This window comes from Ruegeria sp. HKCCD3925 (assembly GCF_057221175.1).
The window spans coordinates 114108-171778 of sequence record NZ_JBWVBI010000002.1; the positions used below are offsets into that span (position 1 = coordinate 114108).

47 protein-coding genes and 1 tRNA gene (2 of these 48 cut by a window edge) are annotated in these 57671 nt (G+C 55.1%); 28 read left to right on the plus strand and 20 right to left on the minus strand.

Features of this window, described 5'->3' with window-relative positions:
- The 6 genes from AC2TEM_RS05535 to AC2TEM_RS05560 form a co-directional block, all read left to right on the plus strand.
- Positions 1–555, plus strand: the end of a protein-coding gene (locus AC2TEM_RS05535; protein WP_170422647.1) for a type I secretion system permease/ATPase. The gene continues 1221 nt to the left of window position 1, outside the view; 555 of the gene's 1776 nt are visible here — the last part of the coding sequence; its start codon lies beyond the left edge, outside the window; it ends in the stop codon at positions 553–555.
- Between the two features lie 39 nt (positions 556–594).
- Positions 595–1926: an HlyD family type I secretion periplasmic adaptor subunit gene (locus AC2TEM_RS05540; RefSeq protein WP_170422649.1), complete on the plus strand. Its 1332-nt coding sequence runs from the start codon at positions 595–597 to the stop codon at positions 1924–1926.
- Between the two features lie 324 nt (positions 1927–2250).
- Positions 2251–2913 carry a hypothetical protein gene (locus tag AC2TEM_RS05545; RefSeq protein ID WP_170422651.1) on the plus strand — a complete coding sequence of 221 codons (663 nt, stop codon included), beginning with the start codon at positions 2251–2253 and terminating at the stop codon, positions 2911–2913.
- Positions 2914–3221: 308 nt separating this feature from the next.
- Positions 3222–6116: a hypothetical protein gene (locus AC2TEM_RS05550; protein WP_170422652.1), complete on the plus strand. Its 2895-nt coding sequence runs from the start codon at positions 3222–3224 to the stop codon at positions 6114–6116.
- Between the two features lie 355 nt (positions 6117–6471).
- Positions 6472–9066: a hypothetical protein gene (locus AC2TEM_RS05555; protein WP_480856028.1), complete on the plus strand. Its 2595-nt coding sequence runs from the start codon at positions 6472–6474 to the stop codon at positions 9064–9066.
- A 417-nt stretch (positions 9067–9483) separates the two neighbouring features.
- Complete coding sequence (locus tag AC2TEM_RS05560) at positions 9484–11412, plus strand: heparinase II/III domain-containing protein (protein WP_480856029.1); 1929 nt, start codon at positions 9484–9486, stop codon at positions 11410–11412.
- A gap of 204 nt (positions 11413–11616) precedes the next feature.
- Here the strand turns inward: AC2TEM_RS05560 and AC2TEM_RS05565 are convergent, their stop codons facing one another.
- From AC2TEM_RS05565 to AC2TEM_RS05590, 6 genes are all read right to left on the minus strand, one after another.
- Positions 11617–12534: a lysylphosphatidylglycerol synthase domain-containing protein gene (locus AC2TEM_RS05565; RefSeq protein WP_170422655.1), complete on the minus strand. Its 918-nt coding sequence runs from the start codon at positions 12532–12534 to the stop codon at positions 11617–11619.
- Between the two features lie 4 nt (positions 12535–12538).
- The gene (locus AC2TEM_RS05570; protein WP_170422656.1) at positions 12539–13372 is read right to left on the minus strand and encodes a class I SAM-dependent methyltransferase; all 834 of its coding nucleotides are present in this window, start codon (positions 13370–13372) and stop codon (positions 12539–12541) included.
- A gap of 13 nt (positions 13373–13385) precedes the next feature.
- Positions 13386–14570, minus strand: coding sequence for a glycosyltransferase (locus tag AC2TEM_RS05575; protein WP_170422657.1), 1185 nt, complete (start codon positions 14568–14570; stop codon positions 13386–13388).
- Positions 14567–16243 (minus strand): glycosyltransferase family protein, encoded by a 1677-nt coding sequence (locus AC2TEM_RS05580; protein WP_170422658.1) that lies wholly within the window; start codon positions 16241–16243, stop codon positions 14567–14569. The genes AC2TEM_RS05575 and AC2TEM_RS05580 overlap by 4 nt, the downstream gene beginning before the upstream one ends.
- A complete protein-coding gene (locus tag AC2TEM_RS05585; protein WP_480444193.1) occupies positions 16236–17222 on the minus strand; it encodes a glycosyltransferase family 2 protein in 987 nt (328 codons plus the stop codon). Before AC2TEM_RS05585 ends, AC2TEM_RS05580 begins: the two co-directional genes overlap by 8 nt.
- 281 nt (positions 17223–17503) lie before the next feature.
- Complete coding sequence (locus AC2TEM_RS05590) at positions 17504–18466, minus strand: LysR family transcriptional regulator (protein WP_170422660.1); 963 nt, start codon at positions 18464–18466, stop codon at positions 17504–17506.
- A gap of 127 nt (positions 18467–18593) precedes the next feature.
- Between AC2TEM_RS05590 and AC2TEM_RS05595 the strand changes: the two genes are divergently transcribed.
- From AC2TEM_RS05595 to AC2TEM_RS05625, 7 genes are all read left to right on the plus strand, one after another.
- Positions 18594–19601 (plus strand): TAXI family TRAP transporter solute-binding subunit, encoded by a 1008-nt coding sequence (locus tag AC2TEM_RS05595; protein ID WP_170422662.1) that lies wholly within the window; start codon positions 18594–18596, stop codon positions 19599–19601.
- Between the two features lie 80 nt (positions 19602–19681).
- Complete coding sequence (locus tag AC2TEM_RS05600; RefSeq protein WP_170422663.1) at positions 19682–21895, plus strand: TRAP transporter fused permease subunit; 2214 nt, start codon at positions 19682–19684, stop codon at positions 21893–21895.
- Positions 21896–21899: 4 nt separating this feature from the next.
- A complete protein-coding gene (locus AC2TEM_RS05605; protein WP_170394041.1) occupies positions 21900–23138 on the plus strand; it encodes an FAD-dependent oxidoreductase in 1239 nt (412 codons plus the stop codon).
- A gap of 30 nt (positions 23139–23168) precedes the next feature.
- Positions 23169–23912, plus strand: a complete 744-nt coding sequence (locus AC2TEM_RS05610) for an aspartate/glutamate racemase family protein (protein ID WP_170395044.1) — start codon at positions 23169–23171, stop codon at positions 23910–23912.
- 76 nt (positions 23913–23988) lie between these two features.
- Complete coding sequence (locus AC2TEM_RS05615) at positions 23989–24741, plus strand: TSUP family transporter (RefSeq protein WP_170465604.1); 753 nt, start codon at positions 23989–23991, stop codon at positions 24739–24741.
- 16 nt (positions 24742–24757) lie between these two features.
- Entirely contained in the window at positions 24758–25774 is a 1017-nt protein-coding gene (locus tag AC2TEM_RS05620; RefSeq protein ID WP_480856030.1) for a D-cysteine desulfhydrase family protein, read from the plus strand.
- A gap of 116 nt (positions 25775–25890) precedes the next feature.
- Complete coding sequence (locus AC2TEM_RS05625; RefSeq protein WP_170394035.1) at positions 25891–26235, plus strand: RidA family protein; 345 nt, start codon at positions 25891–25893, stop codon at positions 26233–26235.
- Between the two features lie 446 nt (positions 26236–26681).
- Here the strand turns inward: AC2TEM_RS05625 and AC2TEM_RS05630 are convergent, their stop codons facing one another.
- The 11 genes from AC2TEM_RS05630 to AC2TEM_RS05680 all read right to left on the minus strand — a co-directional run bounded on the left by AC2TEM_RS05630 (position 26682) and on the right by AC2TEM_RS05680 (position 41251).
- Positions 26682–27770: a ferritin-like domain-containing protein gene (locus tag AC2TEM_RS05630; RefSeq protein ID WP_170422666.1), complete on the minus strand. Its 1089-nt coding sequence runs from the start codon at positions 27768–27770 to the stop codon at positions 26682–26684.
- Positions 27767–29671: a GMC family oxidoreductase gene (locus AC2TEM_RS05635; RefSeq protein ID WP_170422667.1), complete on the minus strand. Its 1905-nt coding sequence runs from the start codon at positions 29669–29671 to the stop codon at positions 27767–27769. The genes AC2TEM_RS05630 and AC2TEM_RS05635 overlap by 4 nt, the downstream gene beginning before the upstream one ends.
- Complete coding sequence (locus AC2TEM_RS05640) at positions 29668–30144, minus strand: hypothetical protein (RefSeq protein WP_170422668.1); 477 nt, start codon at positions 30142–30144, stop codon at positions 29668–29670. Before AC2TEM_RS05640 ends, AC2TEM_RS05635 begins: the two co-directional genes overlap by 4 nt.
- Positions 30131–31072 carry a hypothetical protein gene (locus AC2TEM_RS05645; protein WP_170422669.1) on the minus strand — a complete coding sequence of 314 codons (942 nt, stop codon included), beginning with the start codon at positions 31070–31072 and terminating at the stop codon, positions 30131–30133. Before AC2TEM_RS05645 ends, AC2TEM_RS05640 begins: the two co-directional genes overlap by 14 nt.
- 43 nt (positions 31073–31115) lie before the next feature.
- Positions 31116–34475, minus strand: a complete 3360-nt coding sequence (locus tag AC2TEM_RS05650) for an adenylate/guanylate cyclase domain-containing protein (protein ID WP_170422670.1) — start codon at positions 34473–34475, stop codon at positions 31116–31118.
- 208 nt (positions 34476–34683) lie between these two features.
- Entirely contained in the window at positions 34684–35052 is a 369-nt protein-coding gene (locus tag AC2TEM_RS05655; RefSeq protein WP_170407142.1) for an antibiotic biosynthesis monooxygenase, read from the minus strand.
- Positions 35053–35383: 331 nt separating this feature from the next.
- Positions 35384–36616 (minus strand): Tm-1-like ATP-binding domain-containing protein, encoded by a 1233-nt coding sequence (locus AC2TEM_RS05660; protein WP_170422671.1) that lies wholly within the window; start codon positions 36614–36616, stop codon positions 35384–35386.
- Between the two features lie 73 nt (positions 36617–36689).
- Positions 36690–38174: an aldehyde dehydrogenase family protein gene (locus AC2TEM_RS05665; RefSeq protein WP_170422673.1), complete on the minus strand. Its 1485-nt coding sequence runs from the start codon at positions 38172–38174 to the stop codon at positions 36690–36692.
- Positions 38175–38179: 5 nt separating this feature from the next.
- Entirely contained in the window at positions 38180–39712 is a 1533-nt protein-coding gene (locus AC2TEM_RS05670; RefSeq protein WP_170407148.1) for a tripartite tricarboxylate transporter permease, read from the minus strand.
- 10 nt (positions 39713–39722) lie between these two features.
- Entirely contained in the window at positions 39723–40259 is a 537-nt protein-coding gene (locus AC2TEM_RS05675; RefSeq protein WP_170394014.1) for a tripartite tricarboxylate transporter TctB family protein, read from the minus strand.
- Between the two features lie 62 nt (positions 40260–40321).
- The gene (locus AC2TEM_RS05680; RefSeq protein ID WP_170422675.1) at positions 40322–41251 is read right to left on the minus strand and encodes a tripartite tricarboxylate transporter substrate binding protein; all 930 of its coding nucleotides are present in this window, start codon (positions 41249–41251) and stop codon (positions 40322–40324) included.
- A 109-nt stretch (positions 41252–41360) separates the two neighbouring features.
- Here AC2TEM_RS05680 and AC2TEM_RS05685 point away from each other — a divergent pair, with 109 nt between their 5' ends.
- Together AC2TEM_RS05685 and AC2TEM_RS05690 are read left to right on the plus strand one after the other, a co-directional pair.
- Entirely contained in the window at positions 41361–42140 is a 780-nt protein-coding gene (locus AC2TEM_RS05685) for an IclR family transcriptional regulator (protein ID WP_170422676.1), read from the plus strand.
- Positions 42141–42171: 31 nt separating this feature from the next.
- A complete protein-coding gene (locus tag AC2TEM_RS05690; RefSeq protein ID WP_170422678.1) occupies positions 42172–43524 on the plus strand; it encodes an aminotransferase class III-fold pyridoxal phosphate-dependent enzyme in 1353 nt (450 codons plus the stop codon).
- A 34-nt stretch (positions 43525–43558) separates the two neighbouring features.
- Here the strand turns inward: AC2TEM_RS05690 and hpaR are convergent, their stop codons facing one another.
- Entirely contained in the window at positions 43559–43999 is a 441-nt protein-coding gene (gene hpaR / locus AC2TEM_RS05695; RefSeq protein ID WP_170394006.1) for a homoprotocatechuate degradation operon regulator HpaR, read from the minus strand.
- Positions 44000–44104: 105 nt separating this feature from the next.
- Between hpaR and AC2TEM_RS05700 the strand changes: the two genes are divergently transcribed.
- The 7 genes from AC2TEM_RS05700 to AC2TEM_RS05730 all read left to right on the plus strand — a co-directional run bounded on the left by AC2TEM_RS05700 (position 44105) and on the right by AC2TEM_RS05730 (position 50687).
- Entirely contained in the window at positions 44105–44488 is a 384-nt protein-coding gene (locus tag AC2TEM_RS05700; RefSeq protein ID WP_170422680.1) for a 5-carboxymethyl-2-hydroxymuconate Delta-isomerase, read from the plus strand.
- A 2-nt stretch (positions 44489–44490) separates the two neighbouring features.
- Positions 44491–46002, plus strand: a complete 1512-nt coding sequence (gene hpaE, locus AC2TEM_RS05705; RefSeq protein ID WP_170422682.1) for a 5-carboxymethyl-2-hydroxymuconate semialdehyde dehydrogenase — start codon at positions 44491–44493, stop codon at positions 46000–46002.
- A gap of 51 nt (positions 46003–46053) precedes the next feature.
- A complete protein-coding gene (gene hpaD, locus AC2TEM_RS05710) occupies positions 46054–46905 on the plus strand; it encodes a 3,4-dihydroxyphenylacetate 2,3-dioxygenase (protein ID WP_170561957.1) in 852 nt (283 codons plus the stop codon).
- Between the two features lie 12 nt (positions 46906–46917).
- Entirely contained in the window at positions 46918–47901 is a 984-nt protein-coding gene (gene hpaD / locus AC2TEM_RS05715; protein ID WP_170422686.1) for a 3,4-dihydroxyphenylacetate 2,3-dioxygenase, read from the plus strand.
- Between the two features lie 63 nt (positions 47902–47964).
- Positions 47965–48819 carry a fumarylacetoacetate hydrolase family protein gene (locus tag AC2TEM_RS05720; protein ID WP_170422688.1) on the plus strand — a complete coding sequence of 285 codons (855 nt, stop codon included), beginning with the start codon at positions 47965–47967 and terminating at the stop codon, positions 48817–48819.
- The gene (gene hpaH, locus AC2TEM_RS05725; protein ID WP_170422690.1) at positions 48816–49616 is read left to right on the plus strand and encodes a 2-oxo-hept-4-ene-1,7-dioate hydratase; all 801 of its coding nucleotides are present in this window, start codon (positions 48816–48818) and stop codon (positions 49614–49616) included. Before AC2TEM_RS05720 ends, hpaH begins: the two co-directional genes overlap by 4 nt.
- 12 nt (positions 49617–49628) lie before the next feature.
- Positions 49629–50687 carry an aldolase/citrate lyase family protein gene (locus AC2TEM_RS05730; RefSeq protein WP_170422692.1) on the plus strand — a complete coding sequence of 353 codons (1059 nt, stop codon included), beginning with the start codon at positions 49629–49631 and terminating at the stop codon, positions 50685–50687.
- Between the two features lie 60 nt (positions 50688–50747).
- Here AC2TEM_RS05730 and AC2TEM_RS05735 read toward each other — a convergent pair.
- Together AC2TEM_RS05735 and AC2TEM_RS05740 are read right to left on the minus strand one after the other, a co-directional pair.
- Positions 50748–50824, minus strand: a tRNA-Pro gene (locus AC2TEM_RS05735).
- A gap of 126 nt (positions 50825–50950) precedes the next feature.
- On the minus strand, positions 50951–52066 hold the full coding sequence (locus AC2TEM_RS05740) for a THUMP domain-containing protein (RefSeq protein WP_170422694.1): 1116 nt from the start codon (positions 52064–52066) through the stop codon (positions 50951–50953).
- 299 nt (positions 52067–52365) lie between these two features.
- Here AC2TEM_RS05740 and AC2TEM_RS05745 point away from each other — a divergent pair, with 299 nt between their 5' ends.
- The 6 genes in view from AC2TEM_RS05745 to nqrF are tightly spaced (at most 10 nt apart) and all read left to right on the plus strand, a layout consistent with a single transcriptional unit that may run on beyond the window.
- A complete protein-coding gene (locus tag AC2TEM_RS05745; RefSeq protein ID WP_170422696.1) occupies positions 52366–53709 on the plus strand; it encodes a Na(+)-translocating NADH-quinone reductase subunit A in 1344 nt (447 codons plus the stop codon).
- A 5-nt stretch (positions 53710–53714) separates the two neighbouring features.
- The gene (locus AC2TEM_RS05750) at positions 53715–54923 is read left to right on the plus strand and encodes an NADH:ubiquinone reductase (Na(+)-transporting) subunit B (RefSeq protein WP_170422698.1); all 1209 of its coding nucleotides are present in this window, start codon (positions 53715–53717) and stop codon (positions 54921–54923) included.
- Positions 54916–55731 carry a Na(+)-translocating NADH-quinone reductase subunit C gene (locus AC2TEM_RS05755; RefSeq protein WP_170393983.1) on the plus strand — a complete coding sequence of 272 codons (816 nt, stop codon included), beginning with the start codon at positions 54916–54918 and terminating at the stop codon, positions 55729–55731. Before AC2TEM_RS05750 ends, AC2TEM_RS05755 begins: the two co-directional genes overlap by 8 nt.
- Positions 55731–56384 (plus strand): NADH:ubiquinone reductase (Na(+)-transporting) subunit D, encoded by a 654-nt coding sequence (locus AC2TEM_RS05760; protein WP_152460184.1) that lies wholly within the window; start codon positions 55731–55733, stop codon positions 56382–56384. The genes AC2TEM_RS05755 and AC2TEM_RS05760 overlap by 1 nt, the downstream gene beginning before the upstream one ends.
- Positions 56384–56992 carry an NADH:ubiquinone reductase (Na(+)-transporting) subunit E gene (gene nqrE / locus AC2TEM_RS05765; protein WP_050603817.1) on the plus strand — a complete coding sequence of 203 codons (609 nt, stop codon included), beginning with the start codon at positions 56384–56386 and terminating at the stop codon, positions 56990–56992. Before AC2TEM_RS05760 ends, nqrE begins: the two co-directional genes overlap by 1 nt.
- Before the next feature lie 10 nt (positions 56993–57002).
- A protein-coding gene (gene nqrF / locus AC2TEM_RS05770) for an NADH:ubiquinone reductase (Na(+)-transporting) subunit F (protein ID WP_170393981.1) crosses the window boundary here: on the plus strand, positions 57003–57671 show its 5' portion. Its footprint extends 555 nt past the window's final position; 669 of the gene's 1224 nt are visible here — the first part of the coding sequence; it begins with the start codon at positions 57003–57005; its stop codon lies beyond the right edge, outside the window.

Consider the following 57671-nt stretch of genomic DNA (forward strand, 5'->3'; position numbering starts at 1 on the left):
ATCGGTTTTTTGCCGCAGGATGTTGAGCTCTTTGACGGAACGATCGCCCAGAACATCGCGCGTTTTGATCCCGAGGCGACGGACGAGATGGTGATTGCCGCCGCCAAGGCAGCGGGTGTTCACGAACTGATCGCTAGCTTCAAAGACGGCTATGCCACCTCGGTTGGCGAGCGTGGCGCGGCCTTGTCCGGTGGTCAGCGACAGCGTGTTGCCCTTGCACGAGCGCTTTATGGTGATCCATTTCTGGTGGTTCTGGACGAGCCCAACTCGAATCTGGATGCCGTGGGTGAGGCCGCACTGAACCATGCCATTCTCGCCGCCAAGGCACGCGGGGCGATTGTGATCGTCATCGCGCACCGGGCGAGCGTGCTGGGTTCAGTCGACAAGATTCTGATTATGGAAGACGGTCGCGCCGGAGATTTTGGTCCTCGTACAGAAGTGATGGAACGGTTGCGTCAACGCAATCAGGCCGCCGCCGGAGCTGCACAGCCTGCTGCTGAACAGAAGACCGTCGAACAACCCCAACAAACAGAAATCGTTGCCGCCACGGGCTGACCCAGTCCCGCGCTGTAAACAGAATGAATGGAGGAAGTCATGAATACCAACAAGAATTCCAGCACGAACAACAAAGGGTTTAGGGATTGTTCTGCCCAATCCATCGGCTTTGGTCTGGTCGCAATTGCTGTGCTCGCCATAGGATTCGGTGGTTGGGCGATGAAAGCCCCGATGTCCGGGGCGGTCGTGACGGCTGGTAGTGTGGTGGTCTCGTCCGACCTCAGAGCTGTGCAACATCCCGACGGAGGTATTGTCGGCACCATTCACGTCAAAAACGGAGATAGGGTTGAGGCTGGCGATGTTGTTCTGACACTTGATGATCAGCTGTTGTCAGGCAGCCAAGCCTTGGTCGATGACAGGCTCGTGGCGCTTGAAGCGCAGTTAGTTCGTTTGACGGCCGAGCGCGATGGTCTGGACGATCTCGTACTGTCCGAGGAGCTTGCGTCTCGGAAAGACGAAGACAAAATTGACCGCGCACTCGCAACGCAGCGCGCGGTGATGGAAGCACGTCGTCTGTCGCAGGATGGTCAGGTCGCGGCCTTGGAAGAGAAAATCGAACAGGCAGAGCAGGAAATTGTGGGCCTGGAGGCGCAGCGCGAAGCTTCCGAAGAAGAGATCAAACTGATCGACAGCGAATTGGAGGGTCTGACGCAGCTCTTTGAAAAGGGTTTAGTGCCTGGTACCCGGGTGACGACTCTGCAGCGTCAAAGAAGCAGTCTTGTCGGTAATAGTGGCGGCCTGACCTCTCGGATTGCAGTCGCCCGTGGTCGTATCAGTGAGACGCGTATCCATATCCTGCAACTGGAAAAGACTTTCCGCGAGCAGGTGATGAACGAGATCTCCTCGCTGGAGGTCGAACTGGATGGCTTGAAAGAACGTCGGAGCGCGGCCGCGTTGCAGCTGGCGCGGGTTGACCTTCGGGCTCCGGCGGATGGCATCGTGCATGAATTGGGTGTACATACAATCGGCGGCGTGGTGTCTCCGGGCGAAACGCTGATGCAGATCGTGCCCGAGGATGACGGGTTGGTGGTGACCGCTAGTGTCATGCCACAGGACATCAACAATGTCGCCTTGGGCCAGGCTGCGAGCGTGATAATCGGGGCGTTCGATCAACATGTTGCCCCTCGGTTGGATGGGCACGTTGAGTTTGTCTCGGCTGATTTGAAAACAGATCAGATGACTGGCTTACCCTACTACGAGGCGCGGATTGCTCTTAGCGAGGAGGCTGTCGGACTTTTGTCTGACCGCCAGTTGAGCCTGCTGCCGGGTATGCCGGCTGACGTCTTCATCGAAACCGGCGAACGTACCCTGTTCCAGTACCTTCTTGATCCTCTCAGTAAACAAATCCGGTCCACGTTCCGGGAGGTCTGATCGACCGCATGATGTGAGCTGCCCAATAGGAAGAAACAGCTAAAACCAGCGCCAGAAATGGCGCTGGTTTTTTCGATCCTGAAGGCGAGGAGGGGCGAAGGTGGTACCTGAGCGGGTGCTGGTCCACATCTTGGAAGCGCGTCCTGTCTGAAAAGAGATGATCCCCGGCTTAAGAGCCTATTTTTGTCATACTTTGTAACAATTTAGCCCCCTTTTTCGCGTTGTAATGAAGGGGCCGGATAACCACCTTTTTGTTATACCCGAGGAGGAAGTTTCTAAGATTTTTTTGGGTGCAAAACAAAGTGTGTAACAAGGAGAAATACAATGAAACATGTAACCACTACGAGCTTCGAGAAAGCCAACGACGATGTCATCGCCGTGCCCCCGATTCAGCCTTTTCCAAAGTGCGGAACCGAGGTGCCAAATGATGGTGAAGACCTGGTGGCTGTAAATCCGTTGCCGATTGATCCGCTGGTTGCCGATCCCATCGAAGATCTGGTTGCCGTGAACCCGCTGCCTTTTGGTGCGGTTCCTGCCGGTGAAGGTGACGACGTCACCGCAGTTTCCCCGATCATGCCTGACCCCCGGTGTGGTACCGAGGTTCCGCAGGATGGTGAAGACCTGATCGCAGTAGCCCCGCTGCCTTATGGTGCGGTTCCTGCTGGTGAAGGTGACGATTTGACCGCAGTTTCGCCGATCATGCCTGATCCCCGTTGCGGCACCGAAGTGCCTCAGGACGGTGAAGATCTGGTTGCAGTGAACCCGCTGCCCTTTGATCCGATCGTTCTGGATCAGGGTGATGACGTCATCGCTGTACCCCCGATCCTGCCGCTGCCCAAATGCGGCACCGAAGTACCGGAGGATGAGTATGACCTGACGGAAATGGCGCCTCCGCCGCTGTGCGAAATCGTACCGACTGCAGGCGGCGAAGACATCTGCGGAACCCCCGTTCCGACCGACAGCTTCTTTGTCGATATGGTCGCCTAAGTGGGGCGAAAACTCAGCGATCATCTATCGCTGCACAACCAAAATCCGGGCGTCTTAGTTCCTGTTGAAACGGACGCCCGGGCAAACAAAGGGAAAACCAAACTCACCGGCTGGGGCCTGCAACAGGCGCCAGCCGGATCGCTGGTTTTCTCAGGCCGTGGATTCCATTTTTGTCATACTTTGTAACAACTTAACTGGCTTTCGCCTGTTGAGATCAACAGGCTGAAAAACCACATCTTTCCTATGATCTGTGATGCGTATGGGCCCGAACCTCGGGTGTCGACCATCCAGGAAACAGGAGGAAAGACATGAAACATGTTAGCAAATCAAAATTCCAGCCCAACTCGGCGAGCACGCTCAACATATCGGTTGGTCTTGGTGAAACGGATGACGATCCTATCGTGATCCCGCCGGTTAGTCTGCTGTCGGAAGAAATCAGCGAATTGCAGGACTACGTCTGGGAAGATTCAGCCTCGGACGACGAGACTGTGGCCAGCAACAAACCTGATATTCCCGTCTGGATCGGTGGTAAATCACCTGGCGATGGCCACAGCGGTTGGTGGGATAAATATGGGACCCATCTGCATGACACCAGCGGCACCTATGTCGGCCGCGATGTCAAAGCCCGTGGTGAATACAATATGGCCGATGGTGAGGTGAGCTTTGAAAACCTGATGCACCGTCTCTCAAGTGGGCAAAGCAAGGGGACATATCTTTACACCCGTATCGAAGGGAATGACGGGGATAACGTCATCCACGGTTGGAACCCCGAAAACTGGGATAACTATGATGGCGGCACCTCGATCAAGAATTACTATTCCAACTATCATCATCGGGACAATATCTCGGGCGGTGACGGAGATGACATCATCATCGCCTACCGTGGGAACGACCAGTTGTTCGGTGATGGCGGTAATGATGTCATCTATGGTGGCGGTGGCCACGATTACATCGATGGAGGTGAAGGTGATGATCAGCTGTTCGGCGAATCCGGCAACGACAAGATCATTGGCGGCGGAGGCAAGAACATCCTTGTTGGCGGCGAGGGCGATGACATCCTGATTGCCGGGAATGAAGGCGACAAACTGTACGGTGGTACTGGTAACGACCTTCTTGTCGGCGGTGACGGTGATGATGTCCTGTTTACCGGGCATATCGACGAAACCTCTGCCGACACGCTTTACGGTGGAAAAGGGGCCGACACGTTCGTTATTGGCTCTGTGCCTGAACCAACAACTCATGATCCCAACCATAACCAATCGAATGGTCTGGGCGAAGAGTGGCTGGAAGAGGCAGGTAATCTGGCACTCGCCAAGATGCTGCCGGGCGCGAAGCTGTTCATCAACCTTGCCAGAGGCCTGATCGACGGGATCAAGAACATGTTCAAGACAGAGGAGCAGGTTGTCGAAACCGTCAACCCGCCAAAGGTGTCTCTGGTCGAGATCCTCGACTTCAACCCGCTTGAAGACAAGATCATTGTACCAGTCAACGTGGAGGGGCCAGTAACGCTGGACCTGCAGGCATCGATCGTTGATGGCGCGGCATTCGATCTGGTCGCGCTTGATCCGGCCGACAACAAGTTCAAGGTGATTACAACCTTCTATTGGGATGAGGCGTCGAACATCTTTCCGGGCGCAACAAGTATCTCGCAGCAGAACACAGATGCCTTCATTCAACGGTTGAAAGAAACCGCTCTGATCACGGGGCCGGATGGTGCGCATTATGGCTTGGGCCAAAAGATCGACCTTGGCCTGAGCAGTGAAGACCTTGCAGGTCTTGGAACCAGCAAGTTCGTCACATTCGGGGCGTTCGGCGGTGTTTCGATGGTCGGCTTTCATGACGAGGATCGTCAGTTGGGAACAAACCACAACGACGTTCTGCAAGCCTATACGTCCGAGCGCGATACCCACGGCGGAAACGAGGCCGAAATCCGCAATGACGGCAATGATGTTCTCTACGGCTTTGGCGGTGACGATATCATGGCTGGCGGTGGCGGCTTTAATAAGCTGTATGGTGGAGAAGGCAATGACACGGCCTGGTATGGTGACAGCCTGAGCGGCATCTATGTCGACATGAACAACAAGGCGGAAGATGCCAGCGGTGAGTATTACTGGGCCTGGCATGGCAACAGCGCCAATCCGTTCGATCTCAATGACGAGATTCGCGACAAGGAAGGCTATGATCTGCTCTGGAGCGTCGAGAACATCTATGGCAGCGACCATGATGATGTGATCATCGGCGACGACGGCGATAACGTCTTCACCTCAGGTGATGGTAAAGACGTGCTGACCGGTAACGGAGGAGCTGACACCTTCATTCTGAACGGCGGCGAGAACACGATCACCGATTTCGATGCCAATGAAGGCGACCGTATCGAGATTGACCTCGACGCCTACGGGATGACCGGCTGGTTCGATCTGGATCACCGCATTGAAAACGGCCAGATCGTGCTGTTCAACAAGCTGACAGACGAGATCATCGTGCGCTATGACGATGACGGGAACGGATTTGACCCGTCATACATCGACCTGCGCAGCTTGGTTGGCAACGATGAAGAAGGCTATCAGGTTGTCTACGAACCGCCCTTTGGTGCAAACACGCTGGAGTGGTTCGAGAAGTATGGCAACCGGATTGACGCCGAGGTCGGCGAAGAGCTCGTTACCGTAGATGGCACCGATAGTTGGGACTACATGATCGGCGACACCGGCAGTGGTGGATTGACCCTGAATGGTGGTGCTGGTGATGACTACATTGTTGGCGGTGCGCTCAATCAGTTCGCTACTCTGAACGGCGGCGACGGCAATGACACCATCGTGATCCGCAAAGGCGCGATGATCACCAATGCAAATGGTGGAGACGGCGACGACGTCATCATCCTTGATGCAGACCAGTCTTCAGAAGCCGGGTTTGCCAATATGTTCGGTGGCGAAGGCAGCGATACTTTTGTCATCACCGGCCCGGGCAGCCAGTATGGTGGTCAGGTGATCCGGGATTTTGAGGCTGACGACTCGATTGTTATCGATCTGGAAGGGTTCGGGATCTCGTCTCTGGATCAACTTCAGATCGAATGGCGTTCCAGCACTCACTGGGTCACGGCAAATGGCCAAAAGGTGATCAGCGTACAGGGTGTTGATGAGCATTTCGATGTCATGCAGCACATCAGCGAGCTGACGGCTCAACAATCACAGGATTGGGGTCTCTGATCATCGCCTGATTACCAAAAAAACGCCTCAGCCGGTCTGGATCGGCTGAGGCTTTCTTAACAGTTCGATCTGGCAATAATGCAAAGTTAATTATTGCGACATTCCAAATTTGGCGAAGACTCGCGCAACTGCACCGATCTTTTGCTCAAACCCCGCTATAACCCACTGACGTACAGCGTTTTTTAGCGCATCAAAAGGTTGGCCTAGGCCCGCATCCGCTCAGATTAATTCGTTAATGAACTCTTAACGTGTCCTGAACTTCTGACTTGTTACGCAAGTTGGGCCTGAATTCATCAGGCTAATAAAGCCGAAACACTTGGGCTGAAACAACGACAAGATGGGAGTCTGTTTCAAGATGAGTAATGGAACATATGAAGAATTTCGCGACGCTTTGCGTGCATTTGAATCTGGTTGGGATCGAGATCGATACGACGCAGGAATCATTCAGGATTGGCAGCTGAACCAATGGGCCGGAGGGGCCGTTGCTGACTTCTATCCAGGCTATTCCAGCTGGTCTGATCTAAGCAGTGATGAATGGGACGCGATGTCCTATCGCTCGATGAACTCGCTTGGTTTTGTTGGATATCAGTTCGGCGAGGCGCTGTTAATTGACCTCGGGTATTACACCGATGATGTCTATTATGGGAATGGCGCGGCTTCGAACACCTGGGATGGCACATGGACCGGTAAGAACGGGGTGAATTCGCTGGCAGAGTTCACAACCGCCGAAGCGCAGGAGCGCGCGATTCAAGAAGCGTTTGGCTACAATCTTCAAGTCATCGAAACCGGGCTGGGCTATCAGGGAGAGAGCCTGTCCGACTATCTCGGCACGACACGCACCTATCTGGACAATGGACAGGCCGTCTCTGTCACGCTCAGTCTCACTGGCATAATGGCCGCCGCGCACCTGCGGGGGGCATGGGGTACGTTGGCTCTGCTTCAGGGTGGAAGTGTATCCACCGATGAATTCGGTACTTCGATCCTGCGGTATGTCTCGCAATTCGGCGGTTATGACGCGCCGAGTATCGAAGACGCTATCAAGGTATACACCGACGGTGTCTTGCCCACGGATACAAATGGCGGCACCGATAACGGGAATACGTCGCCGCCCGTTGTCCCACCGGTTATACATCCGGAACCCACGGAACCGACCGGCAACGGGACTGCTGACACCACAGAAGATACTGCGGATGTGGTGATTAACTGGGCTTGGGGCACGAATGCAACGATCTCGGATTTCGACCCTACGACAGATACGATCTTCATCGCATGGGTCGGTGCAGACGCGTTGGAGGTTGCCGAGGTTGATGGCGCGGTTGTGTTCTCGATCCCGTCCAATAACCAGGCCACGACCCTCAGCGGTGTGACACTTGCTGAGCTGAGCCCGGCAAACTTCGCTATTCTGGACAATACCGCCGCAGCTGAAGTGCTTGGGCTGATAGGCACTGATGGTTCAATGCCGACCAGCGGTGGCGATGGTGGCGGAGATGGTGGTGGCGGTGGCCATAGCCACCAACATATGCACGTCATGCTGGGCCTTGCCAGCGAGGCACAGACGGTCGAAGGCTTCCTGCCCGCGATGGGAGATGTCATTGAAATCGGACCGGACATTGGGACTGATAACTTCTCGATTTTCGAAGAGAGTGGGGACGCTCTGGGGCAGACCGTTAGAATTGAGCTGACCTCGGGCAATGTAACCAAGCAGATCGTATTCACTGGCTTTGGCCTGTCCGATCTTTCGCTCAGCAATTTCTCTATCACGGATCAGACGGTGTTGAACGAAGTGTCCACAGCTTTGGGGCAAGTTATCGTCTCGCCGGGAGACGGAGAGGGCTATGACCTCAGTTATGATGCAGACGGGTCAAACCCGCCCGCGATCACCGGCAATACAGACACGGGCGGGGTGAAATACCGGGCCGATAGCAACGCTGACGACATAACCGGATTCCGCCCCGGTGTGGACGAGTTGGACTTTGGCGGTACGTCGGTTCACGGCATGATCGTCACCAAATCCAAGGCCGGCGAGATTGTTATCGACAGCCCATGGTCGGACGCGGCGCAAATCGTGCAAGGTGTCACCTTCCAGGACGTGACCATCGACAGCTTTGGTGTGGTCGGCAACGAACACCTCCGTCAGGATATGGGCGGCGTTCTTAGTTGGGAGCAGGGCGTAGGACCTCGCGATGCTGACACAGTCTATGTTCGCAGCCACGAATATGGCGTGCACGAAGTTATTGACGGCTTTGATCCTTCAACGATGAAGATCAGCTTTCTGTATTTCGGAACCCGCGAGCGGCTTAGCGTCGAGGACAGTGGCGATGGTCTGGTGATCTCATCCTTGCCGACCGGACAAAGCATCACGCTGACCGGCGTGACCAAGGCTGACCTGATCCCGGGTCTGGTCGAATTCCATTTTGATCAGGTGATGGAAGACAATCTCGAGGTACCATTTGGCTTTGACCAGAACGATGTGACGTTGGTTGATCGCACCATACTGCTGACCCCACAGGCTCCTGTCGGGGCGACGACAGACGGTTATCAGACACGGGTCGGAGATCTGATAGGGGGATCGACCCAACCAGATATCGGTAGTGGAACCAACGAACCCGGAAACAGCCAAACCCCAGGAGTTGTGACCTTCGGCGCTGAAGCGGATGTGGCAGAGCTTACCTGGAACTGGGGGGTAAAGACCCAGATTATCGGTTTTAATGCCGATGAAGATATCATCGATTTCAACGCTTTGAGCGAAAGCGATGTGTCGGTCACCGAAATTGATGGCGATCTTATCTTTGAAGTTGTCGGAAATGGCGGCCATACCGTTACACTTCAGGATATTCAGGCCGAGGATCTAGATCTTGGCAACCTGACGGCTGATGACTGGAACAGTGTTGCCGAAGCAGAAAGCGCCCTGACAGTCCAACTTGAAGCGCTCGGCATGTCCATCGCCTGAAGCACTCCAATAAGTGGTTCCCGGTCTGCGCTAGGCCGGGAACGAAAACAAACACATGAAAATCGATGGGCACTGGCCTCGTTTCCGGTTCGGTTCCGTGATCAAGCCATGCGACCATAATATTAATGCTCGGATCGCTTGCGCTAGGTTCTCGTGGCTGGCTTTCTTATCGTTTGTCCTTCCGGCTCTACTTAAACATTACTCCAATAGGCTGCCGGACGGAGCGTTTAGCATATCAATTTGCTAAGCCGAACTAATCGGATGTCTTTGACAGAATTTGGCCACCGCTGCAGAGTCGGGTTGCAGGTGTTTCCAATGCGGAAGAAATCCATGATCGCGACCGTTAGAAGTGTGAATCCGATTAAAGCCTTCTTTTTGTTCGTTTTGTCCTTCGCTTGTTTTTGCGCTACAAGCGCTTTGTCCCAAAACTCAGTGCCGCAAGTCGTTCTAACGGATGAGATCGTCCAGCGCATAGAAACACAGCGCGCAGCCGATCAGGTATTCGCGGCTGACTATCAGGCATTGATTGACAGTGCAGAAGCGCATTTGCAGTCGCCTACTATTGTTGAGGCAGTTCGGAATGGAGAAGGTCAGCTTCACGAAGCTTTTCGTGGATTTGGACAACGTCCGGTCGAACGCCTCACCACACTGGCTTTGGCTTGGCGTTTGACCGGTGACAGTCGATATGTTGATCGCGCCAGAACCGAGCTCTTGCAGTTTTCGGAACTGGAAACATGGCAGCCCGCACACTTTCTGGGATTAAGCCGTGTCACATTGGCGGTGTCGCTCGGATACAGTTGGATTAGTGACAATCTGGACGAAGAGGATCATCAGACTATTCGATCGGCACTTGTCGAGAAGGGGTTGAAAGAAGCCGCAAAAATCTACGATCTGGATACGCTTTATTATGACAAGGGTTGGGTCGCCCCCCAACGCTGGGTGAATCCAGTATCTGTTCCCGCGTCGCTTCCTGATGGGACGGCTACTGCGGATATCGCCTGGCCCGTTGCATCCTTCAACTGGAACATCGTTTGTAATGTGGGAATGATCGTCGCTGCTCTGGTTGTGTCAGAAACAGAACCGGAACTGGCTGATCATATTATTGAGCAGGCTCAGGTTTCACTTAGAAATGGGTTGGCAATGTTTGCTCCGGATGGGGCTTGGCCAGAAGGACCGATGTACGGGGCTTTGTCCGCCCGGGACGCGGCGGTGGCGTTTGATGCGCTTGTTTCCGTCCTCGGGCATGATTTTGATCTCTCTAGAATGGTAGGGTTGGAGGATTTTGGGGAGTTCCTGATCCATGCATCTGGGCCAACTGGCATGCTGTTTAACTTTGGAGACAGCGATACAAGCACTGACCTTGTTGTGTTGACCTGGTTGGCGTCGCGGTTCAATCGTCCGGGCTATGGCACTAAGATAAATAGCAAAATGCGGTCTTCCCATCCAGCATTTGAGCTGATCTGGCAGCAGCGTCGCAATAGTGAACCAATCACTGCCCGATCAACATCCTATTGGTCTGGAGGGCTTGGGATCGTAACCATGCGGTCTGGTTGGAATGACCCTAAGGCCAGCTATATCGGCCTCAAGGCTGGGCCGCTTAGCAGCCATCACAATGACCTTGATGCGGGCACCTTTGTGCTTGAAGCCGACGGTGTACGTTGGGGGGTGGATCTTGGGCTCGGAAATTACCAATTGCCCGGCTACTTTACTGACAAACGTTTTGACTATTATCGAACGGCCACGATCGGGCAGAATACACTGACCTTTGACATGGCAAATCAAATCGAAACGGGGCGGGCCTATGTTGAGGAGTTGGCGCAGTTTCCGGGTTTCGATTTTGCAATCGCCGATCTTTCAGACGCCTATGGAAAGCCAAAGGGAACGGTCAGACGAGGCATAGCTATTGTCGATGGAACGACAGTGTTGGTTCAGGATGAAATTAGCCCTGATCAACGGGGGCGGGTGGCGTGGACAATGCATACCGAAGCGCAGGTAACAGTTGATGGCTCCAAGGCCACATTGCGTCAGGATGGGAAAGAACTAACCGCGCGCATACTGTCGCCGCCAAACGCCACCTTCTCTCAACTTTCAGCCAATCCTTGCGAAACGGCATTCAATTCTGAATGTGCGATGCAGAATCCGAATTCAAACGTTACAAGGCTCATGATCCAACTTGATCTTGATGAAAGCGACAAGCGTGAAACCATTGTTGTTACTTTTGAACCTGATGCACAGGCCGCAAACAAGCCGGTCATCCCGTTAGGTGAGTGGCGACTGAACGCGACCCTCTCGAACGATGTTGTGAAAAAGCACATTGATCGGTTGCCTGCTGAAAACTCACGATAGGTTTGGGTCAAATTTGAACGACCTCAACCCTGGCTTTGGGCGATGCTGGGTGCGCTCAAGGAATGTAGTACGCACCAGAAGTCGCACTATGTTTGGAAACGAATAGAAGACGGCACCCTAGCGCCTGAGGCAGCGCATGGCGACCTTCAGATACGATAGACTCCGATTCAAGTTGTCTGGCTGACCCGATCCAAATTAATAAGCCTATACAGCTTCGTGCTCACCACTGCTTAGATATCGGCGCAGGGTTACGCCAAGCCCAAACACAGCTACATCCCCCAGAACCGAGATCGCGCGATGCGCGATCGCAGCGCTTAGACCGACTCCCTGATCAGTGAAAAGGCCAAGTCCGAGAGCAATAATTCCGTCTCGAATACCGATACCACCGGGTGCGCCCGGCATCAGAAAACCGATGACCCAGGCTGTCGAAAAGATTGCGATGCATTGCAATATACCGGCACCACCCTGAGGGTAGATCGCCCGTGCGACACACCAAAGTGACAAACCCAGCATCAAAAAGTTGAAGCTATGCAGAAACAATAGGATCAGGCATTTTGAAAATGTAAGTTTCGGTTTTCCCGCTTTGCGCCAAATCACAATCTGGCCAATCACTATGCAGGCCAGAATTCCGAAGAAGATGATTGTCATCTGTCCATCGAGCCAGGATCCTGGAAGGTCTGCAATTACTGCGGCGACAAGATCGGGCATGGTCAGGAGCACAATTCCGACGACCAGAGCACCGCTGGCGAGCAGAAAACCGATCTCGAGCAACAGAGATGACGCAATAATTGCGGATGGCACTCCATCACTCCTTGCGAGGGCGAAACGTCCCAAAAGGTGGGCAACATTGCCGGGGATGTATTTCCCGATCTGCGATACCATTAACTGACTTTCAGCGCGTGTGCGCGGTAGGGCAACGTCATAGATGTTTAGCGTCACCCCCCAAGCCAAAGCACCTACGAGCTGCGACAGCACATAAAGGGTAAACCCACCTAGCAGTGCATAACGGGCGCGCCCTGAACCGAGGTCGAGCACTGCAATGTCTCCTGCGTGTCGAACCAGAATGATTCCTATGAAGATCAGGGCAGCAGCGGTGCCGATATAGCGCAGGGCGGTAGCCATGTGTTTAAGTTTTGCGCGCCACTACAAGAAAACCATTTCCAAATTCGGTGTTAAGGAACGGGCGTTGTAGCTGGAAAAAAAGCCGCATGACCGTGACTGCGGGTATGGAAGAAAACACAGGCCAGAAGCGCCGCTCAATGGAACGATCGCTACCGCTCTCGTTGGTAAGGTCGTTCGCTGTTTTACCAGATTTGGCGTTGGTTTCTAATATCTGCCCATAGGCCCGAGCACGCCAATACTCCATAATATTGGCCAAAGGAAAACCGTAGCACTCAACAGTTTCGACGGTGAAGCCGGCGTCCTGAACCGAATGTACTAAAAGTTCTTTACTGTAGCGTCGAACATGCCCTGCCCAAACGTCGGCCGCATTCCAGCGGGATGAGTGCGCAGGCGTCGACAAGATCATTGTTCCACCGGGTTTCAGATAAGTTTGCCATTCTCTCATGGCCTCAATATCTTGCTCCAAGTGCTCAATCACTTCAAATGACATGATCAGGTCGAAGGAGTTTTTCCAATCCGGGTCAAGCTCGGCCAAGAGTGTCATAGGGCTGGCTTGAGTGTTGAGCTTATCTGCCAGTTCAAGGGCTTGCTGCGAACGATCTACGCCATAAGCTTCAAAACCCTGTTCTGCCAGTTCTGACAATAGCGCAGCCGGTCCGCACCCGATGTCAAGCACTCTGCAAGGCTTCAGATTTTTGAGATGCCGCATAACCCGATCACGCCTTAGAAGATACCGCGGCGCAGGCACCCAATTGGATTGCGGCAGGGCCGGGCCAAAGTGCCTGTGATAGATGGCAGAAGCACTATGCTCTGCGGAATTAATGGCGGTATCAGTCATGTCGACCACAGTTTTATCCGGCTTGAGGTGCACAATGAAACAAGTATCCGCAAAGAGTCCGCGCAATCTCATGCGGCTGGGCCATTTTCAGTTTGTCTTCAGGCATTACCGGATAGCCCTCGTGCCTCAATTCAGCGATGGCATCCAGCAGCGCTTCGGGATTTGAATGAGGGATAAGCTTCACCCCGAGAGCTTCGGTGCCGAATGTTTCGATCATGGCAGGTGAGCTTCGGGTGATCACTGAACGCCCTGACAACAGCGTCTGATAAACCTTGTTCGGCACCACTGACGCAGCCTTGCCAGAGGCGCCAAAAATGCCGAGGCAGATGTCGGCATTTGAAATTGCCTCAGTCAGTTCCTCATAGGGAACCCACTTCTGCCAGGAGATATGCTTATGCTCCGCATCCACCAGAGCTGTCTCGAGCAATAGGCGCTCTTGCCCGGTGCCAATCAGGTGCCAATTGATATCGCGACCTCGATCCGAGGTAGCTGCCGTCAATATCGTTTTAAGCCCATGCAGCGGGATGAGCTGTCCATAAAACAACACTCTAGTGGGACCGTCGTGGCGCGCAGGAGGAGGCAGACGCTGGAAGGATCCCGGCTCAGCTCCCACCGGCACTGCTCCAATCCTGGATTCAGGCAAATTGAAGATCCGTGCAATATGCTCGGCATGCGCCTTCGTATCGAGCAAGACATGATGCGCTGCCCGGCAGGCCAGCCATTCAGTGACCCAAAGCATCCGGCCCGGCAGTGACTTGGCCCCAACCATACTTCGATCGTTAACGACAGTGTCGTAAAGCGAAAGGAACATGTCCCAGGTGATCTGCCGCCGACGTAGCAGGGCAAAGGGCCACAACACCAATGTATCGAGCGCGCCAAGATAGGGAACCATCACTGAATCATGACGAGGCGCACGCAAATAATGCAGGATCAGAAGCGGATAGGCCAAGAGCGCGCTGAACAACACTCGGATCATCACAGCCATGTTCAACTGGCTTTTATCCGCGTGTTTGGGCCAAATCTCTGCGTGGATTTCAATTACTTCTACGCCGAGCTCTTGCAATCCAGTTCGGAGAATTCGAGTACGCGGTTTGCTAAGATCATATGTTCCCCAAAAAATCACCCGCTTGTTGCCGGGCTCAGATGGTATCGGAGTGGTGCTGACCACCGGAGGGGAAAGAGGCATATCGGTATTCATGGCGAAAGCATCCGGAAGCCGGTATAAACCTCTCGATCCAAGCTTTCTGGCGCGACCGGAGCCACACCAGTATCCCAGATCAGCCTGACAGCAACACCTTTCGGTCCGTTGATTGTTACTGCCTCTGCGCCAATGCTAAGAATGTCTCCAGATGCGACGGCACTTGTATCAATCTGTACTGGCTGGCTGGTTTCGACCCGATATCGTCCGGGGAACGGAAGTGCCAATTCAACCGGTTCGTCGGTCAGCGTCACTGATCCTCCGGCAAGCCAGATCGATCCCGAATAGTGCACATATGACTCGCGTAGTATCTTGTGGTCCTCAGGCAGCAGCACAGGCTCGGCTCCATTGGCCGAACTTGGGTCCATCGTCAGCGTCAGAGCAGTTTTGTTGGCGATAAGTAGAGGTGGCTGCTGTTCTGCGATGATTCTGGCAAATACGGGCTGGCCCGCCGCCTGATAGCGTGCAACGCCCCAGCCTGACATGAAGAAACCAGGATTCGGGAAACTTGCGATCATGTGGCTGTCATCAATATAGGCGACCTGATCTGGGAACAGGCGATGAATTTCCGCAATAGTGGCGCGTTGGTTTCCTGCACGATCTTGCAGTGCTAGGGCTGCCTGGACAAAAAGCCCCGCAAGCATCACCATCACCAGTTGTGCCGAGCGTCGTGAAGATCCAAGCCTCTGTGCTCCGATCGCGACGGCTGCCATCAGGAGTGGGGTAGCGAAGGGGTAAAAATAGACAAAGGCATTGCGATAGATCACCACCGAGAGGAGCGGTGCAGCAAAGAGCGCAATCAACAGAACCCGCCGAGCATTCCGACCGGCACACAGTCCGATCCCCACAAGAATGATCTGTGGGAGACTGAGCATAGCCCAACTCATGAATTCAGTTGATCGTGGGAATATGCCGCTTTTCAACAGCGTCGTATTCAGCGCGTCCTTTGCATTGTTTGCCGTCTGGTTGCCTTCGGCGACGCGAAGGCCAGACGCATGCCAGAGGTAGAATGACACGCAAATGCCAGCCGCCAAGATACCCGTGATAGTGATGCGCCGTACCGCTATTCGATCTTCGATCCTCCATATCAGCACGGCCAGAAATGCGGGCAGATAGAGTGCCGATTTGATCGTAACCAGTACGGCTAGAGCGCTCAGAAGCGCTGCTGCCAGTGTTTGCCAGACAGACAGGCGCGTGGTCAGCAAGATTGCAATCGAAGAAGTCAGTAACGCCGCAGCAATGGGATCGGCACGGAAACTGGCGCCATAGGCCAAAACGTAGCCTGAAGTCAGGAAACCCAGAGCAGCGATATCGGCAAATCGCTGTTCGGTAAAATACAGGGCGATACGGTGCACAGAAATTGTGGTCAGCCCGACGCATGCAACCATCACAAGCCGGGCTGCAAATATCTGTTCCATCTCATGACCCCGCAGCGCATCGAGCCATGTGAAACCATGCACGAAGAAGGTCTGCATTGGACGGTCCAATCGACCGTCGAGGAAGGCATGGACATGTGACAGGAAATAGAATTCGTCCCAATTCACATTATGAGTATACGCCAGCACCAGCATAAACACGAAGACAACGACAATGCTCGCACGTACCACTCGATCAAGAGTGATAGCCCCTACCAATCCGGCGTTTCGCTGATCGCCTAGCGCCGGATTATCCATTCTCTACCGCCCTGACCGGGTCGAGGGAAATTACTTCAGTAGGTCTAATCGGCGCGCGCAGCAACTCTCGGGCCCGGATGTCTTCCAGCAGACTACGGTTGGTGGCGATAAGATCGGCCAGGATACCAACGGCGAACAGTATCGTGGCCATTGCCAGCAGCACACCGGACAGAACCAGCGACTGAACATGCCCAGCCCCCCCGTCTGTCGCGTAATAATAGAGAAATCGCCCAACCCCGATTAAGCCAGGCAAGGCGAATACTGCCGAAAGCGTCAGGAAGAACTTCAATGGTGCATAGATCACAAAAACGCGCAGAATAGTTCTTGCGGAGCGGGTGACATACTCTCCGATACCTCTGAACAGACGAGACGGGCGTGTTACCTTGTTGACCCGAACAGGCACCGAGGTCATCGGGATATGTTTGCGTCCGGCCTGAATGATGGTTTCCAGAGTGTAGGTATAAGTGTTGACAACACAGAGTCGGGCAGCGGCATCTCGGGAATAGGCGCGAAATCCGCTGGGCGCATCAGGGATTTCTGACTTGCTAGCCAGTCGCACGACCCAACTGCCCAGCCGTTGAAGGGTTTTCTTCAACGGCGAGAAGCCCTCGATCTCTCTGATCGGGCGAGCGCCGACCACGATTTGTGCCTTACGCTTCAGTATCGGATCAATCAGGGCCGGAATGTCGTCAGCGCAATACTGATTGTCTGCATCGGTGTTGACGATCACATCCGCGCCCAATGAAAGTGCATACTCGATGCCGGCACTGAACGCACGGGCGAGGCCGACATGGCTGCTCATTTCCAGAACGTGATCAGCTTTGGCGTTCCAGGCGACTTCAACGGTCCGATCGGTGGAGCCGTCGTCGATGACCAGTACTTCAACTTTACTGACGCCAGGAATCGATCGGGGAATTGCCGCGATCGCTTCGGCAAGGGTTTCCTCCTCGTTAAGCGCCGGTATTTGGACGACAAGCATCATGATCATGCCACATTGATAACTATTGAGTGCAATTACATTTTATTTTGGGACAAAATTGTGTCCAAAAGGGGTAATTGTTGAGCCATCTGAAACGGTTGAAACGCTCCTTTGAAACAATTCGTATGAATACTCGATGGTTGGTGCGTCATCGGTGTCGACCGAAAACTGCGTTACTCTAAATCCGTGAATTGCGACCAGCCGCCTTTCTTCTCAAATCAACTTGACGCTGTAAATCGCTTCGAGCGATCAAGAGATCAACTCATTGGGGCCGATCAGTTTTACTCACGCCCGGCCTGGAAGATCCATTCTGTGTGAGGATTCGCCTTCACGTCTTCCAACATTTTTAAGACCTCGCCTTTCCATCCAGCTTTGATCTTTAAAGCCAGTTGAGACGGCGGCCGGTGATTGGGTTCAAGGATCGCGTATTCATATCTGAGCGGTTTCTTGAATGGCAAAAAAGCGACCTTTCCGTCGGACAGGTTCAATTCTTGCTCGGTCACGACGGTCAGCGGATCAACGATGCTGCAACATTGCCCGGAGCTGACGAAGGGGATGAGCGGCTGAAAATACTGGCAGGTCACTGTCGGATTGTACTCAGCACCGACCTCCTCGAATTCCTGCCGGATTTTGCGCTGGAATGGGTGTGACGCATGCAAGCCGCCCATGGGCGTATCGTTCAGATCAGACAGTGTCAGGCTCTTACGCGAAGCAAGTGGGTGGGTGCGGTCAATGGCACAGAAGCAATCTGCTTTGATTAGTTCGGCAGAGTACTGCGGTTCTTTGCCCGCTGAATGTTCGAAATCAGCAAATCCGAAGTCGATGTTCTGGGTCCCTGCAAGCTCCATAATCTGAGGTGAACTGCGGGTGGAAAGAGTGATGCGAATATCGGGGTTTTCTCCGACCGACTGGCTGATGAAACGCGGGAACAAAAAGGCGGACGGTCCGGGCATCGTTGCGATGTTCAGGCTGCCTGCATGCCCTTTGATCAACCCTTCCATTGTGCTGGAGATGGTGGCGAGACGGTCCAGAATGCCTGTGGTTTCGGCCAGAAGGTAGTGCGCTTCAGGAACCGGAACCAGGCGTCTTCCCTTGCGTTCAAACAGGGTCAGTCCCAGCGTTTTTTCCAAGTTTTTCAACGCAAGGCTAATCGCCGGCTGAGTGCGATTCAGTTTCTTGGCAGTTTGCGAGATAGAGCCGGTCTCCATCACTTCGCGAAACACTGTGAGCTGCATAAGGTTCATGGTTAATGTATAAATAAAACCTTAGTTTTGTGAAGTATAAAAAATTTGCATTTATGCGAATCGTCTCTACGCTGAGAAGATCGAATTCGGGAAAACCGAATCCAGCGATCCAACAACGGAGATGATTATGAAATTCGTGAAATGTTTGACCGGACTGGCCTTGGCAGGCGCGCTTGCCGCCCCTGCGCTGGCGCAGGATCCAACATTCTTCCGCATCGGGACCGGTGGCGCAGGCGGAACCTACTTCCCCATCGGCGGCACCATCGCCAACGGAATTTCTGCCCCTCCGGGATCTCGCCCGTGCGAAGAAGGTGGCCAATGTGGCGTCCCGGGCCTGATCGCAATCGCGCAATCCACGACAGCGTCGGTGTTCAACAATGCCGCAGTGCAGAATGGTGAGCTTGAGGCCGGTCTGGCCGCAGCCGATGTGACCCGTTCAATGTATCTGGGCGAAGGCAAGTTCGAGGGTAAACCTCATCCTAACCTTCGCATCGTAGCAAATCTGTTCCCCGAGGACCTGCATCTCGTGCTCCCCGCCGGTCAGACGATCAACAACCTGGGTGATCTGGAAGGCAAGCGCGTCGGCATTGCACAGGCCGGATCGGGTACGCAGGTTGCTGTTCTGCAGATGCTCGACGCCTGGGGCGTGAACCGCGACAATATGGATGAAGCCGAACTGAACAACAGTCAAAGCGCCGAGCGTTTGGCTGACGGTCAGTTAGACGCCTATTTCTACGCTGCGGGCTGGCCAGTTGCTGCGATGGTACAACTGTCGTCGACCAAAGGCATGAACCTGCATTCGTTCAGCGATGAAGATCTGGCCAAGATCAACGAGATCATTCCGGCCTATATCCCTTCGGCCATTCCGGGTGGTGTCTATGAAGGCATAGACGCGGAAACCAAGACCCCTGCGGTCAGTGCTATGCTGGTTGTGTCCTCGGATCTGTCGGAAGATCTGGTCTATCAGCTGACCAAAGCGCTGTGGAACGACAACACCCGCAAGCTATTGGACAATGGCCATGCCAAGGGTAAGCAGATCACGCCCGATACCGCGCTGGATGGTGTAGAGGCGCTGGGTGTTCCACTGCATCCGGGTGCCGAGAAGTTCTACAAAGAAGCCGGACTTCTTCAGTAAACGTAACAGACTGAACTGTATCGTCGGTGCCCCTATGTGGGGCACCGCACACCGGAACTATGCGAAATCGGGAGGCCATCATGTCCGAGACCCAGAAACTTGATGACCACGAACTGACAGCCGAGGAACTAGCGGCCATCGAAGAACAGTTCGATGAAGGGGCCGCGGTCCGGCAGGTGACGCCCACCACAGGAAAAGTTCTCCGTGTTGTGGCCCTGATTTTAGCATTTTACGAATTCTTCACGGCCGGATTCGGCCTGCCCGCAGACCACTGGCACATGGGCATCTACCTCGCCCTGCTGTTCATTCTGGTCTATGCCACAATCCCGATTGTCGGGGCCAAAAGCCTTTATGCCCTTAAGGTCAGCCGGTTCCGCATCGGTAACATCCCATTATATGACCTGGTTTTCATGGCGCTTGGCATCGTTGCCGCGCTCTATGTTGGCGTAGCCTGGCGCGGCATTCCGTTCCTTGGGATCGAGGAACAAACGTTCCGGATGGGCAACCCCAACAACTATGATGTATTTCTGGGCGTCGTCATCATCCTTTTGGTGCTGGACATTGCGCGGCGCACGCTGGGCTGGGTGCTGCCCCTTATCATCTGTGTTTTCATCTCATACGCCCTGCTGGGGCCGTACTTCCCCGGACTGCTGCAGCATCCCGGCGTGAATTTCAAAACCTTCGTATCGTCGATGTATTTTCCGCAGGAAGGTATCTACGGCGTCACGCTCTGGGTAGTTTCGACTATCGTCTTTCACTTTGTTTTGTTCGGCGTCATAGCGCAACGCACCGGTCTGGGGCAGCTGTTCATCGACAACGCGACTATACTTGCGGGCCGCTATACTGGCGGTCCGGCAAAGGTATCAGTGGTGTCCTCGGCTTTCTTTGGCACGATCTCGGGCTCATCGGTGGCCAACACCGTATCGACCGGAGCATTGACTATCCCCAATATGAAGCGCCTCGGATACCCTGGCCATTTTGCGGGCGGGGTTGAGGCTGCGTCTTCTGCTGGTGGCCAAATCACTCCGCCGATCATGGGCGCTGCAGCCTTCATCATGGCCGAGTTCCTTGAGGTCCCCTACACCACCATTGTGATCGCGGCGATCTTCCCAGCAATACTGCACTATGTCGGCGTCTTCGCTGTGGTGCACCTGATGGCCCGCAAGCTGAACCTGAAAGGTCTGGCGAAAGAGCAGCTGCCGCAACTCAAAGCCGTTTGGGCGGAAGGCTGGGCCAATATCGTGCCGCTAATCGGTCTGCTGGTGGTGCTGTTTACGGGCTACACGCCGTTCATGTCCGCTTTCTGCGGTATTTCGCTGGCGGTCATCGCGGGCATGTCGCGGATCAAACAGCCACCAACGCTGATCTATGCCGCGGCTTTCCTGGCTTTTGTGTTTTGGAAATACTCAGATGGCGGGTTCGACCTGACGATGACCGCAATCCTCTGTGGCCTGTCGTTTATCGCCACGCTTAATCCACAGAAACGGATTGAAGTGCCCGAGATGCTGCAGGCGGTCGAGCTGGGCGTGAAATACTCGCTGGCCGTTGGTGCGGCAGCGGCTGCGGTCGGCATCGTGGTCGGTGTGATCAACACAACTGGCATCGGCTTTCGCATCGGCTTCATGGTGACACAGGGCGCAGGCAATCTGGCGTCTGACCTCTACAACATGATCTCGTTTGGCAGCTTCCAGCTGTTTGCCATGGAAGACCTGCAGCTGTTCATCTCGCTGGTCTTCATCGCCATCGTCTGCATCCTGATGGGCGCGGGCATTCCGACCACGGCGCTGTACATCATGCTGGTATCGGTCGCACAGCCTGCTTTGGCGCAGCTCGGCGTTCCTCCCATCGCCAGCCACCTGTTCGTGCTCTATTACGGCGTGGTGTCAGAAATCACACCCCCGGTCTGTACGTCGGCCTACGCGGCTGCTGCAATTGCCAACTCGAATCCGTTCCGCACTGGCCTGTCGGCATTCACTCTTGGATTGGGCAAGGTGATTGCGCCGATGGCTTTCGTATATGCGCCAGTTCTGCTGTTCGTATCCTCAACCGGCTTCAATTTCTGGGAGTTCACTTACACCGCCGCCAGCTGTATCGCCGGGGTCATCGCCCTGTCGGCTGCGGTTGTGGGCTACTGGCTGAAACCGATGAATGTTGCGGCGAGGATTCTGATGGCCCTTGCGGGGATTATCTTTGTCGCGCCCAGCCTGACGGCAGACCTGATCGCGCTGGCCGTTGCCTCGCCTGTCATCGTCACCCAATTGATCGCGCGCAACCGCAGTCAATCTCCGGCCTGAACTGATGACAGAACAAGTGACCATCATCGGCGCAGGAATCGTCGGCATCTGTTGCGCTTTGTCGCTGCAGGAACGGGGCATTCAGGTTCGGCTGATCGATCGAGGTGAGCCGGGTCAGGAAACCTCGTTCGGGAATGCTGGTGTGGTTTCGCCTTGGTCGATCATTCCGCAAGCAATGCCCGGTATCTGGAAAATGCTGCCCAAAATGCTGCTAGACCCAAAGAGCGCGCTGTCAGTCAGGCCCAGCTTCTGGCCCAAAATGATTCCTTGGGGGTTGCGATTTCTCGGAAACTCAGGAGAAAAAACTGTTCGCGAAGTCTCGGACGCGATGGAGGTTCTTTGTCGCCCCTCCGTCGATCTGTACCGGCGTCATTTACATGGTACCGGGCACGAGAACCTGATCACCGATAGCTATTACATCCACGCCTTTCGCCGACCAGAACAGGCTGATCTGGACGGGCTTGGATATCTTATCCGCCGAGAAAAAGGCGGCGATCTGGAACGCGTCGACGGTGACGAACTGCGCCGATTGGAGCCCGCTATGTCCGAAGCGTTCAAAGGTGCGATCGTGATCAAAGGGCAAGCGCGTGTAACCGCTCCGGGACGTGTGGGAGCGGTTTTGGCCGAAAAGGCGCAAGTGCAAGGTGCTGAGATTGTGCAAACCGAAGTCACCAAGCTTACCCCCGCAGAAGAGGGTGGTTGGCAGATTGCAACTGCGCAGGATACGCTAACCGCCAGCCATGTTGTTCTTGCGGCAGGCGTATGGTCTGCCGACCTGTTGAAACCATTGAGATTGCCTATGCCTCTCGTGGCCGAAAGGGGCTATCATGTCGAATTCCCAACCCCTGCGGTCGAACTGAACAACTCGGTCATGGATGTGGATGCAAAGGTGGTCGCAAGTTCGATGCTTGGGGGGCTTAGGGTCGCCGGTACAGCCGAATTCGGCAGCGCCGATGCACCCGCTGATCCACGGAAGAAGCAAATCCTGTCCCAACAGGCCAAGGCCATGATGCCCGAGCTTGATACAGGTGAGGCGCGGTTTTGGATGGGTCGGCGCCCGTCGTTCCCGGACAGCTTGCCCGCAATCGGGCAAGTAAAAGACCAAGAGGGACTCTATGCAGCGTTCGGGCATTCTCATTACGGGCTGATGATGGCCCCGAAAACCGGCGAGCTAGTTGCGGATATCGTCTCGGATCGCATCCCGAATATCGATCTAGCACCGTATACACCAACCCGGTTTTGAACTTTCAAATCAAAAAAGGACCTGATGACAATGCCAATTTATCAAGGCGGCCAGAATATCTGCGGGGCCTCAATCGGTGTGCTTTGCCTTGAAAGCTATTTCCCAAAGCCACCGGGCCATATCAAGAACCCGTCCAGCCTGCCATTTCCGGTTCTGTATGAAATGATCGACGGGGTGACTGTCCCGACACTTCTGAACAACCCTACGCCGGAATTGCTTGAACCCTTCATCGAAGGTGCCAAACGGCTTGAGGCCGAAGGCGTGCGCGCCATTACCGGCAGCTGTGGCTTTCTTGCGCTGTTTCAAAAAGAACTGGCTGCAGCGGTTTCAGTTCCGGTGTTTGCTTCCAGCCTGATCCAGGTGCCGCTGGCTTATCACATGACCGGCGCGAACGCTCCGGTGGGTGTTTTGACTGCAGACGCGTCTGCTTTGACCGCCCGGCATTTTGAAGGCGTCGGTGCCGCCGGTGTTCCGGTGGCGGTGAAGGGACTGGAGGACACTAGTGAATTTGCAGAAGTGATCTTGCGGAATACCCGCACCCGTATGGACACAGACCTGATCGAGGCCGAGGTCCTGAACGCAGCCCGTAGCCTGATGCTTGAGGCCCCTGATATCCGCTCACTGGTTTTGGAGTGTACAGACCTGCCGCCCTACGCATCGCGCCTTCAGGAAGAACTGCGCCTTCCCGTGTATGATCTGACGACACTTGCGCAAATGGCACATTCCGTAGCGGCCCGCGAGCTATACTCTGGATTGATGCCCTGGCAGCGTTAGTGCGTGCCAATCAATTCGAATGAAGGAATGACATGGACCATGGCCGTAACCTCAGGATATCTGAGGTCTTGCAACAATGCCAAAGCTGCAGGAGTGCTATGTGACCATTGATCTGTCTATTTTGATGGCCGCCATTTGCCTCGGGGCAATGCTGCAGGTTGGCGTGGGCATCGGTTTCAGTATCATCGCGGGTCCCCCGATGATGATCCTGCTCGGCACCTCGACGGCAGTTCCCATATTGCTGTTGCTGAATACCCTTGTGTCAGTAGTCGCGACGGACCGTCATGTACTGAAGAACAACAAGCCACTCATTCTTAATGCTATCATCGCATGTTGTGTCGGTGTAGTTGCCGGTCTTACTGTTTATCCGTTGTTGAACGAGGCGTTTGTTCTGGCCTTGACGGCCTGCTTGTTGTTGATCGGCTTGATCACCACCCTGCTTCCCTTGCGCGGCACAATCGGGCGTTTTGGGTTTTCAGCCATTACAGGACTGTCCGGGCTTGCAACCGTCTGGGCGGCAACACCGGGCCCACTTATGGTGTTTGGTTTGATCGCAAAGGGCCGTTCAGCCAAAGAGGTGGCCAAGCTGGTGCAACCCATCGCGCTGGTGGCTTATGGCATTGCATTCCTGTTGCACAGCCTGTCCGAAACGCAGGCGATCACATACGGGCCGCAACTGCTCGGCTTTGTCATTATCACACTGGTAGGCAGCCTGCTTGGACGGGCAGGAGGCCCTTACTTGCCGCAGTCGGTCGTCATAGCCGCGATCCGCGTGGTTTCTTTCATCGCCTGCTGTGTCCTGTTCCAGCGCGCCTATATGATTGCATAATCCCGGGAGGTACACGATGCAACGAAGCGACAATCTGGAGAGATTTCCTCGCGCCCGGCTTATGTCGGGCCCGACACCTCTGGAACGGTTAGACAGGTTGTCGGCGGAATTGGGGATCGATCTCTGGCTCAAGCGCGATGATCTGACGGAGCTTGTGTTTGGCGGTAATAAAACACGGCAGCTCGAATTCTACCTCGGCGATGCTCAGCAACAAGGTGCCGATACCATTCTAATCACCGGTGCTGTTCAGTCCAATTTTGTCCGATCTGCAGCCGCGGCGGCCGCTAAGCTGGGCATGCAATCCGTGCTTCAATTAGAAGAGCGTGTCCCAGATATGGACGAAGAGTATTACAGGTCCGGGAACGTATTTTTGGCACAGATTCTGGGTGCCGAGCATATGAGCTATCCCGAGGGCGAAGACGAAGCTGGGGCCGACGCGGCATTGCACGCGCGTGCTGACGAATTGAAGGCCCAAGGCCGCACGCCATACGTCATTCATCTGGGCTTGAATCATCCACCTCTGGGGGCGTTGGGCTATGTCGTTGGCGGACAGGAATTGTGCGCCCAGATGCCCAATTTCGATGCGGTGGTTGTGCCGTCAGGCAGTGGTGCTACGCATGGCGGTTTGCTAACCGGTCTAGCACTGGAAGGCAGCACGGCCCCGGTATTTGGAATATGCGTGCGCAGAGATCGCGAGAAGCAACACGCCCGCATGATGATCGTTCTACAGAAACTTGCAAACTTGCTGGATGTTGATGCCGCTCAATTGCAGGCGCGGATCGATGTCTATGACGATGCATTGCCGCCAGGTTACGGCAAAGTGAACGCGAGAACGCGTGCCGCACTGGAAAAAATGGCACGGACCGAAGGGGTTTTCCTCGACCCGGTTTATTCCGCCAAGACATTCGCCGGTTTGATGCATCTGGTTGAAAGCCAGAAGATTAAACCGGGTCAGAAGGTCATTCTGCTGCACACCGGCGGGCTGCCGGCCCTTTTTGGATATCAAAATGAACTGGCGGACAATCTGACTTGAATGAACCTCGGCCTCGTAATGCCGGCTTCTGATCTATGGCTCCCATTGGCATTTCAACGCTTGTGCCGTGGGCAGCTCAAATCACTGCTAAATTCAACAATGAGAAAGTACAAGTTATGACAATCACCCGCATCGAAACCGGTCAGCGCATGAGCCGGATCGTCAAACACAACGGCGTTGCCTACCTGTGCGGTCAGACTTCGGACGCGCCGACCGTGGCAGATCAGACGCAGGACATTCTGGCCAAGGTTGAGGATCTTTTGCAAAAGGCGGGCAGCGACAAGACCCGCATCCTAAAATGCGAAATCTGGTTGGCGGATATGGCAGACTTTGCCGAGATGAATGCCGTTTGGGACGCTTGGGTGCCCGAAGGCCACGCGCCCGCCCGCGCCTGCGGAGAATCCAAGCTCGCCCGTGATGTATTGAAGGTCGAAATGATCGTGACGGCAGCTTACGACTGAGCGGCGGCTGATTGCGGTTAATAGGGTAGGTTTTCTGGACCTTTGCAAGTCCAGTCCCTCGGAGATTGAGCTATTCACGGTCCAGAAAACACCCTAGGTCTTCGCTTCTGCGTTCGCGTGCCCACATTTGCGTCTCTGAAAGCGATTGCTGACGGGAGATGACGGCGATGCGTTAGTTTCGCAGTTTCACCACCAACTGGCATGTGATGCACGCCCGGTGGGTTCATATCGATTGACCGAAGTCATCGTCGTGGAATCAAATCCTCACGCATCCTGGGTGAGTCAAGAAACAACGCACGATAAATAGCGCTATTCGAGTGCTAACTCAGATCATTTTGGCCGATTCAGGACTGCGCTATGCTGCTGTTAATACAGCAAATTATTGCTTTCCGAATTTGACCAAATAGCTGCGGCGCGTATTCATCGACTTGCAACGAAACGAGCGATCAACTCTTTGTCTTTGCAAGATACGTCCAGGTTGGCCCGGCAGTTTCCCCTGATCCATCCGGCAAAGGAATACGCATCAATTTCTGCGCCAGAGACTTGATGTCATACATTGCTGGGACCAATGACCTTAGCGCAGTCTTGTCCGTGTTGAACGCAATGTGCAGACCATCAAGCAGGCCGGACCAGGCCGCGTTAAATTCGGCAGATATTTCTGCGATCTCTGGCGCGTTCTTGAAGTCCTTTTCGGACGGATCATCCCGCATCGGGGATACCGCGCTCCAATCGACGATTAGGTCGCCACCGGTGGGCGGGCCGTCTATGCTATCATCTGGCTTATAATACCGGCTGTGCAGGATTTCGTTGAACTTGAAATAGTGCGCAACATCCTCGCGGTGGTCAGGGCCAGGGATGATGTCTTTGTCGCCAGCTCTGTGACCAAGGTCTGCGCCTTCCCCTTCATCCATGATTTTCTTTATCGCCTTCAGCGCGGCCTTACGGCGCTGCGACGGGGTACCAATCACCTCGATCACCTCACCTCCAGCTCCGAAATAGTCGGCGTTGGTGATTTGTCGTACCTCATTACCGGTAAAAATCGCGGCATCCCCATAAGTATCACAGGCTTTGCGCAACCTTTCCCGGATGTAGATGTAAAAACCTCCGATCGTATGATAATCACCGCTCTTCGCAGCTCTTTCATCTTTTGGTGCCGTTTCAACCGCACGAAAGCTCTTGATTTGGTCTGGCGTAAACCTGCGCAGATAAACAGTTGGACCGCGGCCGTTTAGCAGTGGCTGGGGGTATTTGGGCAGCAGCTTAGGATTGTTCAGCTCCGGAGTTCCGCCAATTGAATTCATGACATTCGCCGCAAGAACCATGTGGAGCATTTCTTCGACCATAACCTGCCGGATCACTTCGATGGGTTCGGCGTTTACGATTGTTGGCTCAGACCGGTCATACTGGCCTTGTTCGAGGATCGAATAACACGCAGTCGCATAGGGAGGAATGGTAGTGAGTTCAAGAATAAGCGCGTCCTGAAACAGTTTACACAGTGTCGCGCGCTCTTTCTCCAGTTTGTCTTTCGAGGTCATTTTGCCCCCCCTTTCCGAACAGCATCCGATATTGCTCTGGAGGCTCGGTAAGCCATTGCCGACATCGTGAGTGTCGGGTTCGATGTTGCGATTGTTGGCATCGATCCGGCGCCTACCATCCACAAATTGTCGTGATCCCAGGTTCGCATTACGTCATTAGTCACCGAATTGCGCGGGTGCGTTCCGATCCGATGGGTTCCGACAAGATGACCTGCGCCAAAGAACGTATATCCCCGGCCGTCATAGGTGAAATATCCGGCGTCAGACGGATTGTAGGCCGTGTGGTTTCGAATACCCAGGCGCTGAAAAATCTGCGTACAGGTGTCGTACGCCGTCGCCAAACCGGCCCGCGAATAGTCATCCAGATCATAGCTGATCACAGGGCGATATTCACCCATCGGTGTGCGATAGGCGGGATCAATCGTGACTCGGTTGGTCGAGCGGGGCAGTTGTTCGACCATCGTACCGATGCGAACCTGTCTTTGAACATCGTGATATAATTTGTCACGAAGCGCTTTGCCAAAGAGGTTCTCCTGTTCAACAAAGCGCGCCACATCCGTGTTTGGGGCCCCGGTGGCAAAGTTCCAGCCCCAGTTTCCGATCTCAAGCCTATGGGCGGCAGTTCTGTCACGAAAGGTCCCGTCCCGGAAATTGGCGTAGCTTGACGTCGATCCCGGCCCACGAAACGGACCAACCGGCTCGGGCGCGGAACCCCAAGTCATCATGTAGGGATGATCCATCAGGTTGCGGCCCAGTTCGCCGCTGGTCCGACAAATCTCGGAAGCCAGCGCAAGAGTTACGTTTTCCACCGCTCCACCAGCAAGGACGTATTGTTTGCCCTTGGCACGGCGCAGTTCGTATTGCGCAACACCGGAGAACGAGTATTTCTTGTACACGATACCCGAAACCCGACCGCTTTCGGCAAGCTCGACCTTGGACGCCACGGCTTGCGTGATTGTTTTCATGTGATGTTTGCGAATGTGCTTGGCATCTTCCAGCGTCTTCATCGCATTGTATTTTGCCTGAATTGGGCAGATCGGAATGCAGCTTGAGTTGCCCTCGCACCGCTGGCCCATATAGGCAAATGGACCGGTCGATCCTCGCGGGCGAAACTGATACCGCATTTTGCGACCCACGGGTATACCATTGGCATTCTTTGGCTTACGCGGGGTTGAGTTGCGGCCTTGCGGCGTGCGTGAGACTTTCAGTTTGACCGTGTCTTTAGGGTCTTCGCCAATTTCAATGGGCATGCCGTCTGCCCGGGCAAAGAACCCGTCGATATAAGACGAGGGTATCGAGTGCATGGGGAAGTCATATCCTTTGGCAAAGTACCCACGGTTATCATGCTTGCCTGAAGTCTTTATTCCCAGCGCTCTGGGTGTCTGTTCCTCGGCGTCTGCTGAGACGCCGATTTCCCACTCGGCTCTTTCATAGTCGGATCTAATATCCTTGTAGCCAAATGGCCAATCGACCCCCTGGCCGAACCTGCTCTGCATTTCGAAATCTGCGGGCATCATCCGAAGACTGGTGCCCAGCCAGTGCAAGGAGGTCCCGCCATAGGCACGCAGATAGTTGCTGCCAAACGGCAGCGGCCCGCGCTGAACAAAATACCCGTTTGTGTCCGGTTCGGTGCCGCGAACCGCCGTGATGTCCAGCACCGAGGGTGACGGCAAAGTCGGTAGATCCGGATAGGGTGAGTTCGGTGTTTTCGCCAACGAGAGGTAGTACTGATCCAGATAGGATCGGTAGGTCTCCCACGTTTTGCCATGATCCGCACCGGCCTCGAGGATCAGAACAGTGTGCCCTGCTGACACAAGCTCTTTCGCCAGAATGGCACCGGAAAATCCTGCCCCTACAATGACCACATCATAGGTTCTGTCGTCGTCTGTAATCGCGTTCATTGGCCCGCCTCCCGTTTCCGAGGAGGTTCAAGCGCCCAAGCACCAAAACCCTGCTGCTTTGCCCCCATGGGATGGGCACCGATGGCGTCCCAGACCAACCCTTCCTTGTACGAGCGTGTCGAGATGATCTTGACCACATCAAAGCGAGAAGCGCCGTAGCTTTCGCGCCATTCTTGCGAAAGCGGGACCCACTGACCCGTGTACCAAAGCTGAATCAGCGAACGTGCAATCGGGCCAAGGCACCTGTCCGACAGGTATGTTTGGCGGATAATCTGATCATCGTCCCCTTGGCCGAGGGATTGAGCGTGAGACAGAAACCGGCTCAAAACCTCTTCTGGTAGAACCTGTCGGAATTGATGCCAGTATTCCCCGGTGCACCCGGTCCCTTGCAACTCGGCACTATTGTAACCCGTCAATGCCGCGCTGACCGTCAGGAAGGCCTGATGGGCGGGACTGTTGTCATGCTGTGTCATGGCGGTCTCCATCAATGGCATCCACGTAGAACCCGCGCGGCTCGAAGCAGGCGGGGGGGCTTTCAAAAACCTGTACGGCGACAGGGGTGAAGTCGGTGAACAACCGATGCATGTCCCGTGTCATCGGGAAATCGTTGTTGCCGAGTTTCAGTTTGAATGTCTTGGCGATGCGCTTGCCGTCCTTGTTGTTCAGCATTGCAGTTTCGAAGAGGCCCGAGATTGTCCAGCGGGTCCAAACAGTGCGGCCAAGACCGGTCGCGAATTCTGGGATCGGAGTGCAATTTGTTGTCGTCCACTGATTACCACTGAGCTTTCCCAAATCGGCGGTCAAATCGTAGACGATGGTTTGCGGGTCGTCGGGGTTGACCAATTGAATCCACCAGGATTTCGGAGAGATTGGCGGATGGCCTTTCATCTTGGCGTTCAGCGACGGCACTTTGTAATTGAACTGCCCCAGAAACTTGGGCTCGCCAAAGGCCTGACGCCCAGCCTTGACAGCAACCGCATTGTCTGCGGCTACGTGTATTCGCAGATGCCCGATGGTCTTGGTCTGATCGCGGCCGTGCAGATACTCGGTCAGGGACATCTTCGGAACGCCGGGCACCCGGTTCGAAGGGTAAGCCAGAAGGTTAAATTCAACCTCGTTCACAAAGCCCAAGGAATTGTCATAGTGGGCGGTGTAGCGTTGAAAATTCAATAGAATGACAGCTTTGTTCTTTCCATTTTCATCGGGGAACTCCGCCACGCACAATCCTGTACCCTTGACGAAGGGTTTGGCGGCTTCGACCGAGGTATACCAATACATCCATTGGCATTGCAGAGAGGCATAATAGAAGGGAAACGTATCAAACTGCTTGGGCAGTTTTGGCATGACACCGGTGACATTCGTCTGATGGCAGCGGTCACCTTTTGATTTCTTCTTAGTCATAATGGCTATGTCCTCCCGACTGGCTTTGACTATCTCGTATTTTTCAAATGTCCTGTGATGAGCTCTCCGTTTTTGCAGTTCCAAGTTTATTCAGAATAGCGCGTGTCTCGGCCAAATCCGGACCATCGAACCCGGCGACTTCTTCAACCGCTTTTTTGATCCGGTTCAGGCAATCGGGGGGTGGATCAAGCTTTGCCAGCTCTTTGATCGTACGCAGCAGTGGACCAAAATGCCCGCGGTCCAGCGCCAAACTGACAGCCTGCTCGAAATGATCGATACACGCTTCTTCATGACCTTGGGCAAGCGACAGACGTCCTCTTAGCCGGGTCAAACCGACAATCCAGAATTGTTCCCCCCCACCCAACGTGATCTGCTCGGCTTCGTCCAAAAGCTCTTCTGCGAGTTCGAGATGTCCGTGCAGGATGGCCGCGTCTGCATAAAGATACAGAAAGAAACTCAACCCCAGCCGGCAGCCGGTATCCCGCCATTCCTGAAGACCAAGTTCGATTTCCTTCAGCGCGCCGTCGCCCAACTCGTTCCGGCGTGCCCATCCGTTCATGATCCGCGCCCATCCACGCCAGAACTGAAACGAGTACTCCTCTGACAGCGCAATCAGATTGGCCGAGCTTTCCAGTACAAGGTCTTCATCGCCGCGGAACTGCGAGATCCAACCCAGAAATGCATTTGCGAAGGATTGACTGAAGGGATGCGCTGTTTCTTCAGCGTGAAGCACGGCCTTTTCGATCGCTTCCAAAGCGCTTTTCGTGTCGCCCGACAACCAGCAAGACAGCGCACGATATCCCTGAAGCGCGACGGATAGATCAACGACGTCAAAATCCAGCCCCATGAACCGGTGCTCAAGCGACAGATTGACATCAATCCCTGCCTGCAGATGCGTTAGGGCGTCCTGCGGCTGGCCAAGATATGTCTGCAGCGAGCCAAGTGATCTCTCGGCGGATACAATGGCAAGAGGGCTTTTCAGATCCTGACAAAGCGACACCAGGCGATCCGCATTCTGTTTCGATACAGCATATTCGCCCCCCAGCATTGTCGATCGGAACTGGCCATAGACGACTTTGAACAACCGCTCTGTTTCGCCGTATTCACGACACAAATTTTGTGCCCGGGCATAGGCGGAAAGGACCGAATTGTGTGCGTATCCTCGTACAAACGCCAACGGAACCGCGATGGTGATTTGCAGATCAATCTCGCGCCGGTCGCGGTCTTGCGAAGCAGGCAGTTCCTGCAGACATTCCAGGGCATGTTGCAGATGGGTGATGGCCTCAACATTTGCAGAATGATCCAATGCCTGGCGCGCGGCCCGCATAAGGTTGAGCTCGGCCGCCAAATAATCACCGGCCCGCCAATAGTGATGGCCCAGAATCTCTGGCTCGTGTTTAACAATTTCCTTGTAGTTCTCTTCAAGAACCGCCGCGATTTGACCGTGCCATCTGGACGCTGTCGAACGCAGCATGGATTGATACGCCGCATCCTGTACCAAGGCGTGACGGAACCGGTATGTGTCTTCCACGCCTCTTAGCCCGGCGGGAACAATCAACTCTGTTTCAAGTAGCTGCTCCAGCGCTCTGGTGATTTCCTGGTCGCTCCATTTCAAAACGTAGCTAAGCAGGTTTCTTTCAAAGTTGCGCCCGATTGCAGCAGCGACCTGCACGATCTCGCGGCTGGCGGATAATCGGTCCAGCCTGGCCATCAAGGAATCCTGCAGAGACTCCGGAATCGCCATGGACAACTCGGCCTTACTTTGCCCCCGGCTTACCAGCAGACCGGATTCCATCGCCATTTTGGTCAGTTCTTCGACAAACAGCGGCACGCCATCGGTTCGGTCTGCCAACTGGCTCAGAACCTCATCCGAAGGGCGGATTCCCGAAATGCTTTCAACCAGTTTGAAGATATCGCGCCGGACCAGACGGTTCAGCTCCAAGGTGGTGACATGTGACTGGTTTCGCCAGGGTGACTGGAATTCACTGCGGGCGGTCATCAAGACCAGGCAGCGTCTACTTGATAGTTGTTCAACCCATCCGTCGACAAACTCAAGCGTGGAAGCATCGAACCAATGTACGTCGTCCAGCAACAACATCAGCGGTGAAGATTGTTCTAATCCTGCGCAAAGCCGCAGCAACGCTTCGATCAACGCACCCTTTTCCCGTTCAGGCGCCATTGGTTCAGCCGGGATTGAAGTGTCTTCCAGCGCCACTAGGCGCAGAATGGGCATAACACAGTCAGGATCATCGAGACCGAGTTCAGACAAAAACCCGATGATCTTAGCTCGGTTCTGTTCTGGAGTCTCATCAGGTGTCATTCCGGTCAACGCCGTAAGCGCGTTTTTTATCGGGTAAAATGCGCTGCTTTGATGAAGCGGTGAGCCGAACAGAATGAATTGCGACGCATCTTCTTCGGCCAGATCATCGCTCAACCCAAAGGCGATCTTAGACTTCCCGACACCCGCATCGCCGGTCAGCAACAGCACTTGCCCTTCACCTTCCAGCGCACCCTCCCACCGAGATCGGACCAAGGCGATTTCCGCGGTCCGACCGATGGTTGGTGTTTTATCGTGTGAAAAGTCTTTGCGCGCGGTTTCGAACCCCAAAACCTTCTGCCGGGCCTCAAACAGCTCTAGCGGAGCGCTAATCCCTGCCAATTGCGGCGCGCCCAAAGACACAAAGTCAAGCCGTTCACCAATCAGGCGTCGCGTCACCTCGGAGATCACGACTTGCCCGACCTCGGCAACGGACTGAATACGGGCCGCCACGTTTGGTGTGTCTCCGAACAGCCACATCTTTTCGTCCAATGACGAGCTGTTGGCGGTGCCAACAACAACGGGTCCAGTGTGCATTCCGATACGAACGTTGGTCGCAACCGGCTGGCTGGAAAATCCAACTTCAATACCCTCTGCCATCTGGGTAATTTCAAGCGCGCACAGCGCGGCCGAGTAGTGACTCGCCTCTTGCGCGACGGGGTAACCAAAGACAGCCACAACACCATCACCCGCATAGTTTGCGATCTCACCGCCGAATTTCGCAACCGTGCTACCGACCAGATCGCGATATTGGGTGATAAGCTCACGATAGTCTTCGGGATCAAATTTTTCGGACAACGCGGTAGAACCAACCAGATCGCAGAACATGACGGTCAGTTGCCGCCGTTCCGCAACATTTTCGGGTGCGGGCGTTAGTGGCGGTGAATTGTCTGGCTCTGAGTTTTTGACCGACGCTGATCCGACCAAAGACGCACCGCAGGCCGTGCAGAACTTTGCCTTTTGCAAAGCTGGGGCTCCGCACGCTGTACACGTAAGGGACAGGGCGTTTCCACAGCTTTGGCAATATTTCGATCCGGCAGGATTGGCCGAACCACAATTTGGGCAATTAACGTCAGGACTTACCAAAATGGTCGCCTTCGTAAGTTTAGATAGATCAGGTCAAAATTAGAAACGATAGAACGAAATCACGGCTTCTTATAACATAATATCAACAATGCGTCGCCCAACAATTCCTGATGGATGAACCAGGCTGCAACTTTACCCGGCGCAAAGCCCCGTGGATCAACAAAATTACAGGGTTTCCTTGGGGCGGCCGGGATCGCCCGACCTACCTTTAGCCGTTGCTCGACCCAGCTTCGGGGCGTACGAATCCCTGAATGCGATCAACGTTCATGACCTGAAAGAATGGGCTCTCGCTCCCTGGGGCCGAAAGAAAAAGGTGACCACTTTTTTTCAGGAACTTCGAAAAATCCGATCCTTTGCTCAGGTGTTTTTTGAATGCCTTTTCGTTTTTGTAGATTTCCACGAACACAATCTTATCGTCATCGCATGGCGGGACCGAGTCAGCGCCACCTGAGTGCACAAGGTAACCCCAGGTATCAGGTTCGTTTTTCTTGACGTCCCTAGCAAGCCGCCGGAGTGCAGCAATACCTTCGGACCGGGTTTCTGGGTTCAGATACCAAATCGCAATCGTGGTTAGCATTTCCTCGCTCCTTTCATGGGTTGGACCGATCGTCTAAATGCGCGTCCAACGGTTTGGTTGCCGCTCAATATTGGCAACGTCACCGGCGGAACGGGTCGCTAATCCTGGGCATTTGTCGAGTTCAATTCTTCACTTACTGCGCAGGTCTTTGGCCACCTTGAACCGGTGACACGGTTCCGCCGAAAAATAGTCTTTAACAAGTATCCAAGCGGTGATGGTTATGCATCCCACTGCAAGTCGGCCGCACGTGGAAGAATGCGCCCGAACTCACCGCCACCGAGGCTGTGTTTGACCTGCGTGTCTATCATAAAGACGGGCGTAAATCCCGAATTTATGTTGCGACCACGCCTTCTGCGACCCATTCATCGAACTGGGCCAATACATGATCGCAAAACGCGGCATCGTTGATATGTGCGTCTATTTCGGTCATAGGAACGCGCCCGGGCATGACTTTACGGGCCTCATCCATCATCTCGGCCAGGGCTTTGGGATCATACGCCTCTTCACCCTCCTTGTCCCAGGCTTCGACCCCGTGAACGGGCAGAAAAAAGTGAACCGGGCCAGTTGAGGCCTCCAATCGGTTGGTGAGCTCCCGCACCCAGGCACGGCGTTCATCGCCATTGAAGACCGAGCTTTTTATCAGGCGGTTGTGTTCATGAAATGGACGGTCGGCATACTGGTCAGGGATGTCCTGCCATCCGGCAAAGTCCAAAAGGTCCAGCGCGCCTGGCGCAACCAGCTGTGGTGTGCCCACACGCCCGGCATTTGTCACGCGATCCTCACCGCTGGAGACCACGGAACCCGCCATCAGGTTCCCGAATTCCTGCATGCAGAAGTCCATGACGCAGGCAAACGCCCCTTCACCCGCCAGTTTTTCGAAAGCCATGCCGCCCATTCCGGTGGAATGAAAAACGGCAACCTCGAACCCGCGCTCTTCCAGCGCTGGTTTGAGCGTTTTCATGTAGCGCAAACACGAGGATCCAAGACTGGTCATCCCAATCAGCGGTTTGCTGCGATCCGGTATTGTGGCAGCCTTTGTGGCACCAACAACAGCGCCGGCCGCTTGCGCAAGCGAAGACTGGCAGATCGAATTCATACCATAGAGCCCCCCGGCCCACAGGATCATCTGAATGTCCGGAGCCAGTCGGTGCGGCGGGATCAGCGGAGAAAAACTGACGGTCGACACGATGTATTTAGGCACCCCCATGGGCAAGGCCTGTGCACAGTCCAGGGCCAGATCGGTGCCCATAGTGCCCCCGGTCGCCAGCATCCCGTCAAATCGCCCATCCGCATAGGCTTGGGTAACGGCCTTTGAGGCACCGTCTGACATCACGCGAAAGGCTTTGTTCTCGTCCCCTTGTGCGATGACATCTTCGATGGTCATTCCAGCCGCTTGGGCGACGTCGTGCTTGGAGATGTCGGTTGGCTCCAAAGGGTCGCCCAATACCGAGACATCCATCGTCAACACATCCGCGCCCTGCGCCTTGATCGCCTGTTCGATGAACCGCATCTCGGGTTCCTTCGTGTCGTAGGTCCCAATCAGCAGGATTGTCTTTGTGGTCATTGGTTCCTCCTATTCATGCGACCTATGGGCCTCAGACAAAGCGGTGAAGACATGTCGTTCAGACGCCCCGCAGTCAGAGCTTTATCCAGGCGGTTTTCAATTCAAAGTACTTCTCAAGCGCGTGCAAAGATTTGTCATGCCCATTCCCGGATTGACCCACGCCCCCAAGCGGAACGGTCAGGTCCGAGCCGCCATAGGTGTTCACATGCATGACCCCGGTCCGCACTTCGGCCACCATGCGATGCGCGCGACTGAGGTTCGAGGTCCAGACTGCGCCTGCGAGCCCATAGACTGTGGCATTGGCAAGCCGGATCGCCTCGGCTTCGTCATTGAACGGGGTCACGGCCAAGACTGGGCCGAAGACTTCGTTCTGAAACAGATGATCCGTTTCTTTGACACCTGCCATAACTGTGGGGGACATATAGTAGCCCCCGGTTTCGGTCAGAATGCGGTTTCCGCCCGTACGACGTTCGGCACCTTCAGCTTCGGCCTTGGTAACGAACTCCAAATTGGCCTCTAACTCGGGCAGGCTGTGCACGGCACCAATCTGGCTGTTCAGGTTCAACGGATCACCAACGCGAAAGGCTGCGGCGTAGCGCGTGATCTCGGCGACAAAATCCTCGTAGATGTCCTGCTGCACCAGCAGGCGCGAGCCCGCGATACAGACCTGTCCGGAGTTGCGGAAAATCCCGGCAGCCGAGACCTTTGCAGCTTCCGCCAAATCGGGCGCGTCAGCGAAAACAATATTCGGAGACTTGCCACCCAATTCCAGATAGCAGCGTTTCAGATTGGACCGCGCCGAGTATTCCAGCAGTCGCCGACCTGTCGCGCCGGATCCTGTGAAGACCATGATGTCCACATCCATCGACAAGGCCAAAGTTTCCCCCACGACCGACCCGCGCCCGGTCACCACGTTGAAGACGCCATCCGGAACTCCGGCTTCGGCAGCCAGCTCAGCGATTTTCAACAGGCTGAGCGATGCGCTTTCTGCAGGCTTCAAGACGATGGAGTTGCCCGCCGCAAGGGCAGGGGCGATTTTCCAACTGCCGATCATCAACGGGAAATTCCAAGGCACAATCGCCCCGACAACTCCGACAGGCGCATGATGTACGAGGCCAAGAACATCGTTGCTCGTCGGGGCAATCTGCCCGTAAATCTTGTCGATGGCTTCGGCATAGTAGCGGAAAGTGGCCGCAGCCGAGAGCGCCTCGGCCTTATAGGCCATATTGATCTCGGTTCCGTTGTCGCGTACGCCCAGCACCGCGATCTCAAGCGCGCGGGATTCGATCAGATCCGCCAGTTTCAGCAGAACCTTCTTGCGTCCTGCTGGAGCCATGCGCGACCACCGGCCATCCTCAAACGCTGCCCGCGCGGCATGTACCGCTGCATTAATATCCGCCGGGTTGCCCTCGGCGATTTGAGCGAGAGGCTGGCCGTCGATGGGCGACAGCACCTCATGCAGGGCGCCAGTTTCACCGGCACGGAAATCGCCATTGATAAAGTGTCCGCGTGTGGCAATCTCCTGCACGCGCAAGGCATCGATGGAAGACTGATCCATGAAAGCTATCCTTGTTGGTTCGGGTGGTCGGAATCCACGGCTGGGACATGGGGTTCGGGGCGCAGCTTGTTTTTGAACTCGTAGTACAGCGTGCGGAAATGCAGGATCAGGATCAGCACAATCAGGCCGAACAGAATGGCTGCGATGGGCCGGTCGATGAAGTCCAGCGGCGTCTTGACCCGAGCCATTGCGCTGCGAAGCTTGGTTTCCATGATTCCACCCAATACCATGCCCAGGATGATCGGGACGATCGGCAGATCAAGCCGTTTGAGGATCAGACCAAAGACGCCAAACCCCGCAGCGATCGCGCAATCGGTGATCGAATTGCGCAGGCTGTATACTCCGACAAAAGCAAGGATCAGGATCATCACGCCGAGGAAGCGTGTGGGGATTTGAATGATCTTTAACAGCAGGTTTGTCGAAAACAGCAGAAAGACCAGAACGATCACATTCAGCAGGATCAGCGCCATATATAGGGCCATGACGAAATCCATCTGGTTCTCAAACAGTTGCGGGCCGGGGATCACGTTGTGAACATAGAAGACCGACAGCATCATCGCCGTAAGCGCTTCGCCGGGTATACCGAGGGCGAGTAGGGGGATCATCGCTGCCCCCGGCACGGCGTTGTTCGCGGCTTCGGATGCCACCAACCCTTCGGGCGAGCCATCGCCGAATTTGTCGGGATTTTTCGAGCTTTTCTGAGCATAGGTGTAGGACAGAAACTGCGAAGTGAACTCACCCGTTCCCGGCACCATGCCCATGAATACCCCGATGCTTGAAGAAACGGTAGCGATCCGTTTCAGGCCCAACAGTTCCTTCAAACCTGCAAAGATATTCCCGCTGACATGGGTGTCCTCTGGAGCGTGGTTCTTTTCCAACAGCAAAAGAAAAGCCTGGCTGAGCGCAAACAGGCCCAGCACAACCACGATCAGGTCAACGCCTGACGCCAGCCAACTTTGATCGAATGTATAGCGGCGCGTATATTTGACGGGTTCCAGTCCGACCGTGTTCAAAAAGACGCCAAATGCAGCAAGCATACCTGCTGCAAAGATCTGTCCTCGATGGGCTAAAACGACCAGAACAATACCTAGCAACGCGGCCAAAAAAATCTCGCGGCTGCCAAAATGCGGGGCGATCATGGCCAACACGGGCGAGAGGACCATCAGGCAGATGATGGCAAAGACCCCCCCGAAGAATGAAGCTGAATAAGCCAGCGATAACGCCCTGTGGCCTTGGCCGCGCTTGGTCATTGGATAGCCATCATAGGTCGTCAGCGCATTGACCGCCGTGCCGGGCGTGTTGATCAGGATGGCCGGGATCGCGCCGCCATACATGGATGATCCGTAAATCCCCAACAACAAGGTCAGACCGACGATGGGCTCAAAGGCAAAGGTTGCGGGCAACAGGATGGCGATGGCAACGGCAGCGCCCACACCGGGCAGCGCGCCGATGATGACACCACCGATCGAGCCGATGAACAAGGCCACGATGACCTGCCATTGCAGCAGGATTGAAACACCGGACAGAAGGGTATCCATGCGTGCCTCCCTACAAATATGTCAGCGCAAAGGCGCGGATCGAGTCGGGAAGGTATTCATAGACAGCCCCTGCCGGGATTTTGACTTGCAGAAACGCTCGGAACACGATGGTGACGACGAAGCCGAACAGGGCTGCGATGCCGATCGCGCCCGAGCCTCGAAACCCTGAGCGCAGCGTCAGAAACACCGCGAACAACATGGTGGACGGCAGATAGCCAAGCTGTGGCACCAGTAGGACATAAATCAGGAAATAAGCCACATATTCCAGAGACCGGACCCAAAACCCGACCTCGGCCCAACGACCATCTATCCGATCGGATAAGGCAGAGCTGAGCCAATGCAAAAAGCTGAACAAGACCATGCACCACACGGCAACGGTGGGCCACAGACCGGGTTGAGCAAACCATTTGGTCCGTTTGACGACCTGCGTCTGCTCCCCAAGCTGAGACAGTAGAAACACCGAGAAAGCCAGGAACAATACGGCAAAGACAATATCACCCGGACGGCGATACCGTTTGAACATGTCCTGAAGCGTTCTTGCGATCATTTCATCCTCCCAGCCCTATGAAGAAGGCGCGGAAATCACTGCCCGCGCCTCGATCCGGGGTGTTACTCGCCTAGAATTTCTTCTATTTTGGCGAATGACGCTTTATCTTGCTCGATCTGTGCATTCGAAGCATCGGGATCCTGCCAATAGATCAGCGCACCGGTTTCTTCGGCAAGCTTTTTAGCCTTGTCCGATTGCAGTGCTTTTTGGGCTGCGGCGGTGATTTTTTCGCGAGCCTCGGGCGGCGTGTCTTTGTGAACAAACAATCCGTTCCACAGCGCCAATGGCAGGTCTGGGTTAAGCTCAACCACTGTCGGCGTATCCGGTACCAGAGCGATCCGGTCGCCGCCGATGCTGGCCAGCACGTTCACTTCATCCAGACAGGGCAGAATAAGCTGGAGCGTGGTGTTGATGACATCAACGTCACCGGACGCCAAGGTGTTGCAGTCCAGCGCATCGAACGCGGCTTCGCTGGCAAAGTCGAAACCGCTGCTGACAGCGGCGGCAAAAGTAACCTGCGTGGGTGGCAGAACCGAGCCAAAGTGGCCGAGTGCCACGTCGTTTGACTTGCCGTGTTCCACCAACTCATCCCAGCTTTGGAACGGGGCGTCTTTGCTCGACGCGATTACGAACGGGTAGGTCAGGAAGATGCCGATCGGTTCAAATGGGTTCGGGTTCAATTCAGGAATACCAATCTCGGGCCCGATGACTGGAACACCAATCACAAACGACCCGATCGTATAGCCATCCGCCGGTGCTGTGGCGACTTCGACTGCGCCGGGGAAAGGACCACCACCGCCGCCGGGCTTGTTCACAACAGCTGCCGGTACCCCGTACATCGCCTGAAATTCATCTGCGATCATTCTGGTCAGGACATCTTCAAGATCACCCGGAGGCCAAGGAACCACAAAGGATACCGGCTTTTCGGGGTATTCTGCCAAAGCGGCCGTTGCAGAGGCGACCATCACGGCTGCCGCAATAAACTTTTTCATTTACACCTCCCAGTGAATGGTTCATTATTTGAACCGTGTTAACAATAATAATCTTGCTTTGTTAAGTTCATTCTGTCAAGGATAACCTCAGCGGAAGGAGGCAAAACACATGGGTGCCGCACTTAATGCGCTAAAAATGCTGGACTTATTCTCAAACACGATGGCCGAAATCGGCCTGAGTCAGGCCGCGCGCCTGTCAGGGTTGAATAAGGCGACAGCCCTGCGTCACCTACGAGCGCTTGAAGAATTCGGGTTGATCGAACAAAACCCGCAGTCAAAGACCTATACCATCGGACCAGCTGCGCTGCGGCTTGCGGCACTGCGCGAGATTGCCAAACCCGGCCTTGAAGGCGCGCGCCAAAAAATGCACTTGGCCATGCAGGAGGTTGGCGAAAGCCTGCACCTAACGCTGCTGGAACAGGGCAGCCTGCAAACCGCCATCGTGGTTGAGACAACCAAGCACAGCGTTCGCGTCAGCCTTGATCCAAGCGAGATCATCCCGGTCAACGCGACTGCGGCGGGTCTATGTATGCTCAGCTTTGGCCCACCTTTCCTGCTGGATCGTCTGGATCAGGAAGCGCAGGTACGTTTCACCGAATCCACCCTGACAGACCCGGATCTGATCAAGGAAAAAGTTGCTCTGATCCAGCGGGCTGGCTGGGCCAACAGCAATGGTAGCTATGAAGAGGGCGTTTTCGGATTTGCGACCCCAATCTTTGGCATCGACCAAGTCGCCCTTGGGACCATTTCGATCGCGGTCCCAGAAATCAGAGCTACCCGTGAACGCCTGCCCTTGATTCTGAAATCCCTTCAATCCCTCTCGCGCGATCTGACCGCAAATTTCGGCGGCCAAATGCCCGAGGCCTTTCCAACCGAGTTCCACCCATGAGCGAAAGTGGACAACCCCGGAGAACCGCAACATGAAAGACTCCAACTTTCTTAAGGAGAACAACGCCCGCCATTTCTGGCATCCGATGGCGCACCCGGCCGACAGCCGGAACAACCCTCCGACCATTCTGACCGGCGGGGAAGGGGTTAGCATCATCGATGTGGACGGGCACAAGGCCATCGACGCCGTGGGTGGCCTTTGGAACGTCAATCTGGGCTATTCCTGCGATCCGGTGAAACGGGCGATCACTGATCAGCTGAATGCGCTGCCGTATTATTCGACCTTCCGGGGCACGAGCAATGACAAGGCGATCGAGCTGTCTTACGAACTGGCGCAGTTCTTTGCTCCTGATGGGCTGACACGCGCCTTTTTCACCTCGGGCGGATCGGATTCGGTGGAAATCGCATTAAAGCTTGCGCGTCAGTTCCACAAAGTCCGGGGCGAGCCTGGTCGCACCAAGTTCATCAGCCTTAAGCAAGGATACCACGGTACTCATTTCGCAGCCGCCTCGGTCAACGGGAACCAGAAATTCCGTGCCGCGTATGAACCCATGATGCCCGGCTGCTTTCATGTGCCTGCGCCTTGGACCTATCGCAACCCGTTTGACGAAACCGACCCTGAACGCCTGGCTCAGCTTTGCGTCAAAGCGCTTGAAGCCGAGATTGCGTTCCAGGGGGCCAACACGGTTGCCGCCTTCATCATGGAGCCGATTTTGGGCGCTGGCGGTGTAATTCCGCCGCACAAAAGCTTTATGCCCATGGTGCGTGAGGTTTGTTCGAAGAACGGTATTCTGCTGATTTCAGACGAAATCATCACGGCGTTTGGTCGAACCGGTAGTGAAAGCGGAGCGAGACATTGGGGCGTCCAGCCTGACATCATGACGACGGCCAAGGCGATCACCAATGGCTATTTCCCGTTTGGCGCCGCGATGATCTCGGGGGCAGTTGCCGAGGTATTTGAAAATGACACAACCGGGTTGGCATCCGTTGATCAGGGATACACCTATTCCGGTCACCCCGTCGGCGCGGCGGCGGCACTGGCGGCTCTTTCAGAAATCAATCGTCTGCGGATTTGGGAAAACGCTGCAGCACGCGGGGATGAGCTGTTCGAGGGCTTGAAGAAACTGGCTGAAAAGCACGAGGTGATTGGTGACGTACGAGGGGGCGAGGGCCTTATGTGCGCGCTGGAGCTGGTCTCGGACCGCGCAAGCAAGGCGCCGATTGCCAAACAACTGCCAATACAGGTGCAAAAGGCAGCTTATGAGGATGGTGTGATGGTGCGCGTATCTGGCAACAACATCATCATTTCGCCACCTCTGATTGTCACATCCGACGATGTTGCGAAGATCCTGTCAGCGCTGGATACAGGATTGTCGAGTTTGTAGTCGTCGCGCAGACCCCGCTTGCCAACTGGCGGGGTCAAACCTTAACAGCTTGCAGCTCTTCAAGCAGGTCCAGTAGCTCATCAAGCTTCTCTCGCCCCATCTGCGCCTCAATACTATTTGAAATGGCCAATGACGCTTGCAGGTTGTCTTTCAAAATCTGCCGACCCGCATCAGTAATCATCACCATCGTCCGCCTTTTATCCTGGCTGTCCTGACGGCGCGTGACCTGTCCATCGGCTTCCATGCTGCGCAATATTCGCGTCAGGCTGGGCAGCAACAGACAAGCTTCTTTGGCGATAGCGCTTTGCTCGACCTCGCCAAGCTCATCCAGTACGCGCAGGACGCGCCATTTTTGCTCGGATATCTGTATATCCTGCAGCATGTCCCTGATGGGGGCCATGATCGTTTCGCGGGCGCGCAATAATGCAATAGGAAGCGACCTTGAGGTGCTCTTGGTATGGCTTTGAGTGTTCATGCCGCCTTCTAGTGTGCTGCCCCAGGAAATGCAAAGATTAACAACGCAACTTCTTGACGACATAAGCTCATAATGGTAAACATGTTAATTAATAACGGAGGAATCATGCCGCATTTTCATGTCGAATATTCCGGGAATCTGGAAGACAGGATCGACATGGGCGGTCTGTGCGATTGCATCCGTGCAACGGCCGCTGAGGTTGACACCTTTCCGCTAGCAGGCATTCGCGTCCGAGCGATCCGTGTTGATCACTATGCCATCGCAGACGGAAATCCAAAGCATGGGTTCATCGATATTTCGATCCGGCTGCGGGCCGGTCGTTCGCAGGCCGACAAGAAGGACGCAACGCAGCGCATCTTCGAGGCGGCCCGAACCTATCTGGAGCCCGCCATGAGCCAGCATTCCATCGCGCTGTCGCTTGAGATGCGCGACATCGATCCCGACCTCTCCCCCAAAACCGGCACGATCCGCGACCATCTGGAGGCCTGACCATGAGTGACCTGCACAAGAATATTGAACGGCTTGATGGTTTCCTTGCCCGTTTCAAGAAGACCGGGATCAAGAACCGGATCGCAGGAGAAGATCAAGATGGGTCAGCAGGGGTGTTTCAGACGATCTCTCCGGTGGATAAATCGGTGATCTGCGACGTCGCCCATGGCACTACGGAAGATGTCGATACAGCAGCACAGGCCGCGCATGAGGCATTTGCAGATTGGCGCGACATGCCCGCCCCGGAGCGCCGCCGGATATTGCTGAATGTTGCAGATGCGATTGAGGCAAGAGCCGAAGAGATCGCGCTGTGCGAATGCTGGGATACCGGCCAGACCCTGCGCTTTATGTCCAAAGCCGCCCTGCGAGGGGCTGAGAATTTTCGCTATTTTGCCGATCAGGTGGTTCAGGCGCGGGATGGTCAACACCTGAAATCACCGACACTGATGAACATAACCACCCGCGTCCCAATCGGGCCCGTTGGTGTCATCACGCCGTGGAACACCCCGTTCATGCTTTCGACATGGAAGATCGCTCCGGCACTGGCCGCTGGCTGTACGGTCGTCCACAAACCAGCTGAAGATTCACCGCTGTCTGCGCGGCTATTGGTCGAAATCGCGGAAGAAGCCGGTCTGCCCAAGGGTGTGCTGAACACTGTCAACGGTTTTGGTCCAGACGCAGGTAAGCGGCTGACCGAACATCCATTGATCAAAGCCATTGCCTTTGTCGGTGAAAGCCGTACGGGCAGCATCATTACCAAGCAAGGCGCAGATACGCTTAAACGGATGCATCTGGAGTTGGGCGGTAAGAATCCGGTCATCGTCTTTGACGACGCCGACTTGGATCGCGCGCTGGATGCGGTGATCTTCATGATCTATTCGATCAACGGCGAACGCTGCACGTCTTCTTCGCGGCTGCTGGTACAGGATACGATCAAGGAAGAGTTCGAAGCCAAGCTGATCGAGCGCGTGAACAATATCAAGGTCGGCCACCCGTTGGACCCTGCAACCGAGATTGGCCCTCTTGTAACGGAAGAGCATTACAACAAGGTCACTTCATACTTCGACATCGCCAAGGAAGACGGCGCGACTGTCGCGGCCGGTGGCGTCAAGGTGGGCGAAGAGGGGTACTTCGTACGGCCCACCCTGTTTACTAACGCTAACAATCAAATGCGCATCGCACGCGAGGAAATCTTTGGCCCTGTCCTGACCGTGATCCCGTTCTCGACTGAGGAGGAGGCGCTGCAGATCGCAAATGACACGCAATATGGTCTGACCGGCTATGTCTGGACCAACGATCTGACCCGCGCGTTACGTTTCACGGACAAGCTTGAGGCCGGAATGATCTGGGTGAACTCGGAAAACGTACGCCATCTGCCCACACCGTTTGGCGGGGTCAAGGCATCCGGCATCGGGCGCGACGGCGGCGACTGGAGCTTTGAGTTCTACATGGAACAAAAGCATGTCGGCTTTGCCACAGGCCAGCACAAGATCATGCAGTTGGGTAAGCTATAGCGGCCCCTCAGACGACAATCGCGCGAAAAACCTTAACTCTAGGAGGAGACCATGGGAGAAATCGTTCTTGCCGCCAAAATGACCCATGTGCCGACTCTGCTCATGTCTGAGCAGGAAGGCCCGGTTAAGGGCAAACGCCAGCCTGCCATTGATGGTCACCGCAAAATCGCGCGCCGTGCAAAAGCGCTGGGGGCGACCACGGTGATCATCTGCGACACGCATTGGGTGATCAATGCCGGGTTCCACATCAACGCCAATGAAAAATTCGAAGGTCTGTTCACGTCGAACGAGTTCCCGCAGTTCATCCAGGACCTGCCCTATTCCTATGAGGGCAATCCTGAAATGGGTGATGCCATCGCAAAGATCGCGTCGGACAAAGGCGTCTACACTTTAGCGCATCACTTGGACAGTCTCGAACTGGAATACGGTACGCTGGTCCCGATGCGCTTCATGAGCCGCGAGCATGATATGAAAGTCGTCTCAGTCGCGGCCTGGGCCACGGTGCATAGCCATGACGAAAGCCGGGTCATTGGTGAGGCCATCCGTGAAGCGGTTGAGGCCAGCAATGAAAAGGTGCTGTTGGTCGCGTCAGGCTCGTTGTCGCACAAGATCTGGGCGAACAAGGATTATGCCGCCAATAACGGCACTTTCACCATCAGCTCGGAATTCAACCGTCAGATGGACTTGCATGTGCTTGAGATGTGGAAGAACGGCGACCACGCCACGTTCCTGAAAATGCTGGGCGACTATGCCAATTTCTGCTGCGGCGAAGGCTCGATGCATGACACGTCGATGCTCTACGGAGCGTTGGGTTGGGACGCCTATGACAAAAAATGCGAGGTTGTGACCGAGTATTTCCCAAGCTCCGGCACTGGTCAGACCAACGTCATCTTCCCCGTTTAACAGGAGGTTTCAATGCCCGTTCCAGCCCCCAACCTGTACCCCGACTTCAACACGATCCGGCTGAGCCATGTTTGCCTGAACGTCAGCGATCTTGTTGCTTCGCGCAAATTCTACTCGGAGATTCTGGGTTTGCAGGTCTCGGACGAAAGCGACACACATGTCTACCTGCGCGCTATGGAGGAACGTGGACATCACTGTGTGATCCTGCAGAAATCCGATCAGCCGGGCACCGTTGAAGTCATGGGTTTCAAAACCTTCGACGAGGATGATTTGGATCGGGCCGAGGCGTATTTTATATCCAAAGGCCGACCGACCTCATGGGTTGATCGCCCCTATCAGGGCCGGACTCTGTTAACCTCGGACAATATGGGCATACCGCTGGAGTTCTATCACAAGATGGATCGCCTGGAGCCGATCCATCAGAAATACGCACTCTATCGTGGTGTGAAACCGCTGCGGATCGATCACTTCAACTGCTTCTCGACCAATGTCGATGACAGTGTCGCATTTTATAGTGATTTCGGGTTCCGCGTGACCGAGTATACGGAAGACGAAGACAGCAAGAAACTGTGGGCCGCGTGGATGCACCGCAAGGGTGGGGTGCATGATATGGCCTTCACCAATGGCAAAGGCCCAAGGATGCACCACGTGGCCTTCTGGGTGCCAACACCGCTGAACATCATCGATCTGCTCGATCTAATGGCCACCACCGGCTATGTGGACAACATCGAACGCGGCCCGGGGCGACATGGTATTTCGAATGCTTTCTTCCTGTATATACTCGATCCCGACGGACACCGGATTGAGATTTATTGCTCGGATTATCAGACCGTTGACCCCGATCTGGAGCCGATCAAATGGGACCTGAAGGACCCGCAGCGTCAGACGCTCTGGGGCGCTCCGGCGCCGCGCAGTTGGTTTGAACACGGCACATCCTTTGTCGGTGTGGATGTAAACGAGCCAGACCTGTCTGCGTCTCCCATCATCGCACCGTAAGCAAAGTATGCTTGATCTAAAACATCTTAGTATGGGCGGGTTCCATAACGCCGAGGAGGCCTGATGCGCATTGCAACCTACACTGCCAACGGTGAAACATTTTTTGGTGCGATCACTGATGAAGGCGCGGTCGCACTAAACAGCGAATTTGCAGAGTTCAAAAGCCTCTACGAGGTTGTCGCCGCTGGGGCGTTTGGCCAATTGGCCGAGGCTGCCGAAGGAAAGCCGGTAACCCATACGGATTTCACCTTTGAGATGGTGATGCCGGACGTTCGTCGCATTCTGTGCGTTGGTGTGAACTTCCCCGATCGCAACGCGGAATACAAAGATGGAAGCGCCCAGCCGAAATACATGTCGCTATTTCCGCGCTTCTCCAGCGGATTTACTGGTCATAATCGCCCGCTGATCCGACCGCCTGAAAATCACACTCTGGACTACGAGGGTGAAGTGGCCATCGTGATCGGCAAAGCAGGCCGCCGGATTTCGCAGGACGATGCTTATGGCCATATTGCAGCCCTGACCTTGTGCAACGAAGGTACGATCCGCGATTGGGTTCGGCACGCCAAGTTCAACGTCACCCAAGGCAAGAACTGGGACAAATCGGGTGCCATCGGCCCTTGGCTGGTCCCTTTCACTGATGCCGCGCAACTGGATGGCGCCCGCATCCAGACCCATGTGAATGGTGAGTTGCGTCAGGACGATACGTTGAACCGAATGATGTTTCCGATCCGGCGCGAGATTGAATACATATCAACCTTTATGACGCTTCAACCGGGCGATATCATCGTTACCGGCACCCCAACCGGCGCAGGTGCACGATTTGATCCGCCAAAATACTTGGCTCCCGGCGATGTGGTTGAGGTATCCGTCGATGGGATAGGCACCCTGCGCAACACCATCGAGGATGAGCAGATATGACCCCCGAAGACCATGCGCGCGCTGCCGCCGATCTGCTGAACGCGGAAAGGACGCGACAGCAGATCGGTCTACTGACATTGCGGTATCCCGAAATGGCGATGGATGACGCTTATGAAGTGCAGAATGCCATCTATCGGGCCAAGCTGGCGGAAGGGCGCAAGGTCATCGGCTGGAAGATCGGGCTGACCTCGAAAGCGATGCAATATGCTTTGAATATCGACATTCCTGATAGTGGTATCCTGTTTGACAACATGGCCTTTGAAAATGGCGGGACCGTTCCCGCAGGTCGTTTCATCCAACCACGTATCGAAGCCGAGATCGCCTTTGTCATGAAGGAGGCCATTGGTGGCGCCGATGTGAGCCGCGATCAGGTTTTGCGGGCGACCGACTATGTTACTCCGTCCATCGAAATCCTCGACACTCGTATTAAGCGGGCAGACCCTGAGACTGGAAAGTCACGCACAGTATTCGACACGATCAGCGACAACGCCGCAAATGCCGGCATTGTACTAGGGGCGGAACGCCACCCAGCGGATGCGTTTGACCTGCGATGGGTAGGGGCCCTAACCTTCCGCAACGGTGAAATCGAGGAAACCGGCCTGGGTGCGGGCGTATTGAATGATCCGGTCGAAAGTATGGTCTGGTTGGCCCGTCGCATGGCGCAATACGGCCAGAGCATTGAACCCGGCCACGTGATCCTGTCCGGCAGCTTCATTCGCCCGATCGAATGCCCATCGGGTGCGGAAATCCACGCCGATTTCGGATCGTTCGGATCCGTCGACATCAATTTTGCCTAAAGGAGCAGCGACATGCCCGCACCAAAGAACACCTTTAAGGCCGCATTAAAGGCTGGAAAGCCTCAGGTCGGGTGCTGGATCGGAATGGCCGACGCATATGCAGCAGAAATTTCCGCGACCGCAGGGTTCGATTGGTTGTTGGTCGATGGCGAACACGCACCAAACGACCTGCGCTCGACCCTTGAACAGGTGCGAGTGATCGAAAGTTCGGGCAGCGCGCCAGTTGCACGTCTACCGATTGGTGAGACATGGATGATCAAGCAATATCTCGATGCGGGTGTTCAGAGTATTCTGGTGCCGATGGTCGAAAGCGCTGATCAGGCGCGCGAACTGGTACGCGCGGTGCAATACCCCCCACACGGCGTGCGAGGTGTGGGATCATCCCTTGCGCGGGCTTCGCAATTTGCCGAGATCCCGGACTACCTCGATACGGCGGATGAGCAGATTTGTCTGCTGCTACAGGTTGAGAACAACGCGGGCATGGCCGCTCTGGACGACATTCTGACGATTGATGGAGTAGACGGAGTTTTTGTCGGACCTGCAGATCTGGCCGCCGACATGGGTCATATCGGCAACGCCGAGCATCCAGATGTTGTGGAGGCCATTGAAGACGCGCTGACCCGCATCGTCGCGGCAGGTAAAGCCGCGGGTATCCTAACACTGGACCCTGCAATGCAGCGTAGGTGTCTTGAGATCGGCGTGACCTTTCTGGCCACTGAAATTGACGTCACCCTTTTCGCAAAGAGTATGCGCGCAAAAGCGCAAAACGGCCTCGCGCTTTTGCCGCGACAAAACGCTATCGGATCGGCGACAACAGAAAATGCCAGCAAGTACTTACAGCAATTGTGCAAACATTGGTCACATAAGGGACAGGTCGAGTTCGATGCAAATACTGGAACCGTTTTTTTTGACAGTGGCAATGCCGTCGAACTAAAGGCGACGCCAGTAGCACTGGAAGTTCGCGCCTCGGCGCAGCCACGCGATGACCTGGACAGTTGGAAGACAGTGATTTCCGATCACCTGAAACGGTTTGCCTTTCGCGAAGAGTTTGAACTGAACTGGGATGACTAGCGACTTTTGCTAAGCTGGATATCGCAGAAAAACAAAGAGGCCCTTCAGGAACTTTGTTTTTGGTCGGAGTGAGAGGATTCGAACCTCCGACCCCTGCCTCCCGAAGACAGTGCTCTACCAGGCTGAGCTACACTCCGACCGTGGCGCGTGATCTATACCTCGTCATATCGATGTGCAAGAGGGATTTTGGGCGTACACACATATGTCGTCGCTGGATTCGAGGGGTGGTTTTAACCCTTCGCCTGATCTGCGAATTCGCTGAGTCACTGCAACGGATCGGTTCGATACAGTCGGATTTTTGTTCCGCCGTGATCAACGATTGGGCCGGGGGGAAGCATTGGCAATCGCGTTGCGCGGGCAAGTCCGGGTGTGGTGGTGATGATGCCCACACGCCATCGCTGGAAACGACTGGATAATACCTTGCCTAAACTGCCATAGAGCGACCGCAGGCGCTTTTCATCACCGATGCGTGCCCCGTAGGGCGGATTGACGATGACCAGCCCAGCTGGGCCTTCTGGCGGCTTGATATCACTGACCGAACAGTGCTGAAATCGGGTGGCATGATCCACTTGTGCCTGTCGGGCGTTAGAGCGTGAAGCCTCGACTGCGCCTGTATTGCGATCTGAGCCAAAGAATCTCAGCTCTGTTTCGGGTCGACCGGTACGAGTGCGCATTTTTTGCCAGACATCTGGATCGAAGCTTGCCAAATCTTCGAATGCGAACTGACGTGAGCGGCCTGGGGGCAGACCAAGTGCAATTTCAGCCGCTTCGATAACGAATGTTCCAGAGCCACACATCGGGTCCAGAACCGGTTCAGACCCGTCAAACCCACACTCACGCAGGAACATCGAAGCCATTGTTTCCCGCATCGGGGCCTTGGCGACTGCAGGCTTATGACCGCGCTTGTGCAAGGGCTCGCCGGATGTGTCGACGGAGATCGTGCATATGTCTTTTTCGATTCTTAGCAGCACGCGGACTTTGCCATCGGGTGAGACTGAGGTGCCGAGCCCCTCGGATATGGCTTGTTCGATGCGCTGTCGCGCCGCTCCTGCATGATAGATACGAGATTTGCGGCAGGTTGCCTCGACCTTCACGGGAATGTCTGGACTGAGATAACTCGCCCACGGAAATTTTCGGGCGCGCTTGTCCAATTGCGCCAAATGCACGGCGGGGAAACTGCCCAGTCGCACCAGAACCTTGTTGGCACCGCGCAATTCCAGATTGGCGCGCCAGACTTCCGGCCAATCGCCACGGCACACAACACCACCTGGAACGATCCTGGCGCCTGAGAATCCGCGCTCGATGACCTCGGCACACAAAGGCGTTTCGAGCCCTGGAGTGGCAATCAGAAAAATCTCGAATTTATCATTGTTGTCCATTGTGGTTGCTTACACCGGTTGATCAGCCTGTGCGACACGCAAATTAAATGGGCAAATTGTTCTGAACGACCGTAAGCTCAAAAGAATGTGACATTCCTTTTCGATTTTGGGCGGTAACAGGTTTGCGTTTGCACTCATCCCCGCGTAAAGGAGCCGTGATCGGAAATACGCCTGCGGATTCTGGTCGGATAATGGCGCTTTCGCGACCGGACAGACGGGAAATTTCGTGTTATTTCCTGGCATCATTGTAAGATGGCGCGCAGCAGGCGCAGGACAAAGGCTTGGAAGAACGTAGCAACATGCAAACTTTCAAACTAAAAAAAGGGTTGGATTTGCCGGTTGAAGGCGCGCCCGAACAGAAAATCCAGCCGGGGCCTGAATTCTCGTCGGTTGCCGTTCTGGGCAGTGATTATATCGGATTAAAGCCCAAGATGCTGGTGCAAGAGGGCGACGCGGTCCAGCGAGGAACGCCGTTGTTCTGCCACAAGGATGCGCCCGACGCGATGATGGTCGCGCCGCTGACTGGCAAAGTCGTGGCAATTAATCGCGGGGCGCGACGTGTATTGCAGAGCGTGGTGATCGAGGTTTCGGATGCCAATGACGCCGGCATAGATTTCTCGGGCACCGGCGATGCCGAGACTGCCGAAGGTGTCACGGCTAAGCTCTGCGCGGCCGGGCTGTGGACTTCTTTCCGGACACGTCCTTATTCAAAGATGCCCGAACCAGGCTCCAAGCCTACAGCAATCTTCGTGACAGCCATGGACAGCGATCCACTGGCAGGTGATGCGGCATTGGTTATTGCGGATGCGGGCGAGGCATTTGCGGCTGGTCTCGCAGCTGTCTCAAACCTGACCAACGGCAAGACTTATCTGTGCCAGCAAGAGGGGGCATCCATCCCCGGTTCCGATCTGCCAGGTATCGAAGCGGCTGCGTTTTCCGGCCCACACCCCTCGGGCCTTGCTGGAACTCATATTCACTTCCTTGAGCCGCTGGGAGGGGACAAGCAGGTTTGGACCATTGGCTACCAGGACGTGATCGCGATCGGTCGTCTGATGCAGACCGGTCATCTGGATTCAAACATCGTGATTGCTTTGTCTGGACCGGGCGCGCGCCAGCCGCGCCTGATCCGCACCGTGATGGGCGCGTCGACGGATGACCTGACCCGGGATGAAGTGAACGTCGACGGGATCGCGCGGATCATCTCGGGGTCGATCTTGTCGGGGCAGCATGCCGATGGTCCGACCGCCTATCTGGGCCGTTTTGCGCGCCAGATCAGCATTATTCGCGAAGATCATGATCAGCACACACTGGGCTGGATTCTTCCTATGCCTTCGAAATATGCGGTACAGCCTGTTTTGGGATCGGCTTTTGCCAAGAAGCTCTATTCATTCACGTCAAACCTGAACGGTGGTCGCCGCGCGATGGTGCCGACGGGTGTATTCGAAGAGCTTATGCCCCAGGATTATCTGCCGACGCAATTGCTGCGGGCGCTACTGGTGATGGACACCGACACCGCGCAGGCGCTGGGTGCACTGGAACTGGACGAAGAAGATCTGGGCCTTGTGGGCTTTGCCTGCCCTGCGAAATATGAATATGGGCTGGCGCTGCGCGACTGCCTCACCAAGATTGAAAAGGAGGGCTGATCCACATGGGTTTGCGCAGCTTCTTCGATCGGATCGAGCCGAACTTTACCAAGGGCGGCAAGTACGAAAAATATTTCCCCATCTACGAGATGGTGGAAAGTTTTATCTACACTCCGAAAACCGTCACAACCGTCGCGCCGCATGCGCGCTCTTACGTGGATATGAAGCGGATCATGACCTACGTCGTGATTGCTACGATCCCCGCAATCCTCTGGGGGATGTATAACACCGGCTATCAGGCAAACTCGGCCATTGCTACGTTGGGAACGGATTCGGCAACAGGCTGGCGGATTGCGATCCTGCAGGTGTTCGGCATCTCGCTGAACCCTGACAGCATTTTCGCCAATGTGATGCATGGATTGATGTATTTCCTTCCGATCTACATTACCACACTGGTTGCGGGCGGTATTTTTGAGGTCATCTTCGCCACTGTGCGCGGCCATGAGGTCAACGAGGGTTTTCTAGTAACCTCGATGCTTTACACACTGATTATGCCTGCGACAGCGCCATTGTGGCAGGTCGCGTTAGGCATCATTTTCGGTGTCGTGATCGGTAAGGAAGTATTTGGCGGCACGGGCAAGAACTTCCTCAACCCAGCGCTGGTCGGACGCGCTTTCCTATATTTCGCCTATCCCGCGCAAATGTCGGGGGATTCAGTCTGGACCCCGGTGGATGGATTTTCCGGTGCGACTGCTTTGGGTGTCTCCGCTGCTGAAGGCGTTCAAGCACTGGCGGCCGACGGGATCACCTGGGCCAATGCCTTCTTCGGGCAAATTCAGGGTAGCTTTGGAGAAACATCGACGCTGGCTTGCATGATTGGCCTGGCCTTCCTGCTGATGACCAAGATTGCCAATTATCGCCTGATAGTGGGCTGTCTTGCGGGCACCATAGGCTTCACGCTTCTGCTGAATCTTATCGGATCGGACACAAATCCGATGTTCGCGATGCCTTGGTACTGGCATATCGTTCTTGGGGGCTACGCCTTTGGTCTGGCGTTCATGGTAACCGAGCCCGTTTCGGCCAGTCACACCAATATGGGCCGCTACATCTATGGCGCGCTGATTGGTATCATGGTTGTGATGATCCGCGTCATTAACCCAGCTTTCCCAGAAGGTATGATGCTGGCAATCTTGTTCGGAAACGTTTTTGCGCCGCTGATCGACTATTTCGTCGTCCAGGCAAACATCAAACGGAGGGCGCGTCGCCATGTCTGATACGCAATCCAATGAACCCAAGGGAGCGATTGCCAAGTTTCTGGCTGCTTCGCCAGATTCGGTTGGCAAGACTATCTTTGTTGCCGTTGCCGTCTGCCTTGTAGCCTCGATGGTCGTGTCTGCTGCTGCGGTCAGCCTGCGCCCGGTGCAGGAAATCAACCGTTTGAAGGATAAGCAAGTCAACGTTCTGCAAGTTGCCGGCATCTACGAACCAGGCATTGATGTGACCGAGGCATTCGCTGCCTTTGAGCCGCATGTACTGGAATTGTCTACAGGTGAATTCGTTGACGATCAGTTCGACGCGACCACCTTCGATGATATCGCTGCTGCCAGCGATCCAGAACTGAGCGTCGCTTTGGACGATGACCCGGCTGGGATCGGGCGCAAGTCCAAGTACCGCGTAATCTATCTGCTGCGTGATGATGCCGGGGCGCTCGACAAGGTAATCCTGCCGCTTCACGGCTATGGCCTCTGGTCCACGCTCTATGGTTTCATCGCGCTGGAAAACAACGGCAACGATATCTACGGCCTGCAGTTCTATCAGCACGGTGAGACACCGGGCCTTGGCGCCGAGGTGGACAATCCTCGCTGGAAGGCGCTGTGGAATGGCAAAAAGCTGCGCGATGATGCAGGCGATCTGCAAATCACCGTTGCCAAGTCGCAGCCTGCGGCAGGCCCCGATTTCTATGTCGATGCGCTGGCTGGTGCCACGCTGACGTCGGTTGGTGTCGATAACCTGGTGAAATTCTGGATGGGCGACGCGGGCTACGCCCCGTTCCTGGCCAAACTGCAAGCAGGAGAGCTCTGATGTCTCAGACCAAGAAAGAGATGCTGGTCGACCCGCTTGTCGACAACAACCCGATCACGCTGCAGGTGCTGGGCATCTGTTCGGCGCTGGCGGTGACCTCGTCACTGCAGGTGTCGATGGTGATGGCGCTGGCGGTGATCTTCGTGACCTCGTTCTCGTCCTTCTTTATCTCGTGCCTGCGAAACCAAATCCCGGGTTCGATCCGGATCATCGTACAGATGGTTATCATTGCCTCACTGGTGATCCTGGTGGACCAGATCCTCAAGGCTTATGCGTTTGAGATTTCAAAAACACTGTCGGTCTTTGTCGGCTTGATCATCACCAACTGTATCGTGATGGGCCGGGCCGAAGCGTTTGCCATGAAGAACCCCCCGGTCGCGTCCTTTATCGACGGTATGGGCAACGGCATGGGCTATGGTCTGATCCTGCTGCTGGTAGGTTTCATTCGTGAGCTGTTTGGCGCCGGGTCACTGTTCGGTGTCACCATACTGGAGACCGTCAACAATGGCGGCTGGTATGTGCCCAACGGCATGCTGCTGCTGCCGCCGTCGGCTTTCTTCATCATCGGTCTGATCATCTGGGCCTTCCGCACATGGAAGCCGAACCAGGTGGAAGAGCGTGAATACAAAATACAGCAGGTAGAGGCCCACTGATGGAAGGTCTGATTTCACTGGCCGTAAAGGCCATCTTTGTCGAAAACCTTGCGCTCAGCTTCTTTCTGGGGATGTGCACCTTCATCGCTGTTTCGAAGAAGATTTCAACTGCGCTGGGTCTGGGCATCTCGGTCATGGTGGTGCAGGCCATCACCGTGCCGGCGAATAATCTGCTGCTGAACTATCTGCTGAAACCAGGTGCGCTGGCTTGGGCAGGTTTCCCGGATGTGGACCTGACGTTCCTTGGACTGATCTCGTATATTGGCGTGATCGCAGCGATGGTTCAGATCCTTGAGATGGTGCTCGATAAGTATTTCCCCCCACTCTACAACGCGCTGGGGATCTTCCTGCCGCTGATCACTGTAAACTGCGCCATTTTGGGTGGTTCACTGTTCATGGTGGAACGCGACTACAATTTTGCCGAAGCGGCGACTTACGGTCTGTCATCTGGCTTTGGCTGGGCTCTGGCGATTACTGCGATGGCGGGTGTTCGGGAAAAGCTGAAGTATTCGGACATTCCCGATGGTCTGCAAGGCCTGGGTATCACTTTCATCACCGCTGGACTGATGGCGATGGCCTTCATGTCCTTCTCGGGCGTGAAACTGTAAGGAGGGCGGAATGGAAACCTTTGGCTTAGGTGTAGCCCTTTTCACCGTTATCGTTCTTGGTCTGGTTGCCATCATCATGGCGGCGCGGTCCAAGCTGGTTTCAACCGGTAACGTGAACATCACCATCAATGGTGAGAAAACAATCTCGGTCCCGGCGGGTGGCAAACTGCTGCAGACGCTTGCGGCAGAGAAGCTATTCGTGCCCTCCGCTTGTGGTGGTGGTGGCACCTGCGCGCAATGTCGCGTGCGCGTGCATTCCGGCGGTGGCTCGATCCTGCCGACCGAGGAAAGCCATATCACCAAGCGCGAGGCGTCTTGTGGTGACCGGCTATCCTGTCAGGTTGCAGTCAAGCAGGATATGGACATCGAAGTTCCCGAAGAGGTCTTCGGCGTCAAAAAATGGGAATGCACGGTGCGTTCGAACGAGAACGTAGCGACCTTCATCAAGGCTCTGACATTGGACCTCCCGGAAGGTGAGGACGTGAACTTCCGCGCTGGTGGTTACATCCAAATCGAAGCGCCTGCACACCAGCTCGCCTATACGGATTTCGACGTAGAAGAAGAATACCGCGAGGATTGGGATCGCTTCAATCTATGGCAGTACAAATCCGTCGTCGCCGAACCGATCGAACGCGCCTATTCCATGGCAAACTATCCGGATGAAAAAGGCATGATCATG

Excerpts from the sequence above, each read along its gene's own strand:
- AC2TEM_RS05595 (WP_170422662.1), top strand. The coding sequence starts at position 18,594 with ATGAAATTCGTGAAATGTTTGACCGGACTGGCCTTGGCAGGCGCGCTT.
- AC2TEM_RS05665 (WP_170422673.1), bottom strand. The coding sequence starts at position 38,174 with ATGGATCAGTCTTCCATCGATGCCTTGCGCGTGCAGGAGATTGCCACA.
- hpaH (WP_170422690.1), top strand. The coding sequence starts at position 48,816 with ATGACCCCCGAAGACCATGCGCGCGCTGCCGCCGATCTGCTGAACGCG.
- AC2TEM_RS05630 (WP_170422666.1), bottom strand. The coding sequence starts at position 27,770 with ATGACCTCGAAAGACAAACTGGAGAAAGAGCGCGCGACACTGTGTAAA.
- AC2TEM_RS05585 (WP_480444193.1), bottom strand. The coding sequence starts at position 17,222 with ATGCTTGTCGTCCAAATACCGGCGCTTAACGAGGAGGAAACCCTTGCC.
- AC2TEM_RS05550 (WP_170422652.1), top strand. The coding sequence starts at position 3,222 with ATGAAACATGTTAGCAAATCAAAATTCCAGCCCAACTCGGCGAGCACG.
- AC2TEM_RS05760 (WP_152460184.1), top strand. The coding sequence starts at position 55,731 with ATGTCTCAGACCAAGAAAGAGATGCTGGTCGACCCGCTTGTCGACAAC.
- AC2TEM_RS05570 (WP_170422656.1), bottom strand. The coding sequence starts at position 13,372 with ATGACTGATACCGCCATTAATTCCGCAGAGCATAGTGCTTCTGCCATC.
- AC2TEM_RS05620 (WP_480856030.1), top strand. The coding sequence starts at position 24,758 with ATGCAACGAAGCGACAATCTGGAGAGATTTCCTCGCGCCCGGCTTATG.
- AC2TEM_RS05625 (WP_170394035.1), top strand. The coding sequence starts at position 25,891 with ATGACAATCACCCGCATCGAAACCGGTCAGCGCATGAGCCGGATCGTC.
- AC2TEM_RS05730 (WP_170422692.1), top strand. The coding sequence starts at position 49,629 with ATGCCCGCACCAAAGAACACCTTTAAGGCCGCATTAAAGGCTGGAAAG.
- nqrE (WP_050603817.1), top strand. The coding sequence starts at position 56,384 with ATGGAAGGTCTGATTTCACTGGCCGTAAAGGCCATCTTTGTCGAAAAC.
- AC2TEM_RS05740 (WP_170422694.1), bottom strand. The coding sequence starts at position 52,066 with ATGGACAACAATGATAAATTCGAGATTTTTCTGATTGCCACTCCAGGG.
- AC2TEM_RS05750 (WP_170422698.1), top strand. The coding sequence starts at position 53,715 with ATGGGTTTGCGCAGCTTCTTCGATCGGATCGAGCCGAACTTTACCAAG.
- AC2TEM_RS05720 (WP_170422688.1), top strand. The coding sequence starts at position 47,965 with ATGCGCATTGCAACCTACACTGCCAACGGTGAAACATTTTTTGGTGCG.
- AC2TEM_RS05655 (WP_170407142.1), bottom strand. The coding sequence starts at position 35,052 with ATGCTAACCACGATTGCGATTTGGTATCTGAACCCAGAAACCCGGTCC.
- AC2TEM_RS05575 (WP_170422657.1), bottom strand. The coding sequence starts at position 14,570 with ATGAATACCGATATGCCTCTTTCCCCTCCGGTGGTCAGCACCACTCCG.
- AC2TEM_RS05645 (WP_170422669.1), bottom strand. The coding sequence starts at position 31,072 with ATGACTAAGAAGAAATCAAAAGGTGACCGCTGCCATCAGACGAATGTC.
- AC2TEM_RS05755 (WP_170393983.1), top strand. The coding sequence starts at position 54,916 with ATGTCTGATACGCAATCCAATGAACCCAAGGGAGCGATTGCCAAGTTT.
- AC2TEM_RS05670 (WP_170407148.1), bottom strand. The coding sequence starts at position 39,712 with ATGGATACCCTTCTGTCCGGTGTTTCAATCCTGCTGCAATGGCAGGTC.
- AC2TEM_RS05555 (WP_480856028.1), top strand. The coding sequence starts at position 6,472 with ATGAGTAATGGAACATATGAAGAATTTCGCGACGCTTTGCGTGCATTT.
- hpaD (WP_170422686.1), top strand. The coding sequence starts at position 46,918 with ATGCCCGTTCCAGCCCCCAACCTGTACCCCGACTTCAACACGATCCGG.
- AC2TEM_RS05680 (WP_170422675.1), bottom strand. The coding sequence starts at position 41,251 with ATGAAAAAGTTTATTGCGGCAGCCGTGATGGTCGCCTCTGCAACGGCC.
- hpaR (WP_170394006.1), bottom strand. The coding sequence starts at position 43,999 with ATGAACACTCAAAGCCATACCAAGAGCACCTCAAGGTCGCTTCCTATT.
- AC2TEM_RS05565 (WP_170422655.1), bottom strand. The coding sequence starts at position 12,534 with ATGGCTACCGCCCTGCGCTATATCGGCACCGCTGCTGCCCTGATCTTC.
- AC2TEM_RS05640 (WP_170422668.1), bottom strand. The coding sequence starts at position 30,144 with ATGACACAGCATGACAACAGTCCCGCCCATCAGGCCTTCCTGACGGTC.
- AC2TEM_RS05600 (WP_170422663.1), top strand. The coding sequence starts at position 19,682 with ATGTCCGAGACCCAGAAACTTGATGACCACGAACTGACAGCCGAGGAA.
- AC2TEM_RS05635 (WP_170422667.1), bottom strand. The coding sequence starts at position 29,671 with ATGAACGCGATTACAGACGACGACAGAACCTATGATGTGGTCATTGTA.
- AC2TEM_RS05545 (WP_170422651.1), top strand. The coding sequence starts at position 2,251 with ATGAAACATGTAACCACTACGAGCTTCGAGAAAGCCAACGACGATGTC.
- AC2TEM_RS05615 (WP_170465604.1), top strand. The coding sequence starts at position 23,989 with ATGCCAAAGCTGCAGGAGTGCTATGTGACCATTGATCTGTCTATTTTG.
- AC2TEM_RS05590 (WP_170422660.1), bottom strand. The coding sequence starts at position 18,466 with ATGAACCTTATGCAGCTCACAGTGTTTCGCGAAGTGATGGAGACCGGC.
- AC2TEM_RS05700 (WP_170422680.1), top strand. The coding sequence starts at position 44,105 with ATGCCGCATTTTCATGTCGAATATTCCGGGAATCTGGAAGACAGGATC.
- AC2TEM_RS05690 (WP_170422678.1), top strand. The coding sequence starts at position 42,172 with ATGAAAGACTCCAACTTTCTTAAGGAGAACAACGCCCGCCATTTCTGG.
- AC2TEM_RS05685 (WP_170422676.1), top strand. The coding sequence starts at position 41,361 with ATGGGTGCCGCACTTAATGCGCTAAAAATGCTGGACTTATTCTCAAAC.
- AC2TEM_RS05610 (WP_170395044.1), top strand. The coding sequence starts at position 23,169 with ATGCCAATTTATCAAGGCGGCCAGAATATCTGCGGGGCCTCAATCGGT.
- AC2TEM_RS05675 (WP_170394014.1), bottom strand. The coding sequence starts at position 40,259 with ATGATCGCAAGAACGCTTCAGGACATGTTCAAACGGTATCGCCGTCCG.
- hpaE (WP_170422682.1), top strand. The coding sequence starts at position 44,491 with ATGAGTGACCTGCACAAGAATATTGAACGGCTTGATGGTTTCCTTGCC.
- hpaD (WP_170561957.1), top strand. The coding sequence starts at position 46,054 with ATGGGAGAAATCGTTCTTGCCGCCAAAATGACCCATGTGCCGACTCTG.
- AC2TEM_RS05605 (WP_170394041.1), top strand. The coding sequence starts at position 21,900 with ATGACAGAACAAGTGACCATCATCGGCGCAGGAATCGTCGGCATCTGT.
- AC2TEM_RS05660 (WP_170422671.1), bottom strand. The coding sequence starts at position 36,616 with ATGACCACAAAGACAATCCTGCTGATTGGGACCTACGACACGAAGGAA.
- AC2TEM_RS05745 (WP_170422696.1), top strand. The coding sequence starts at position 52,366 with ATGCAAACTTTCAAACTAAAAAAAGGGTTGGATTTGCCGGTTGAAGGC.
- AC2TEM_RS05540 (WP_170422649.1), top strand. The coding sequence starts at position 595 with ATGAATACCAACAAGAATTCCAGCACGAACAACAAAGGGTTTAGGGAT.
- AC2TEM_RS05580 (WP_170422658.1), bottom strand. The coding sequence starts at position 16,243 with ATGGATAATCCGGCGCTAGGCGATCAGCGAAACGCCGGATTGGTAGGG.